The sequence below is a fragment of the Streptomyces sp. NPDC088554 genome (assembly GCF_044752945.1).
Classification (GTDB): Bacteria; Actinomycetota; Actinomycetes; order Streptomycetales; family Streptomycetaceae; genus Streptomyces.
Genome location: NZ_JBIVMF010000009.1, coordinates 169,507 through 226,458 on the forward strand (window position 1 = coordinate 169,507; position 56,952 = coordinate 226,458).

The 56,952-nt window shown below is 71.1% G+C and carries 52 protein-coding genes and 1 riboswitch (2 of these 53 cut by a window edge); of the genes, 33 read left to right on the forward strand and 19 right to left on the reverse strand.

Annotation, left to right across the window (positions count from 1 at the left end; translation table 11 throughout):
* The 3 genes from ACIP8W_RS13500 to ACIP8W_RS13510 all read right to left on the reverse strand — a co-directional run.
* A protein-coding gene (locus tag ACIP8W_RS13500; protein WP_401954225.1) for a phosphatidylglycerol lysyltransferase domain-containing protein crosses the window boundary here: on the reverse strand, nt 1-595 show its start. The gene continues 1,190 nt to the left of window position 1, outside the view; 595 of the gene's 1,785 nt are visible here — the first part of the coding sequence; the start codon lies at nt 593-595; its stop codon lies off the left edge, out of view.
* 234 nt (nt 596-829) lie between these two features.
* Nucleotides 830-1,948 (reverse strand): nicotinate-nucleotide--dimethylbenzimidazole phosphoribosyltransferase, encoded by a 1,119-nt coding sequence (gene cobT / locus ACIP8W_RS13505; protein ID WP_401954223.1) that lies wholly within the window; start codon nt 1,946-1,948, stop codon nt 830-832.
* A gap of 28 nt (nt 1,949-1,976) precedes the next feature.
* Entirely contained in the window at nt 1,977-3,176 is a 1,200-nt protein-coding gene (locus tag ACIP8W_RS13510) for a bifunctional adenosylcobinamide kinase/adenosylcobinamide-phosphate guanylyltransferase (RefSeq protein WP_402203005.1), read from the reverse strand.
* A 93-nt stretch (nt 3,177-3,269) separates the two neighbouring features.
* Between ACIP8W_RS13510 and ACIP8W_RS13515 the strand changes: the two genes are divergently transcribed.
* Entirely contained in the window at nt 3,270-3,479 is a 210-nt protein-coding gene (locus ACIP8W_RS13515) for a hypothetical protein (RefSeq protein ID WP_401954218.1), read from the forward strand.
* A gap of 108 nt (nt 3,480-3,587) precedes the next feature.
* On the opposite strand, the gene ACIP8W_RS13520 is transcribed toward ACIP8W_RS13515, so the two are convergent.
* The 4 genes from ACIP8W_RS13520 to ACIP8W_RS13535 all read right to left on the reverse strand — a co-directional run bounded on the left by ACIP8W_RS13520 (nt 3,588) and on the right by ACIP8W_RS13535 (nt 7,990).
* Nucleotides 3,588-4,670, reverse strand: a complete 1,083-nt coding sequence (locus ACIP8W_RS13520) for a S1C family serine protease (protein WP_401954215.1) — start codon at nt 4,668-4,670, stop codon at nt 3,588-3,590.
* Nucleotides 4,671-4,721: 51 nt separating this feature from the next.
* Nucleotides 4,722-6,539 carry an ABC transporter ATP-binding protein gene (locus ACIP8W_RS13525; RefSeq protein ID WP_401954213.1) on the reverse strand — a complete coding sequence of 606 codons (1,818 nt, stop codon included), beginning with the start codon at nt 6,537-6,539 and terminating at the stop codon, nt 4,722-4,724.
* A 63-nt stretch (nt 6,540-6,602) separates the two neighbouring features.
* Nucleotides 6,603-7,313 (reverse strand): class I SAM-dependent methyltransferase, encoded by a 711-nt coding sequence (locus tag ACIP8W_RS13530; RefSeq protein WP_401954210.1) that lies wholly within the window; start codon nt 7,311-7,313, stop codon nt 6,603-6,605.
* 83 nt (nt 7,314-7,396) lie between these two features.
* A complete protein-coding gene (locus tag ACIP8W_RS13535; RefSeq protein ID WP_401954207.1) occupies nt 7,397-7,990 on the reverse strand; it encodes a DUF3043 domain-containing protein in 594 nt (197 codons plus the stop codon).
* Nucleotides 7,991-8,258: 268 nt separating this feature from the next.
* Between ACIP8W_RS13535 and ACIP8W_RS13540 the strand changes: the two genes are divergently transcribed.
* From ACIP8W_RS13540 to ACIP8W_RS13560, 5 genes are all read left to right on the forward strand, one after another.
* The gene (locus ACIP8W_RS13540) at nt 8,259-9,035 is read left to right on the forward strand and encodes a PspA/IM30 family protein (protein ID WP_401954205.1); all 777 of its coding nucleotides are present in this window, start codon (nt 8,259-8,261) and stop codon (nt 9,033-9,035) included.
* A 9-nt stretch (nt 9,036-9,044) separates the two neighbouring features.
* Nucleotides 9,045-9,332, forward strand: coding sequence for a hypothetical protein (locus ACIP8W_RS13545; protein WP_401954202.1), 288 nt, complete (start codon nt 9,045-9,047; stop codon nt 9,330-9,332).
* Nucleotides 9,333-9,480: 148 nt separating this feature from the next.
* Nucleotides 9,481-10,746 (forward strand): sensor histidine kinase, encoded by a 1,266-nt coding sequence (locus ACIP8W_RS13550; RefSeq protein ID WP_401954200.1) that lies wholly within the window; start codon nt 9,481-9,483, stop codon nt 10,744-10,746.
* The gene (locus ACIP8W_RS13555; RefSeq protein WP_401954198.1) at nt 10,743-11,426 is read left to right on the forward strand and encodes a response regulator; all 684 of its coding nucleotides are present in this window, start codon (nt 10,743-10,745) and stop codon (nt 11,424-11,426) included. The genes ACIP8W_RS13550 and ACIP8W_RS13555 overlap by 4 nt, the downstream gene beginning before the upstream one ends.
* A gap of 298 nt (nt 11,427-11,724) precedes the next feature.
* Nucleotides 11,725-14,877: an efflux RND transporter permease subunit gene (locus tag ACIP8W_RS13560; RefSeq protein WP_402203009.1), complete on the forward strand. Its 3,153-nt coding sequence runs from the start codon at nt 11,725-11,727 to the stop codon at nt 14,875-14,877.
* Nucleotides 14,878-14,955: 78 nt separating this feature from the next.
* Here ACIP8W_RS13560 and ACIP8W_RS13565 read toward each other — a convergent pair whose 3' ends face one another.
* On the reverse strand, nt 14,956-15,597 hold the full coding sequence (locus ACIP8W_RS13565) for a hypothetical protein (RefSeq protein ID WP_401954193.1): 642 nt from the start codon (nt 15,595-15,597) through the stop codon (nt 14,956-14,958).
* 123 nt (nt 15,598-15,720) lie between these two features.
* Nucleotides 15,721-16,413 carry a hypothetical protein gene (locus tag ACIP8W_RS13570; protein ID WP_401954191.1) on the reverse strand — a complete coding sequence of 231 codons (693 nt, stop codon included), beginning with the start codon at nt 16,411-16,413 and terminating at the stop codon, nt 15,721-15,723.
* Nucleotides 16,414-16,905: 492 nt separating this feature from the next.
* Here ACIP8W_RS13570 and ACIP8W_RS13575 point away from each other — a divergent pair, with 492 nt between their 5' ends.
* Complete coding sequence (locus ACIP8W_RS13575) at nt 16,906-17,220, forward strand: deoxyxylulose-5-phosphate synthase (protein ID WP_402203011.1); 315 nt, start codon at nt 16,906-16,908, stop codon at nt 17,218-17,220.
* Nucleotides 17,221-17,795: 575 nt separating this feature from the next.
* Here the strand turns inward: ACIP8W_RS13575 and nadA are convergent.
* The gene (nadA, locus tag ACIP8W_RS13580; RefSeq protein WP_402149821.1) at nt 17,796-18,980 is read right to left on the reverse strand and encodes a quinolinate synthase NadA; all 1,185 of its coding nucleotides are present in this window, start codon (nt 18,978-18,980) and stop codon (nt 17,796-17,798) included.
* A 326-nt stretch (nt 18,981-19,306) separates the two neighbouring features.
* Here nadA and ACIP8W_RS13585 point away from each other — a divergent pair, with 326 nt between their 5' ends.
* Nucleotides 19,307-19,663, forward strand: a complete 357-nt coding sequence (locus ACIP8W_RS13585; protein WP_023542295.1) for an iron-sulfur cluster assembly accessory protein — start codon at nt 19,307-19,309, stop codon at nt 19,661-19,663.
* A 98-nt stretch (nt 19,664-19,761) separates the two neighbouring features.
* Here the strand turns inward: ACIP8W_RS13585 and ACIP8W_RS13590 are convergent, their stop codons facing one another.
* A complete protein-coding gene (locus ACIP8W_RS13590) occupies nt 19,762-21,378 on the reverse strand; it encodes a hypothetical protein (protein WP_402203014.1) in 1,617 nt (538 codons plus the stop codon).
* Between the two features lie 249 nt (nt 21,379-21,627).
* Here ACIP8W_RS13590 and ACIP8W_RS13595 point away from each other — a divergent pair, with 249 nt between their 5' ends.
* Nucleotides 21,628-22,605: a carbohydrate kinase family protein gene (locus ACIP8W_RS13595; RefSeq protein WP_401954181.1), complete on the forward strand. Its 978-nt coding sequence runs from the start codon at nt 21,628-21,630 to the stop codon at nt 22,603-22,605.
* Between the two features lie 21 nt (nt 22,606-22,626).
* On the opposite strand, the gene ACIP8W_RS13600 is transcribed toward ACIP8W_RS13595, so the two are convergent.
* On the reverse strand, nt 22,627-24,024 hold the full coding sequence (locus ACIP8W_RS13600) for a cysteine desulfurase/sulfurtransferase TusA family protein (protein WP_401954178.1): 1,398 nt from the start codon (nt 24,022-24,024) through the stop codon (nt 22,627-22,629).
* 269 nt (nt 24,025-24,293) lie between these two features.
* Between ACIP8W_RS13600 and coxB the strand changes: the two genes are divergently transcribed.
* The 4 genes from coxB (at nt 24,294) to ACIP8W_RS13620 (ending at nt 28,814) form a co-directional block, all read left to right on the forward strand.
* Complete coding sequence (gene coxB / locus ACIP8W_RS13605) at nt 24,294-25,256, forward strand: cytochrome c oxidase subunit II (RefSeq protein WP_402203016.1); 963 nt, start codon at nt 24,294-24,296, stop codon at nt 25,254-25,256.
* Nucleotides 25,253-26,998, forward strand: coding sequence for a cytochrome c oxidase subunit I (gene ctaD, locus ACIP8W_RS13610; protein ID WP_401954173.1), 1,746 nt, complete (start codon nt 25,253-25,255; stop codon nt 26,996-26,998). The genes coxB and ctaD overlap by 4 nt, the downstream gene beginning before the upstream one ends.
* Entirely contained in the window at nt 26,995-27,393 is a 399-nt protein-coding gene (locus ACIP8W_RS13615; RefSeq protein ID WP_401954170.1) for a cytochrome c oxidase subunit 4, read from the forward strand. Before ctaD ends, ACIP8W_RS13615 begins: the two co-directional genes overlap by 4 nt.
* Before the next feature lie 164 nt (nt 27,394-27,557).
* A complete protein-coding gene (locus ACIP8W_RS13620) occupies nt 27,558-28,814 on the forward strand; it encodes an Ig-like domain-containing protein (RefSeq protein ID WP_401954168.1) in 1,257 nt (418 codons plus the stop codon).
* Between the two features lie 67 nt (nt 28,815-28,881).
* Here the strand turns inward: ACIP8W_RS13620 and ACIP8W_RS13625 are convergent, their stop codons facing one another.
* Nucleotides 28,882-29,283: a hypothetical protein gene (locus ACIP8W_RS13625; RefSeq protein ID WP_401954165.1), complete on the reverse strand. Its 402-nt coding sequence runs from the start codon at nt 29,281-29,283 to the stop codon at nt 28,882-28,884.
* A 196-nt stretch (nt 29,284-29,479) separates the two neighbouring features.
* Here ACIP8W_RS13625 and ACIP8W_RS13630 point away from each other — a divergent pair, with 196 nt between their 5' ends.
* The 6 genes from ACIP8W_RS13630 to ACIP8W_RS13655 all read left to right on the forward strand — a co-directional run bounded on the left by ACIP8W_RS13630 (nt 29,480) and on the right by ACIP8W_RS13655 (nt 36,842).
* Nucleotides 29,480-30,100 carry a heme-copper oxidase subunit III gene (locus tag ACIP8W_RS13630; protein ID WP_401954162.1) on the forward strand — a complete coding sequence of 207 codons (621 nt, stop codon included), beginning with the start codon at nt 29,480-29,482 and terminating at the stop codon, nt 30,098-30,100.
* A 74-nt stretch (nt 30,101-30,174) separates the two neighbouring features.
* The gene (locus ACIP8W_RS13635) at nt 30,175-30,984 is read left to right on the forward strand and encodes a c-type cytochrome (protein WP_401954160.1); all 810 of its coding nucleotides are present in this window, start codon (nt 30,175-30,177) and stop codon (nt 30,982-30,984) included.
* Nucleotides 30,981-32,036 (forward strand): Rieske 2Fe-2S domain-containing protein, encoded by a 1,056-nt coding sequence (locus tag ACIP8W_RS13640; protein ID WP_401954157.1) that lies wholly within the window; start codon nt 30,981-30,983, stop codon nt 32,034-32,036. The genes ACIP8W_RS13635 and ACIP8W_RS13640 overlap by 4 nt, the downstream gene beginning before the upstream one ends.
* Entirely contained in the window at nt 32,033-33,667 is a 1,635-nt protein-coding gene (locus tag ACIP8W_RS13645) for a cytochrome bc complex cytochrome b subunit (RefSeq protein WP_401954155.1), read from the forward strand. Before ACIP8W_RS13640 ends, ACIP8W_RS13645 begins: the two co-directional genes overlap by 4 nt.
* A 153-nt stretch (nt 33,668-33,820) precedes the next feature.
* Complete coding sequence (trpD, locus tag ACIP8W_RS13650; protein WP_402203020.1) at nt 33,821-34,885, forward strand: anthranilate phosphoribosyltransferase; 1,065 nt, start codon at nt 33,821-33,823, stop codon at nt 34,883-34,885.
* A gap of 181 nt (nt 34,886-35,066) precedes the next feature.
* Nucleotides 35,067-35,184, forward strand: a riboswitch (SAM riboswitch).
* A gap of 242 nt (nt 35,185-35,426) precedes the next feature.
* Complete coding sequence (locus ACIP8W_RS13655) at nt 35,427-36,842, forward strand: aminotransferase class V-fold PLP-dependent enzyme (RefSeq protein ID WP_401954150.1); 1,416 nt, start codon at nt 35,427-35,429, stop codon at nt 36,840-36,842.
* Between the two features lie 13 nt (nt 36,843-36,855).
* On the opposite strand, the gene ACIP8W_RS13660 is transcribed toward ACIP8W_RS13655, so the two are convergent.
* The gene (locus tag ACIP8W_RS13660) at nt 36,856-37,137 is read right to left on the reverse strand and encodes an Lrp/AsnC family transcriptional regulator (RefSeq protein WP_401954147.1); all 282 of its coding nucleotides are present in this window, start codon (nt 37,135-37,137) and stop codon (nt 36,856-36,858) included.
* On the reverse strand, nt 37,134-37,859 hold the full coding sequence (locus ACIP8W_RS13665) for a rhomboid family intramembrane serine protease (RefSeq protein ID WP_401954145.1): 726 nt from the start codon (nt 37,857-37,859) through the stop codon (nt 37,134-37,136). Before ACIP8W_RS13665 ends, ACIP8W_RS13660 begins: the two co-directional genes overlap by 4 nt.
* A 150-nt stretch (nt 37,860-38,009) precedes the next feature.
* Here ACIP8W_RS13665 and ACIP8W_RS13670 point away from each other — a divergent pair, with 150 nt between their 5' ends.
* The 5 genes from ACIP8W_RS13670 (at nt 38,010) to ACIP8W_RS13690 (ending at nt 43,593) form a co-directional block, all read left to right on the forward strand.
* Nucleotides 38,010-38,252, forward strand: coding sequence for a hypothetical protein (locus tag ACIP8W_RS13670; RefSeq protein ID WP_401954143.1), 243 nt, complete (start codon nt 38,010-38,012; stop codon nt 38,250-38,252).
* A gap of 36 nt (nt 38,253-38,288) precedes the next feature.
* Entirely contained in the window at nt 38,289-39,653 is a 1,365-nt protein-coding gene (locus tag ACIP8W_RS13675; RefSeq protein WP_402203023.1) for an NYN domain-containing protein, read from the forward strand.
* Nucleotides 39,654-39,949: 296 nt separating this feature from the next.
* Complete coding sequence (locus ACIP8W_RS13680) at nt 39,950-41,032, forward strand: NlpC/P60 family protein (protein ID WP_401954138.1); 1,083 nt, start codon at nt 39,950-39,952, stop codon at nt 41,030-41,032.
* 242 nt (nt 41,033-41,274) lie between these two features.
* Entirely contained in the window at nt 41,275-42,324 is a 1,050-nt protein-coding gene (locus tag ACIP8W_RS13685) for an NlpC/P60 family protein (protein WP_401954135.1), read from the forward strand.
* 33 nt (nt 42,325-42,357) lie between these two features.
* The gene (locus ACIP8W_RS13690; RefSeq protein ID WP_401954133.1) at nt 42,358-43,593 is read left to right on the forward strand and encodes a hypothetical protein; all 1,236 of its coding nucleotides are present in this window, start codon (nt 42,358-42,360) and stop codon (nt 43,591-43,593) included.
* Here ACIP8W_RS13690 and ACIP8W_RS13695 read toward each other — a convergent pair.
* Nucleotides 43,550-44,800 (reverse strand): glycosyltransferase 87 family protein, encoded by a 1,251-nt coding sequence (locus ACIP8W_RS13695; RefSeq protein ID WP_402203026.1) that lies wholly within the window; start codon nt 44,798-44,800, stop codon nt 43,550-43,552. The two genes, ACIP8W_RS13690 and ACIP8W_RS13695, sit on opposite strands and share 44 nt — an antisense overlap.
* Nucleotides 44,801-44,966: 166 nt before the next feature.
* On the opposite strand from ACIP8W_RS13695, the gene ACIP8W_RS13700 reads away from it, so the two are divergent.
* Nucleotides 44,967-46,121, forward strand: a complete 1,155-nt coding sequence (locus tag ACIP8W_RS13700; protein WP_401954128.1) for a glycosyltransferase family 4 protein — start codon at nt 44,967-44,969, stop codon at nt 46,119-46,121.
* Nucleotides 46,122-46,145: 24 nt separating this feature from the next.
* Here the strand turns inward: ACIP8W_RS13700 and ACIP8W_RS13705 are convergent, their stop codons facing one another.
* A complete protein-coding gene (locus tag ACIP8W_RS13705) occupies nt 46,146-47,930 on the reverse strand; it encodes an AMP-dependent synthetase/ligase (RefSeq protein ID WP_401954126.1) in 1,785 nt (594 codons plus the stop codon).
* Between the two features lie 212 nt (nt 47,931-48,142).
* Here ACIP8W_RS13705 and ACIP8W_RS13710 point away from each other — a divergent pair, with 212 nt between their 5' ends.
* From ACIP8W_RS13710 to ACIP8W_RS13735, 6 genes are all read left to right on the forward strand, one after another.
* Entirely contained in the window at nt 48,143-48,919 is a 777-nt protein-coding gene (locus tag ACIP8W_RS13710; RefSeq protein ID WP_401954123.1) for a metallophosphoesterase, read from the forward strand.
* A 72-nt stretch (nt 48,920-48,991) separates the two neighbouring features.
* Entirely contained in the window at nt 48,992-49,432 is a 441-nt protein-coding gene (locus ACIP8W_RS13715; protein WP_401954121.1) for an SRPBCC family protein, read from the forward strand.
* Nucleotides 49,433-49,438: 6 nt separating this feature from the next.
* Entirely contained in the window at nt 49,439-50,596 is a 1,158-nt protein-coding gene (locus tag ACIP8W_RS13720; RefSeq protein ID WP_402203029.1) for an ArsA family ATPase, read from the forward strand.
* A gap of 274 nt (nt 50,597-50,870) precedes the next feature.
* Complete coding sequence (locus tag ACIP8W_RS13725) at nt 50,871-51,326, forward strand: DUF5304 domain-containing protein (protein WP_401954116.1); 456 nt, start codon at nt 50,871-50,873, stop codon at nt 51,324-51,326.
* A gap of 67 nt (nt 51,327-51,393) precedes the next feature.
* The gene (locus ACIP8W_RS13730) at nt 51,394-52,335 is read left to right on the forward strand and encodes an ROK family glucokinase (protein WP_401954113.1); all 942 of its coding nucleotides are present in this window, start codon (nt 51,394-51,396) and stop codon (nt 52,333-52,335) included.
* Nucleotides 52,336-52,426: 91 nt separating this feature from the next.
* Entirely contained in the window at nt 52,427-53,176 is a 750-nt protein-coding gene (locus ACIP8W_RS13735; protein WP_401954111.1) for an endonuclease/exonuclease/phosphatase family protein, read from the forward strand.
* Nucleotides 53,177-53,378: 202 nt separating this feature from the next.
* Here ACIP8W_RS13735 and ACIP8W_RS13740 read toward each other — a convergent pair whose 3' ends face one another.
* Complete coding sequence (locus ACIP8W_RS13740) at nt 53,379-54,110, reverse strand: hypothetical protein (RefSeq protein ID WP_402203032.1); 732 nt, start codon at nt 54,108-54,110, stop codon at nt 53,379-53,381.
* Entirely contained in the window at nt 54,019-54,798 is a 780-nt protein-coding gene (locus tag ACIP8W_RS13745; RefSeq protein ID WP_402203034.1) for an alpha/beta hydrolase, read from the reverse strand. The genes ACIP8W_RS13740 and ACIP8W_RS13745 overlap by 92 nt, the downstream gene beginning before the upstream one ends.
* Nucleotides 54,799-54,959: 161 nt before the next feature.
* On the opposite strand from ACIP8W_RS13745, the gene ACIP8W_RS13750 reads away from it, so the two are divergent.
* A complete protein-coding gene (locus ACIP8W_RS13750; RefSeq protein ID WP_402203036.1) occupies nt 54,960-55,691 on the forward strand; it encodes a lysophospholipid acyltransferase family protein in 732 nt (243 codons plus the stop codon).
* 245 nt (nt 55,692-55,936) lie between these two features.
* A protein-coding gene (gene macS, locus ACIP8W_RS13755; protein ID WP_401948508.1) for a MacS family sensor histidine kinase crosses the window boundary here: on the forward strand, nt 55,937-56,952 show its 5' portion. The gene runs 166 nt beyond the window's last position; only the first 1,016 of its 1,182 coding nucleotides appear in the window; its start codon is at nt 55,937-55,939; its stop codon lies beyond the right edge, outside the window.

A 56,952-nucleotide genomic window follows, 5' to 3' on the forward strand; every position in this document is an offset into this window, starting at 1 on the left:
AGGTGCCGTACCGCCAGCGGTCGGTGAACGTACCGCCGTGGCCGGTGTTGGTGACGGTGACCAGCAGCGCGGCCAGCAGCGAGGCGGTCAGCCCGCCGACGAGCGCGACGGCCACCGCCAGCTTCGGGTTGGAGCGGTCGCCCTTGGCGTAGAACTCGCGCCGCCCCAGCAGCAGCGAGAGCACGAACGCGGCCGTCAGGAAGAGCGAGACCCAGTTCTGGGTGTACGCCCTCTCCTCGGAGAAGGTCATCGCGAAGACGAACAGCAGCAGGAAGAGCGACGAGAGCACCATGTTGAGGATCCAGGCCGCACGTTTGCGTCGGCGCATGGTGATCGCGAGGAAGAGGGTGAAGACCCCGGAGGCGAAACCCGCGGTGAGCAGGTACGGGGTGAAGAAGTTAGCGGTGTTGTGTCGCCGCAGATCCTGGCCGAAGGAGACCCAGACGGCGCTCAGGAAGTTGATGAAGGTGATGGCGCGCAGGTACCAGATGGCGAACGCGGCGGCGCGCTGTGAACGGACCCTGCCCCGGGCGGGGCCCGTGGCGGGCGGGGTGTTCCGGCTCGATCGATCGGCAGACAACTGAACTTCTCCCATGAAACGTGATGATATGGGGCATCACGCTCCGTACTGGGTGATGCGACTGCCCCGGGGTCGGCCGCATCCGATGCCTTGGACCGACCGGCACAGGGGGAGCGGCGTCACGGGGTTGGATGCGCGCGGCTGCGGCGTTGTCGTCCCTCACCATGGCTCCGCCATGCCTCGGTCCTCCGCCGTGCGGCCACACGCACCCAGCTCCGCTCCTTCTCCCCCCTCATGTGCCGGTCGGTCCTACTCGGTGATGGTCACCGCGTCCTGAGCCCCGGCCCCGGTGGGCTCCGCGGACTCCTCGGCGGTGTCGGGTCCGGGCCGCTCGGGAAGCTCCGCGGCGAGTGCGGCGGCGGCCTGTACGAGCGGGAGCGCGAGCAGCGCCCCGGATCCCTCGCCTACAGAGACGCCCTGATCGAGCAATGGGTTCAGTGCCATTCGGTCCAGTGCCTTCGCCTGCGCGGGCTCCCCGCTCAGCTGCCCGGCCAGCCACCAGTCGGGGGCGCGGAACGCGGCCCGCTGCCCGACCAGCGCGCAGGCCGCCGAGACCACCCCGTCCAGGATCACCGGCATCCGCCGTACCGCGCTCTGGAGCAGGAACCCGGTCGTCGCGGCCAGATCCGCGCCGCCCACCGTCGCCAGCAGCTCCAGCTGGTCGCCGAGGACCGGCCGCGCCCGGCGCAGCGCGTCCCGGACCGCCGCGCACTTGCGCATCCACGCCAGGTCGTCGATGCCCGCCCCGCCGCGCCCGGTGACCACCGAGGCGTCCGTGCCGCACAGCGCGGCGATCAGGGTGGCCGCGCTGGTCGTCCCGCCGACGCTCAGATCGCCGAGGACGACGAGGTCCGTCCCCGAGTCCGCCTCCTCGTCCGCGATGGCCATGCCGAGGCGTACGGCCATCTCGGCCTCCACCGGCGTCAGCGCGTCCTCGATGTCGATCCGCCCGCTGCCCCGGCGCACCCGGTGGCGTACCACCTCGTCGGGCAGCAGCGCCGGGTCGCAGTCCAGCCCGGCGTCCACGATCCGCACCGGCACCTGGGCCCGCCGGGCCAGGACCGCGATCGGGCTCCCGCCCTCCAGGACCGCCCGCACCAGCAGATGCGCGCCGCCCGCCGGGCGCCCCGACACGCCGAGCCGGGCCACCCCGTGATCCCCGGCGAAGAGCACCACGCGCGGCTGCCGGACGGCCTTCACCGGTACGGAGCCCTGGGCGGCGGCCAGCCACTCGGCCAGCTCGTCCAGCCGCCCGAGCGCCCCCGGCGGCACGGTCAGCCGCTCCCGGCGTTCCTCGGCTTCGCGCCGGACCCCGCTGTCGGGGCGCTCGATCAGATCGGAGAAGTCGTCGAGATTAAGCGAACTCATCCGGCGACAGTACCGCCCCGGCGCCCGCTCACCGAAGCCGCACCGGCTGCCCCGCGACCACCAGCAGCACCTGCTCGCACTCGGCCGCCACCGCCGCGTTCAGCCGCCCCAGTTCGTCCCGGAAGCGGCGTCCGGACGCCGTCGCGGGGACCACTCCGCCGCCCACCTCGTTGGTCACGGCGACGACCGTGCGCCGGGTCTCCCGTACGGCGCGCACCAGCTCCCCGGTCCGCTCGCGCAGGGCCTTCGCGCCGTCGCGGTACCAGGCGTCGTCGTCCCACGCGGCCACCCGGTCCATCGCGTCCGTCAGCCACAGCGACAGGCAGTCGATCAGCAGCGGGGGCCCGTCCCGGCCGAGCAGCGGCACCAGCTCGCAGGTCTCCACGGTGCGCCAGGAGGCCGGGCGCCGGTCGCGGTGCAGCCGGACCCGGGCGGCCCACTCCGCGTCGCCCTCACGGCCGCCGCCCGTCGCCACGTACACCACCCCGGGGAACGAGGTCAGCCGCCGCTCGGCCTCCCAGGACTTGCCGGACCGCGCCCCGCCCGTCACCAGCGTGCGCCGGGGCACTTCCGGTACGGGGTGGTACGCGCCCACCGTCAGGGTCGTCCCGTCCGGGACGGCCCGCGCACCCGCCGCCGCGAGCCTGCGGTCGAGTTCGTCGCCGGGCGGGACGTCGTGGTCGAGATGGACGGCGATCAGCTCGGTCGCGGGCCCGATCGCCCCGGTCGCCCGCAGCCGCGCCACCGCGTCGGGCCGGCCGGTGATATCCGCGACGACCATGTCGTACGGGGCGTCGGCGACCGCGGACACCCCGGCGGGCGCGCCGCCCGGCGGCAGGTACAGCAGCCGTTCGCCACCGGACGCGGTGACCTCGTACCCCGTGCCCGGCGCGTCCATCGGCACGGCCCGCACCCGGTGCCCGCCGAGCAGCGTCAGCACCCGGCCGTCCGCGACGCGCCCCGCCGCGGGCAGCCCGGCGGGCAGTTCCACGGCGGGCCCGTCGTGCGGATGGGTGAGCAGGACCTGCCGCACCCCGCCCGGCGAACGGCCGGCGCGGGCGGCGGCGAACGCGGCCCCGGGCGTCAGATCCAGCAGCAGTACGCCGTCCACCAGCAGCGCGGTGGCGGCACGGGCCCACTCCCCGCGGGCGGTCGCGCAGGCGGCGCAGGGGCAGTGGGGGCGGGGGAGTCCGGCGGGGGCTCCGGTGCCGAGCAGAGTCAGTTCCACGAGGATGATCCTCCCGCGTCACCGCTCAGGGTGCGCGCCCGGCTACGCTGCGGGCAGGAAATCGATCGGTTCCGTGGTATCCGGGAGGCGCACATGGCGTGGACGTGGCGGTTCGAGAAGGCCGACGGTACGGAGGTCGAACCGGCGGTGGAGCCGGAGGAGTTCACCACACAGGGCGACGCGGAGTCCTGGGTCGGCGAGGAATGGAAGGCCCTCCTGACCGGCGGCGCCGACCAGGTCGTCCTCTTCGAGGACGGCAGCCGGATCTACGGCCCGATGAGCCTGCGGGCCGACGAGTCCTGACCGGCCGGAACGACGAGGCGCCCGCGCCCCCGGAACACCGGGGTGCGGGCGCTTTCCCACGCCCGCGGTCCGCGTCCGTAGTACGGGCCCGCATCTCGTAGTACGTGCCTACATCTCGCCCAGCGTGACCTCCACCGTCTTCGCCGTACCGCCGCGCGTGTAGGTGACCTTCACCTTCTGGCCGGGCTTGTCCGAGGCCAGCGCCTCGGAGAGGGAGGCGATCGTCGTCACCGGGGTGTCGTCGACGCGGGTGATGATGTCCTCCGCCCGGATGCCCGCGGCGGCCGCCGCGCCGCCCTTGGTGGTGGCGACGACCGCGACCCCGGCGGGGCGGAACCCGGCGTCGAGGACGGTGCGGCCGGTGATGCCGAGGGCGGCCCGGCCGGAGTCGGTGACCTTGCCGTACCGGATGATCTGGTCGGCGACGGTCTTCACCATCGACGCGGGGATCGCGAAGCCGATGCCGGGCGCGGCGCCGCCGCCCAGCTGCTGGTCGGTGGCGGCGAGGGTGGGGATGCCGATCACCTCGCTGTCGAGGTTGACCAGGGCGCCCCCGCTGTTGCCCGGGTTGATCGCGGCGGAGGTCTGGACCATGTTGGGGATGGTCGCCCCGGTGCCGCCGTCCGTCGAGCCCTCGCTGACGGTCCGGCCCACGGCCGAGACGATGCCCTGGGTGACGCTGCCGGAGAGCCCCAGCGGCGACCCCATGGCCAGGACGATCTGGCCGACCGCGACCTTCGAACTGTCGCCGAACTTCGCGGCCTTCAGCCCCGGCGGCAGCTGGTCGAGCTTGATCACGGCGAGATCCTGCTCAGGGAAGCTGGAGACCAGCCGCGCGTTCAGCGGCTGCTCGCTGTTGGCCACGGTGACCGAGAACGACCGCCGCCCGTCGACCACATGGGCGTTGGTGACGATATGGCCCCGGTCGTCGTAGGCGATGCCCGAGCCCAGACTGTTCCCGGACTCGATCTGGACGACGGACGGCAGTACGTCCTTGATCACGGCCTCGTAGTGGCTCTGGAGCTCGTCGCCGCTGCGCCGCTCCACCGCCGCCCGCGTCATGACGTCGGCGTCCGGGGCGCCCGGGGCCGTACCCGAGCCGGAGCAGCCCGCGAGCGCGACCGCGCAGGCCGAGGCGGTCAGGGCGAGGGGGATCCGGTGCCGGGCGCGGCGGCGAGAGGAAGCGTTCATGCCCGGATTATCCCGTTCGTCCTCCGGGGGGTGCCTGCGGTACGCCGCCGATCAGGGGGTACGGGGCACGGGCACCGGGGCGTCCGACGCCGCCAGGAACTGGGTCGCCGCCAGCTCCCCGTACAGCGGATCGGCCGCCACCAGCTCGTCGTGGGTGCCCACCGCCCGTACCCGGCCCGCGTCCATCACCACGATCCGGTCCGCGAGCGTCACCGTCGACAGCCGGTGCGCCACCACCAGCACCGTCACCTCCCGGGAGACCTCCGCCACCACGTCCCGCAGCGCCAGCTCGTTGACCGCGTCCAGCTGGGAGGTCGCCTCGTCCAGGAGCAGCAGCCGGGGCCCGCGCAGCAGCGCCCGCGCGATGGCCACCCGCTGCCGCTCGCCGCCCGACAGCTTGGAGCCGCGATGGCCGACGAGCGTCTCCAGACCGTCCGGGAGCCGCTCCACCAACTGGTCCAGCCTCGCCCGTACGAGAACCTCGCGTATCGCCTCCTCGGAGGCGTCCGGCGCGGCGAAGAGCAGGTTCTCACGGAGCGTCCCGGCCAGCACGGGAGAATCCTGCTCGACATAGCCGATCGTGGCGCGCAGCTCGGCGAGCGGCCAGTCGCGGACATCCCGCCCGTCGACCAGGATCCGGCCGCCGCTCGCCTCGTAGAACCGCTCCACCAGCCCGAAGACAGTGGTCTTGCCCGCGCCCGAGGGGCCGACGAAGGCCGTCATCCCCGGTCCCGGCACCTCGAAGGTGACGCCGTGATGGACGTACGGAAGATCGTCGCGGTAGCGGAAGGTGACGTCCTCGAAGGCGACGGAGGCGGGCGCCCGCTCCCCGCCGAAGACCGGCGCCACGGGCTCCAGCGTCTCCGTCTCCAGCCGCTCCGCCTCCACGAGCCGTGCGACCGCCGCCGACCCCACCTGGTACTGCGAGACGGCGTCCACCAGCTTCGACACCGGGTCGATCAGATAGAACAGGAACAGCAGGAACGCGACGAGCGTCGATACGGAGATGGCGCCCGAGGCCACCCGCGCCCCGCCGACCCCCAGCACCGCCAGGAACGACACCTGCACGGCCAGCCCCACCGACGACCCGGCGATCGTCCGCCACTTCGCCGCCTTGACCCCGCTCCGCCACGCCTCCCGGGCCGCCGCCTCGACCACGGCGGTCTCCCGCTCCTCGGCGCCGGACGCCTTGACCGTACGGAACGCGCCGAAGACCCGCTCCAGCACGGCGGACATCCGCCCCACCGACTCCTGCGAGCGCTTGGTCGCCTCGGCGATCCTCGGCATCACCAGCGCGACCGCGCCGCCGATCACCACGATCACCACGAGGGTCACCCCCAGCAGCACCGCGTCCATCAGCCCCATCAGCACGATCGTCGCCAGGAACGCCAGGCTGCCGGTGCCCGCCGACACGATCGACTGGGTCGTGACCGCGCGCAGCAGGGTGGTGTCCGAGGTGATCCGGGACATCAGATCGCCCGGCTGGGTCCGCTCCACCTCGGGGAGCCGCAGCCGCAGCAGCCGGCCGATCAGGGTGCGGCGGGCGGCCAGCACGACGGACTCGGCGGTCCGCTCCAGCAGATACGAACCGGCCGCCTCGATGGCCGTACCGAGCACCACCAGACCGGTGAGCAGCAGCAGGATCCCGGTGATCGAACCGTTCCCGCCGAGCCGGTCGACCAGTTCCTTGGCGGCGAGCGGCTGAGCCAGCCCGCCGACGGCGCCGAGCAGCGACAGCAGCGCGCCGAGGGCGACGATCCGCCGGTGCGGCCGGACGTGCCGGTACAGCGCCTGCCAGGTCTCCCGGGCGGTCGGCGCGGCGGTCCCGGCGCTCCCGTCGATCGTCGTACCGTCGGCTGCGGTGCTCACGTCCCGGCTCACTCCCGTACGGACGCGGAACCGCGCCCCGCGCCTGTCCCGGCGACCGCCGACTCAGCCACGGACCCCGCACAGATGCAGCAGCGCCGCCACCCTGCGGTACGGCTCGGTGCGCCCCGCCCGGTCCTCGGCGGCCAGCAGCCGGTCCAGCTCCCCGTCGCCGGGCGGCAGCGCGTCATCGGCGGCGCCGTCGGTGAAGACCCGCACGCCGTACCAGGCACGCAGCGGCGCGGCGATCCCCGCCAGCGTCGCGGTCAGCTCCTCCAGCCGGTCGGCGCGGGCCCGCAGCCCCAGCCGGTTGGTGTACGTGTCCGCCTCGAAGGCGTCCAGGGCCCCCGCCCAGTCCCCGGCCAGCCCCGGCCGCATGGCCAGCGTGTCACCGTTGCGCACGAGCAGGGACAGCAGACCGCCCGGCGCCAGCATCCTGGCCAGCCCCGCGAGCAGAGCGTCCGGCTCGTTGACGTACATCAGCACGCCGTGGCACAGGACGACGTCGAAGCTGCCGGGGAGGAAGTGCACCCCGGTCTCCAGCCCGTCGCCCTCGACCAGGGTGACGCGCTCCTGTATGCCCGCGGGCTCGGTCGCGAAGGTCTCGCGGGCCGTGGCCAGCATCCCGGCGTCGGACTCCAGGCCGGTCACGGTGTGCCCGGCGCGGGCCAGCCGCAGCGCCTGGGTGCCCTGTCCCATGCCGACGTCGAGCACCCGCAGCCGCTGCCCGACCGGGAAGCGGGCGGTGATCTGCTCGTCGATCTGGCGCGCCACCATCTCCTGGCGTACGACATTGCGGAGCCCGCCGAGCCCGGCGAGCCAGCTCGCCGAGGCTCCCGCGAAGCCGGGGATCTCAGCGCTCAGGGCCGCTCTCCGCGCTTGACCTGCGGCTTGGGCAGCCGCAGACGGCGCATCTGGAGCGTGCGCATCAGACCGTAGGCCACGGCACCCCGCTTGGGGGTGTCCGGAAAGCGCTCGTTGAGCTGCTTCCTCAGGCGGAACGAGAGACCGATCGAGTCGACGATGATCAGCACGATCACACCGAGCCACAGCAACAGCGCGATGTTCTGCAACGCGCCGACCCTGACCATGCTGAGCACCAGGATCACCACCGCGAGCGGCAGGAAGAACTCGGCGATGGCGAACCGGGAGTCCACGAAATCGCGGACGAACCGGCGCACCGGGCCCTTGTCACGGACGGGCAGATAGCGCTCGTCACCATTGGCGAGCGCCTCGCGCTGCCTGGCCAGATCCACGCGGCGCGCCTCGCGCTGGCGCTTCATGGCCGTCTTGCGGTCGGTCGGCGTCGTGGAGGCGCGGCGTCGCTGCGACTCGGCCTCACTGCGCTTCGGGGTCGGGCGGCCCTTGGGGGCCTGCGGGTCGCGGGGCGTGGAGAGGTCCGGCGTCACCTGGGTGGCGGCGGCCTTCTCTTCCTTGGAGCGGCTTCGGAACACAAAACCCAAGGGTACGGGTTGCCGTGGTGGGACCCCACCCCCATGGGGAACGATCCCGCAACGCCCTGCGTCTGGTATATGACGCGGCTCCGCGACGACCGTCTACTCCTTGCGCCCGATCCGGGAGCGGAGCAGTCGTCCTTGGGGAGGAGCGCATCCGCGCCGGAACAGTGCGGTAATGGAGGCAGGGCCCGTACTGTGGGTTCTGTTGGAGTGCTGTAAGCCGGTGTCCGTCAGAAGGGGGCGCGCGAAGCCCATGAGCGGTGTCATGAAGCGTATGGGGATGATCTTCCGCGCGAAAGCCAACAAGGCCCTTGACCGGGCCGAGGATCCGCGCGAGACCCTTGATTACTCGTATCAGAAGCAGCTCGAACTGCTCCAGAAGGTACGCCGCGGGGTCGCCGATGTGGCGACCTCCCGCAAGCGTCTGGAGCTGCAGCTGAACCAGTTGCAGGGCCAGTCGTCCAAGCTGGAGGACCAGGGCCGCAAGGCGCTGGCGCTCGGCCGCGAGGACCTGGCCCGCGAGGCGCTGTCGCGGCGCGCCTCGCTCCAGCAGCAGGTCACCGACCTGGAGACGCAGCATCAGACGCTCCAGGGCGAGGAGGAGAAGCTCACGCTCGCCGCGCAGCGCCTCCAGGCCAAGGTGGACGCCTTCCGTACGAAGAAGGAGACCATCAAGGCCACCTACACCGCCGCCCAGGCGCAGACCCGGATCGGGGAGGCGTTCTCGGGCATCTCCGAGGAGATGGGCGACGTCGGCCTGGCGATCCAGCGCGCGGAGGACAAGACCGCGCAGCTCCAGGCCCGTGCGGGCGCCATCGACGAGCTGCTGGCCTCCGGCGCCCTGGACGACCAGTCCGGGATGGCGAAGGACGACATCGCCGCCGAGCTGGACCGGATCTCCGGCGGTACGGACGTCGAGCTGGAGCTCCAGCGGATGAAGGCGGAGCTGGCGGGCGGTTCGTCGAAGCAGGCGATCGAAGGCGGCGCGGCCGGCGCGACCCCGCAGGACACACCCACCACCAACAAGTTCGACAAACAGTAGGGGCTCGTCATGATCGTACGGATCATGGGGGAGGGCCAGCTGAAGCTGGCCGACAGCCACTTCGACGAGCTGAACAAGCTCGACGACGAGTTGCTGACCGAGGTCAGGAGCGGTGACGGGGACGGCTTCCGCCGTACCTTCCACGCGCTGCTGGCCAAGGTCCGCGAGCTGGGCGAGCCGCTCGCCGACGACACCCTGGAGCCGTCCGAGCTGATCCTCCCGGCCCCCGGCGCGACCCTGGAAGAGGTCCGCGAGCTGCTGGACGACAGCGACGACGGCCTGATCCCGGGATCCTGACGACCACCCCGGTCGTCCGTACGTCCCGACATCCGGTGCCCCCCGCACCCCGGCCACCGCGCGCCCCCGTCCCGCCGCCCCACCGGGCGCGGGAACGGGGGCGCGGCTCCACGGGCCCTGATCCGAAGGCCCTGGGAGGCGCACCCACATGACCGCCCCGGACACCGCGTTCACCCGTGCGCGGCGGTGGGCGCACGCGCACTGGCTCGCGGCGGACGGTGTCCTGGCCGCCGCCCTGCTCGCCGCCATGGTCTTCACGTCGTTGACCGGCCACGGCGGCCCGAACGGCCCCACCTTCGGCACCCGCACCCCCAGCGTCCTCACCGTCGTGTTCATGGTGGCCGCCGCCACCGCGCTGGTCTTCCGGCGCCGCGCCCCCCGGAGCGTCCTGCTGTGCACCGGCGGGCTCACCCTGGGCCAGCTCTTCGCCGGCCACCCGGCCGCCCCCGTCCTCATGACCACCGTCGTCGCGCTCTACACCGTCGCCTCGCGCACGGACCGCCCCACCACCTGGCGGGTCGGCTTCGCCACCATGGCCGTGCTCAGCGCGGTCGCCCTGGGCTTCGGCCCCGGGCCCTGGTACGCCCAGGAGAACCTGGGGGTCTTCGCCTGGACGGGCATGGCGAGCGCCGCCGGTGACGCCGTCCGCAGCCGCCGCGCCTTCATCGGCGCGATACGGGAGCGCGCGGAACGCGCCGAGCGCACCCGCGAGGAGGAGGCGCGCCGGCGCGTCGCCGAGGAACGCCTGCGCATCGCCCGCGATCTGCACGATGTCGTCGCGCACCACATCGCCCTGGTCAATGTCCAGGCGGGCGTCGCCTCCCACGTCATGGACAGACGCCCCGACCAGGCGAAGGAGGCGCTCGCGCAGGTACGGGCGGCCAGCCGCTCCGCGCTCGGCGAACTGCGCGCCACCGTCGGGCTGCTCCGCCAGTCCGGCGACCCGGCGGCCCCCACCGAACCGGCCCCCGGCCTCGCCCACCTCGACGCCCTGCTCGACACCTTCCGCAACGCCGGGCTGCCCGTGGAGTTCGTGAGGAACGGCGAGGCCCACCGCACCGCCCTCCCCGCCGCCGTCGACCTCGCCGCGTACCGGATCATCCAGGAGGCCCTGACCAATGTCCGCAAGCACGCGGGCCCGGCGGCGAAGGCCGAGGTCAGCGTCGTACGTATCGGATCCACCGTCGAGATCACGGTGCTGGACGACGGCGGCTCCACCGCGGACGGCACGGCCGCGCCCGACAGCGGCGGCCACGGGCTGATCGGCATGCGCGAGCGCGTCACCGCCCTGGGCGGCACCCTCACCGCGGCCCCCCGCTATGGCGGCGGCTTCCGCACCCAGGCGATACTGCCGGTACGGGACCTGCCGGGGGAATCAGGGCCGGGGGACTCAGGGGGGACGGAGAACCGATGACGATCAGGGTGCTGCTCGCCGACGACCAGGCACTGCTGCGCAGCGCGTTCCGGGTGCTGGTGGACTCCGAGCCCGACATGGAGGTCGTCGGCGAGGCCGCCGACGGCGCCGAGGCCGTCGCGCTGGCCCGCTCGACCCGCCCCGATGTCGTCCTGATGGACATCAGGATGCCCGGTACGGACGGGCTGACCGCCACCCGTACGATCAGCGCGGACCCGGCGCTCGCCGGGGTCCATGTCGTCATGCTGACCACCTTCGAGGTCGACGAGTACGTACTCCAGTCGCTGCGCGCCGGGGCCTCCGGCTTCCTCGGCAAGGGCGCCGAGCCCGAAGAGCTGCTGGACGCCATCCGGATCGCCGCCGCGGGCGACGCGTTGCTCTCGCCCGCCGCCACCAAGGGGCTGATCGCCACCTTCCTCGCCCAGGACGACCGCGCCGCCCGCGCGGCCCGTCCCGTCCACGCCGAGCGGCTGGCGGCGCTCACCGTGCGCGAGCGCGAGGTCCTCGTCCTGGTCGCGGGCGGCCACTCCAACGACGAGATCGGGGAGCGCCTCGCGGTCAGCCCGCTGACGGTCAAGACCCATGTGAACCGGGCCATGGCCAAACTCGGCGTCCGGGACCGCGCCCAACTCGTGGTCACCGCGTACGAATCGGGTCTGGTCCGTCCAAGGGTGGAGTGAGAACACCCCCTCGACTACTCCAGCTGCGGTATGCGGCGGATAAAGAAAAGGGACTCAGGGCTTACGGATCCGGCCCGCGCGGGGGCGATCGTATAGAGGGGGCCGAAACCCCCGGTGAGAGGGGCGCCCCCGATGAAGGGGGCGGATCCCCGACCGCACCAGGGGCGAGCCTCCCGCTGTCGACAGGCCGGTCAGCGAGGACCGCCCGTGGACGGACGCCCGGAGACCGGGGCGCCGCGCCCACCTGCCGCGTACACCCAGAAGCCTGCCGCGTACACCACAGAAGAGAGACAACCCCATGTCCTGGCTGTCCAGATTCAGCCTCGCGCAACGGGCCCTCACAGGGCTGATGTCGATCATCGCGATCGTCTTCGGGGCGATAGCGATACCGCAGCTCAAGCAGCAGCTGCTGCCCTCCATCGAACTCCCGATGGTGTCGGTGATCGCCCCTTACCAGGGCGCCTCCCCCGATGTGGTCGAGAAGCAGGTCGTCGAACCGCTGGAGAACTCCCTCAAGGCCGTCGACGGAATCAAGGGCGTCACCTCCACGGCAGCCGAGGGCAGCGCCGTCATCATGGCGAGTTTCGACTTCGGGGACGAGGGCACCAAGCAGCTCGTCGCCGATGTCCAGCAGGCCGTGAACCGCGCCCGCGCCCAGCTTCCCACCGGGGTCGACCCGCAGGTCGTGGCCGGCTCGACGGACGACATCCCGACCGTCGTCCTCGCCGTCACCTCCGACAAGGACCAGCAGGCGCTGGCCGATCAGCTCGACCGTACGGTCGTCCCCGCGCTCCAGAACATCACGGGCGTCGGCCAGGTCACCGTCGACGGCGTACGCGACCTCCAGGTCACCGTCACCCCGGACGACCGGAAGCTCGCGGCGGCGGGTCTCAACGCCATGACGCTCTCCGAGGCGATCAGGGCGGGCGGCGCCACCATGCCCGCCGGTTCGTTCTCCGAGGACGGCAAGAGCCGTACGGTCCAGGTCGGCGGCGGCTACACCTCGCTGCAGCAGATCGAGGACCTGCGGATCCCACCCCAGGCCGGGGCGGCCGGACCGGACGCGGCGCCCGAGCCCGTACGGCTCGGTGACATCGCCACCGTCGAGCAGAAGCAGTCCGCCGCGACCTCCCTGACCCGGACCGATGGCAGGCCCAGCCTCGCCGTCTCGGTCACCATGGACCAGGACGGCAGCGCCGTCTCCATCTCCGACGCGGTCAAGGACAGGCTCCCCGGCCTCCGCAAGGACCTCGGCGCGGGCGCCACCCTCACCGTCATCAGCGACCAGGGCCCCGCCGTCTCCCAGTCGATCTCCGGACTCACCACCGAGGGAGCGCTCGGCCTGCTCTTCGCGGTCGTCGTGATCCTGGTCTTCCTGGCCTCGATCCGCTCCACGATCGTCACGGCGGTCTCCATCCCGCTCTCCATCGTCCTGGCGCTGATCGTGCTGTGGACGCGTGACCTGTCGCTCAACATGCTCACCCTCGGCGCGCTGACCATCGCGATCGGCCGCGTCGTCGACGACTCGATCGTCGTCCTGGAGAACATCAAACGCCACCTCGGCTACGGCGAGGAGCGCGAGAGCGCCATCCTGACCGGGGTCAAGGAGGTCGCGGGCGCGATCACCGCCTCCACCCTCACCACCGTCGCGGTGTTCCTGCCGATCGGTCTCGTGGGCGGCATGGTCGGCCAGCTGTTCAGCTCGTTCTCGCTGACCGTCACCGCCGCGCTGCTCGCCTCCCTGCTCGTCTCGCTGACGGTCGTCCCGGTCCTCTCGTACTGGTTCCTGCGGGCGCCGAAGGAGACCGCCGGGGTCGACGCCGGGGAGGCGCGCCGGCTGGCGGAGGAGAAGGAGACCAGCAGCAGGCTCCAGCAGCTGTACGTCCCGGTGCTCCGGTTCGCGACCCGGCGCCGTCTCATGAGCCTGGCCCTCGCGGCCGTCGTCCTGCTCGCCACCTTCGGGATGGTGCCGTTCCTCAAGACCAACTTCTTCGACCAGGGCACGCAGGACGTCCTGTCCATCAAGCAGAAGCTGGAGCCGGGCACCAGCCTGGAGACGGCCGACGCCGCGGCGAAGAAGGTCGAGAAGGTCCTCTCCGCCACCGACGGCGTCAAGGACTACCAGGTCACCATCGGCTCCTCCGGCTTCATGGCGGCCTTCGGCGGCGGCACGGGCGCCAATCAGGCGTCGTACCAGGTCACCCTGGAGGACTCCGGGAAGTACGCCACGGCGCAGAAGCACATCGAGAGCGAGCTGGCCAAGCTCGACGGCATCGGCCGGACGACGGTCGCGGCGGGCGACGGCTTCGGCAGCCAGGACCTGAGCGTCGTGGTCAAGTCCGCCGACGCGGGCACCCTCCGCAAGGCCGCCGACCAGGTCCAGGACGCCGTCAGGAAGCTGGACGACGTCACGGACGTACAGAGCGACCTGTCGCAGTCCGTCCCGCGTATCTCCGTCAAGGCCGACGCCAGGGCCGCCGACGCCGGATTCAACGACACGACGCTCGGCCTCGCCGTCGCCCAGGCGGTACGCGGCACGACCTCCGGCACGGCGATGCTCGGCGACACCGAGCGCGATGTCGTCGTCACCTCCGCCGAGCCCGCCACCACGATCGCCGAGCTGAAGAACCTGCCGCTGGGCGCGGTGAGGCTCGGGCAGATCGCGGACGTGAAGCTCGAACCGGGTCCGGTCTCCATGACCCGCATCGACGGCTCCCGCGCGGCCACCATCACCGCCCGGCCGACCAGCGACAACACGGGCGCGGTCACCACCGCGTTGCAGACGAGGATCGACGCGCTCAAGCTCCCGGACGGCGCGACCGCCACCATCGGCGGTGTCTCCGAGGACCAGAACGACGCGTTCGCCCAGCTCGGCCTGGCCATGCTGGCCGCCATCGCGATCGTCTTCATGCTCCTCGTCGCGACGTTCCGCTCGCTGATCCAGCCGCTGATCCTGCTCGTCTCGGTGCCGTTCGCGGCGACCGGCGCGGTCGGGCTGCTGCTGATCACCGGTACGCCGATGGGGGTCCCCGCGATGATCGGCATGCTGATGCTGATCGGCATCGTGGTCACCAACGCGATCGTGCTGATCGACCTGATCAACCAGTACCGCGCCCAGGGCTACGGCATCGTCGAAGCGGTCGTCGAGGGCGGCAGGCACCGGCTCCGCCCGATCCTGATGACCGCCCTGGCGACCATCTTCGCCCTGATCCCGATGGCGCTGGGTGTCACCGGCCACGGCGGCTTCATCGGCCAGCCGCTCGCCGTCGTCGTGATCGGCGGTCTGACGACCTCGACGGTGCTGACGCTGCTCCTGGTCCCGACGCTGTACGCGATGGTCGAACTCCGCAAGGAACGCCGCGCCGCCAAGAAGGCCGCCGAGCGCGAGGCCACCGGGGCCCCGGAGCCGGCCCCGGCCACCGAGCCGGACCAGGAGCCGGTCAACGCGTAACCACCGCACCACAGAACGCCCCGGTGCGGACCGGATCCACGGTCCGCACCGGGGCGTTCGGGGTGGCCCGGCGGGTTGTCACCGACCGGCAGGCAGCTTCGCGGTGAGGGACTGGGCCATCCGGACCACCTTGTCGTCCGAGGCCGCGGACGGCGTCGCCGGGGTGTCCGCCGTGGTCGCGAAGGTCAGTACCCAGGACCGGGTTCCCGTGTTCCACACGACGAAGGTGAGGTGCTGCCCCGCCTGGATCTGATACGCGGTCTCCCGGAAGCCCTGCGTGCCCAGACCGCTCACCGGGTCGACCCGCACGTCGCGCATCCCGGCCGAGGCGGGGTCCGCGCTCAGGCTGTGGGCGGCGGCCAGTTCGGCGTCGTAGGCGCGGGTGGCCGGGGTGAGGGCCAGCGTCGCCGTTCCGTCGGGGGCGGTGTAATTGCAGACGTCCGGGGCTTCACCCTTGTCGGGGCTGACCCGCGCCACGGGCCGGGCGTCGGCGATGAGCTGCTCGGCGACGCCCGTGGTCAGGACGGTGCACAGCTCGGACGGCGGCAGCGTCTTCACCGAAGGGCTGGGGCTGGGGCTGGGAGCGGCGGCAGGGGCGGTGGTGGCCTCGGCGGTCGGCTGCGCGGCGGGGGCTGTGGAGTCGCAGGCGGTCAGCAGACCGAGGACGATCACCGCGATCGAACCGGCGGCGGCAGCACGGAGGGAACGGCGCACCATCATGGGATCAGGTCCTGTTGGTCGGTGAATTCGGGAAGCGGGTGCGAGCCGAAAGGCACCCCGCGGGCCGGCGGGGTGCCTTTCGGCGCATGGTCATGACCGGACGGGGGTCATGGCCGGACGGGGTCAGCCCTGGACGTTGTACGTTCCCCAGTCGTTGACGCGCAGGTTGGTGGTCCAGCTGCCCCACTGCTCATTGGGGTACCAGTCGTACCGGAACGCCTTGCCGTTCGGGTTCGAGGGGCTGACCAGGCAGGTCTTGCCGTTGGCCTTGTAGATGCCCTTGTAGACGCCCTGCGTCCAGCGACGTTCCACGACCTGGATGGGCTGGGCGGACTGGCCCGGCTTCAGGTTGACCGTGAAGGTGAACGAGGTGGTGGTGGAGCCGTTGCGCCCGTAAGAGGGGGTGAGGCTGCCGAGATCCGAGCCGAAGAAGTTCGGGACCTTGATGCTCAGACCGGCCGACCACTGCCAGCCCGTCGTCTGCGACTTCTGCCAGGCGTAGGAGCAGCTGGGCACGTTCGTGGGGCACTTGAACGTGTCACCCCGCCACACCCAGTCCTGCCAGGTGTTGCCGGCCTGCTGTGTGCCCACAGCTGTAGTCTTGTCGTCGGTCGACCAGTTGCCGGCCATGTCGTGCGGAGAGTTCTCCGGGTTCTGCAGGCACACGTTGCTGGCCGCGGAGGCCACGCCGGGCGACGCGAGGACTACCAGCGGGGTCAGTGCCAGCGTCGCCAATCCGATCCACTTGCGATTGATCGGGCTCTTCCGTGCGGACACGGAACTCCCGCTGCGGCGCGCCTCACTGTTGATCGCCACTCTTGTTCTCCTCATGTGTCTTCGGCGCCATCGGGCCGAATCAAGTGAACTGATCCAGAGGACGCGATCGTCGGCGGACCCATGCGCCTGAGTGCGCTTGAGCGGCTTCGTGAACGTTCCCCTGTTGCGTAGACGCCGGCAGCGTGGGCCCGGCGTCTGATCACTGAGATTCGTCGACGAGGAGTTGTTTTGGCACCCTTCCCCCAGGGGGAATCAATTGCTGACCTGGGTCTGCGGCGTCGTTCATCTGCTCGTTACCGTTCCGTCGATTGCCTGTCGCGCGACGGGGAGTCCAGGTATCCGGCGTTCGGGGACATAAATATGTGTGATGTCACTTCAGCGTCAAAGCGTACATATCTACGCAGCTGCTGAGGTACCGGCCGCGGGGCGTCCAAAGGATCCGTATCCCTCTCCATAGCCCCCTCCCGGGCATCATGGGCTCCGCGGAAACTCCTTTGCATCGGTCACGCGGTCCTGTCCAGACTGTCCGGCATGCCGCATGGGAAGACCGCATGGGTCTGCCTGCCCTGCAGGGCCTCGTACAAACAGTGGTACGACAAGGGCCGTCCCCGAGTCTGCCCGCGCTGCGCGGGCGACCTGATCCACGCGGGATCGGCCTTCGCCCCGCCCCGTCGCCGGGACGCCGCCTGGCGCGCCCTCTCGATCCTGCTGAACGCGGGCGTGGGCTTCCACAAAACCTGCCGCGGCGGCCCCGGCTGCCGCCCCCGCACCATGCGCGAGATACGCCAACGCATACGCCACGCGGGACGCACGGGCACTCCTTTGGCGAGAGCGCTGGGGTGCTGAGGCGGGCGCGCCATGCCGTGCGCGATAGGGGGCGGGTGAATTTCGGGCGCGACGCACAGGAGTTCGAAAATTTCCGGCCGAGTTCGGTGGAAGATTCTCCGGGCGGCATTGCGTGGCGGGTTGGCATACTGCGTATGCTGTTGCCCTTTCGGTGCGTGTGCCATTCGTCCAATATTGCCGCTCGCGCACCTCGGGGTGAGCGCTGCGGAACGTATGGCTGTCCGAAAGGCGCTGTATTGAGGCGTCCGTGGTTCATGTAGAACGGAACCGCAAAGTCGCTGTACGAGAGGGGTGCGGGCGGTTCGTGGCCCGGCGTCGGGGTGGTGGCCGACGGCGGGATCGGCTCAGGGCGGGCCTGCCGACTCCGGTCGCTCGATAATCGAAAAGTGCAGTGATCCACCGTAATTCACAAGGCGGGGCGACTTTCCGACGGGGGATTCCCTTTGGTCGGTGTTGCCTCGGTGCGGGTGCTGTCGCCTTGTGCGGGCCCGGCCATCCGAAGGGGGCGGCGGTTTTTCAGGTCTGCCGCCCCTTTCGGGGCCGAACGGAAATCGAATTATCGCGGTCCGGGCCGGTTACGGAAGCGCCAGCATCCGTTCCAGGGCCAGTTGTGCGTAGTCCGCCGTCTCCTTGTCGACCCGGATGACGTTGACCTCGTTGCCCTCGGCCAGCGACTCCAGCGTCCACACCAGGTGCGGCAGGTCGATGCGGTTCATCGTGGAGCAGAAGCAGACCGTCCTGTCGAGGAAGACGATCTCCTTGCCCTCGGGGGCGAAACGGTTCGCCAGGCGCTGGACGAGGTTCAGCTCCGTACCGATCGCCCACTTCGAGCCGGCCGGGGCCGCCTCCAGGGCCTTGATGATGTACTCCGTCGAGCCGACGTGGTCCGCCGCCGCCACGACCTCGTTCTTGCACTCGGGGTGCACCAGGACGTTGACGCCCGGGATCCGCTCCCGTACGTCGCGTACGGAGTCCAGCGAGAAGCGCCCGTGGACCGAGCAGTGGCCGCGCCAGAGGATCATCTTGGCGTCGCGCAGCTCGTCCCGGGTGAGGCCGCCGTTCGGTTTGTGCGGGTTGTAGAGGACGCAGTCGTCGAGCGACATCCCCAGATCCCGGACCGCGGTGTTCCGCCCGAGGTGCTGGTCGGGGAGGAAGAGCACCTGCTCGCCCTGCTCGAAGGCCCAGGTCAGGGCGCGCTCGGCGTTCGAGGAGGTGCAGATCGTGCCGCCGTGCTTGCCGGTGAAGGCCTTGATGTCGGCGGAGGAGTTCATATACGAGACGGGCACGACCCGCTTGGCTGTACCGGCCTCGGTCAGCACGTCCCAGCACTCCGCGACCTGCTCGGCGGTGGCCATGTCGGCCATGGAACAGCCCGCCGCCAGGTCGGGGAGGACGACCTTCTGGTCGTCGGTGGTGAGGATGTCCGCGGACTCCGCCATGAAGTGCACACCGCAGAAGACGATGTACTCCGCCGCGGGTCGCGCCGCCGCGTCCTTGGCCAGCTTGAAGGAGTCGCCGGTCACATCCGCGAACTGGATGACCTCGTCGCGCTGGTAGTGGTGGCCGAGGACGAAGACCTTGTCCCCGAGCTTCTCCTTCGCGGCGCGCGCACGCTCCACCAGATCCGGATCCGAGGGGGACGGCAGGTCGCCGGGGCACTCCACGCCGCGCTCGCTGCGCGGATCGGCCCCACGACCGAGGAGCAGCAGGGCGAGGGGGGTCGGCTGGACATCGAGGTCCACGGTCTGGGTGGTGGTCACGGCGCGCACCTTTTCTTCTCGGCGGACGAAGGACGAGCCTTTTCGTCTAAATGACGCTATCTATCATAGACGCTTCGCGTCACTTTGACGATGGCGATAGCGTCGATGTGACGCATTCCGAAGGAACGGGCGGTGTGCGAGCATGAAGGAGGGGAAACAAGCGGAAGGAGCACGTGTCGGCGCCCCGGAATGAATCCGCGGCCGAGCCGGTTGCCTCTGTCGGCAGGTGTTCCGCGTCCAGACGCGTCAGCCGCACCAGGCCACGTACTCCGTAACTCCGCAAGCAGACTCCGCAAGCAGTCCGTACAACCCCGGGAGAGAAGCAGATGTCCGTATCGGACGAGACCACCACCGTGAGCGACGGCATCCTCCTGTCCGACGCCGCCGCGGGCAAGGTCAAGGCCCTGCTGGACCAGGAAGGCCGGGACGACCTCGCGCTGCGCGTCGCTGTTCAGCCCGGTGGCTGCTCCGGCCTGCGTTACCAGCTGTTCTTCGACGAGCGCTCGCTCGACGGGGACGTCGTCAAGGACTTCGGCGGCGTCAAGGTCGTCACCGACCGGATGAGCGCCCCGTATCTGGGCGGCGCCTCCATCGACTTCGTCGACACGATCGAGAAGCAGGGCTTCACGATCGACAACCCGAACGCGTCGGGCTCCTGCGCCTGCGGTGACTCCTTCAGCTAGGCGGTCCCGGGCGACCGGCACCAACGTGGAAGGCGGCGGCCCCCCTCGGGGGACCGCCGCCTTCCACGTTCTGCGGAGCCGTTCCGCGGAGGCGCCGCTCAGTCGCGCGCGATCCGCTCGCCCGTCTGCGCGTCCACGACCTGCCGTGTGCCCAGCGGCCGGTCCAGCGTCACCTGCGCGGACTGCTCCTTCGCCATCGCGATGCAGATCCGGCCCGGCTCGGGGTGCGACACGGCCAGCTTCACCTTGACCGCCGCATCGCCCTCGTCCGCCTGCGGTGTGTAGACGCTGCACACCCCGCCCATGAAGTGGAGCGTCAGCGTCCGGCCCGCCACGGTGTACGACGTGATGCCGCTCCCGGCCGCCTTCCCGGGCTCCGCCGGACTGTCGCCCGGCTGCCCCTCGCGCGGCGACTCGGCAGGCTCCGAGGCCGCCGGGGCCGGCTTCAGGTACTTGGCCGCCACCGCGGGCTGGGTCACCGTGTACGGCGCGCCATCCCCCTCCGGGGCCACCTCGAACAGCCACGACGGTACGAGCGCCCCCTGTCCGCCCACCGAGCGCATCGCCAGCCCGAAGACCGCCCTGTCGATCTCCACCGTGGCGGCCGACTTCCCGGGCGCCACCTTCTGCGCACCGCACGGCATGAACAACTGCCGCTCCTTGCCCAGCGGGACGGCCGAGACGGCGGGGAGAGCGGGGGCGAGAGGGGCGGCGGGGACCGCCGTCGCGCAGCCGCCGACGCCGGAACCCGAACCGGTGGCGTCCGCCGCCCTGTTCAGCTGCTTCAGCGCCTCGTCCGCGCCGATCACCGGGTAGGAGTCGCCGCGCTCGGGTTCCTTCAGCTGACCGCTGCCGCCGATCACCTTGCCGTCCGTACCCACCTGGATCCCGGTCGACCAGCCGTAGGTGGGCAGCCCGCCGACCACCGGGTCCGCGTTGACCACCCGGGTCGAGCCCATCAGCTGGCGGGCGTCGAGGTCCGCGTCGTCCTGGCCCAGCGCCTTGAGCACCGGGGCCGCCGCCTCCTTCGCCGCCGTCTCGCTGACGGCCGAACCGGAACCGGAGTCGTCACCGGTCAAAGGGGAACCGGTCAGGGACGAACCGGAGCCGGGGCCGCCCGCCGGGCAGCTCTTCCTGCCCTTCACACAGTTGTCGCCGCCGACCGGTCCGAACTGCGAGAACGTCCAGGTCCCCGGCGCCTGCTTGGCGACCCGCAGGACCGGCCCCGAGCCGTCCCTGTCCGGGCCGATCCGCCAGGCCGCGCCGTCCGACGCGGGCGGGCCCGTCAGCCCGAGCGCCTTCGCCAGCCGCGCCACCTCGTCGGCGGCCACCGATCCGTTCGTACGGTAGACCCCGGCCGTGTCCGGGCCGTCGGGCAGCTTGCCCTTGGCCCGGTAGGTGACCCCGCTCGGGTCGGGCTCGCCGGGGGCGATGGCGGGCGGGGCGGAGGCGTCCGCGGAGGTGGCGGGGCCCGCCTCCGTGGTGAGGCCGGTGTCGAGGGCGAGCGGCGGCGGGCCTTCGCCGCCCGGCCCGCCCCCGTCCGTACCACTGCCGCCGAAGGCGTTCGTGGCGAAGTACGCGCCGCCGCCGCCCGCGATCAGCACCGCCGCCGCCACCGTGGCGACGGCGAACCTCGGACGCCTCCTGCGGCGGGGGACGCCGGCGTGGCCGACGCTGTCGGCGGGGTTCTCCTGGGGCCGCTCCGTGCTGGTCACCGCTGCACTCCTTCGGCTGCGTGTCGTTCCTGGACCCGGTAACGCGGAGCGTAACCGATGTGCCACTCAGGGTGGCCCTGTCGTACTCCTCATGCCCCCGGACGGGGGACATTCGTTGGACGGGGGTGGGGAGCCGGTGGTTCCCCCGTCCCGGACGCGCGACGAGTATCGGACAAGTGATCTCACCCGGTAGTACGGACCCGGTAGCGTGAACCGTCAACCATTCTCCGCATCAGGAGTGTTCCCGCCGTGCGAATCGCAGTCACCGGATCCATCGCCACCGACCATCTGATGACCTTTCCCGGCCGTTTCGCCGACCAGTTGGTCGCCGATCAGCTGCACACGGTCTCCCTTTCCTTCCTGGTCGACAACCTGGAAGTGCGCCGGGGAGGCGTCGGCGCCAACATTTGTTTCGGGATGGGCCAGCTGGGCACCCGGCCCATCCTGGTCGGCGCCGCCGGCCAGGATTTCGACGAGTACCGCGCCTGGCTCGACCGCCACGGCGTCGACACCTCCTCCGTACACATCGCCGAGATCCTGCACACGGCCCGGTTCGTCTGTACGACGGACGCGGACCACAACCAGATCGGCTCCTTCTACGCGGGCGCGATGAGCGAGGCCCGGCAGATCGAGCTGAGCAAGGTCGCCGACCGCGTGGGCGGCCTCGACCTGGTGCTGATCGGCGCGGACGACCCCGAGGGCATGCTCCGCCACACCGAGGAGTGCCGCGCCCGGAACATCCCGTTCGCCGCGGACTTCTCGCAGCAGATCGCGCGCATGGAGGGCGAGGAGATCCGGACGCTGCTCGACGGCGCCACCTACCTCTTCTCCAACGAGTACGAGAAGGGGCTCATCGAGTCCAAGACCGGCTGGACCGACGCCGAGATCCTCTCCCGGGTCGGCTACCGCGTCACCACCCTGGGCAAGAACGGCGTCCGTATCGACCGCGAGGGCGACGAGCCGATCGTCGTCGACTGCCCGCAGGAGGAGGCCAAGGCGGACCCGACCGGCGTCGGCGACGCCTTCCGCGCCGGATTCCTCTCCGGGCTCTCCTGGGGCGTCGGTCTGGAGCGCGCCGCCCAGATCGGCTGCATGCTCGCGACCCTGGTGATCGAGACGGTCGGCACCCAGGAGTACACCCTGGGCCGCACCCGCTTCATGGAGCGCTTCACCAAGAAGTACGGGCACGACGCGGCGGCCGAGGTCAGGGCCCACCTGCCCGAGTAGCCGACGGGCACCGCACAGCCGCTACGACAGCCGGCGGACCAGGTAGGCCACGCCCACCCCGTGGTCCGCCGGCTTCTCGCCCACGTACTCCTGCCCCCGCATCTCGCACCACGCGGGGATGTCCAGCCGCGCCGCCGCGTCGTCCGAGAGGACGGTCACGGTCCCGCCCACCGGCACCTCGCCGAAGACCTTCGCCAGCTCGATCACCGGGATCGGACACCGTCTGCCCAGCGCGTCCACCACGAGCGAGGGCCCCGGCCCGGCCAGGGAGGCGGCGGCGCGCTCCCCCGGGGCGCCGAGCCGTCGCCGTACCTCCGCCACCACGCCGGGCAGCAGCTCCAGGAAGCGCTCCACCTCCGCCTCCGGGGTGCCGTGGGGGAGCGAGATCCGGACGTTCCCCTCCGACAGCACGCCCATCGCGCGCAGCACATGGCTCGGGGTCAGGGTGCTGCTCGTACAGGACGAACCGGAGTTCACCGAGAAGTCCGCCCGGTCCAGCTCGTGCAGCAGCGCCTCCCCGTCGACATAGAGACACGAGAAGGTCACCAGATGGGGGAGCCGGCGCTCCGGATCGCCCACCACCTCCACATCGGGCACCAGCTCCGGCACCCGTGACCGGATCCGGTCCACCAGCGCGCGCAGCCGGACCGCCTCCCCGGCGGCCTCCGCGCGGACCGCGCGCAGCGAGGCGGCGGCGGCCACGATCGCCGGGATGTTCTCGAAACCGGGGGTACGGCCCGACTCCCGCTCGTCGGCCGGACCTTGCGGGGCGAACCTGACCCCCTTCCGTACGGCCAGCAGCCCGACGCCCGCCGGGCCGCCCCACTTGTGCGCGCTCGCGGTCAGCAGCGACCAGGCGCCCTCCACCGGACCCCAGCCCAGCGACTGGGCCGCGTCCACCAGCAGCGGGACGCCTCGGCTGCGGCAGACCTCGGCGACCGCGGACACCGGCTGCTCCGTACCGACCTCGTGGTTGGCGGACTGGAGACAGGCCAGCGCGGTGTCCGCGCGCAGCGCCTCGGCGTACCCGTCGGGATCCACCGCCCCCCGGCGGTCCACCGGCACCTCGCTCACCGCGCCGCCGGTCGCGGAGGCGTACGCGGTCGCCGCGTGCAGGACCGAGGAGTGCTCCACCGCCGAGACGGCCGAGTGGAGTCCGACACGCCGACGGCCGGAAAGCGCGCCGGACATTCCGGAATGCACCGCGTATGTCCCCGAAGGAGTGAAAACCAGCTCGTCGGGACGGCAGCCGACGGCCTCCGCGGCGGCCTCCCGGGCCGCGTCCAGCAGCAGCGCGGCCCGCCTCCCCTCCCGGTAGAGCCGGGCGGGATCGGCCCAGCCCTCGTCCAGGGACGCCTGGAGGGCCTGACGGGCGACGGGATGCAGCGGGACCGAGGAGGCCGCGTCGAAGTAGGGCACGCCGTCACGCTAACGCGCGGACCCGGAGGAGGCGTCAGGAGCGCCCCGGAGGCGGCCGGTCGGGGCCCCGGACGCCGCGCCGGGGCCGTGGTTCCACCCCTTCGGGGTGTCGGGCGGCGCGTTGGGCACCCTCCCCGCACGACCCCAAATCGCGTCCAGTAGGGTTTGGTCCGCATAAACATCCAAACCCCTGCCCGCGTCAGGGCCGGCGACCGACCAGGAGACGGCCGCAGCCGGCCGCGCGGGCGAGACTCTCGGGAAGGCGCTACGTGAGTCCCAACGGCTCCGACCGCTCGTCGCGGCGCCCGATGCGGCGGAAGCTGCCGCAGGTGCTGACTGCGGGCCTGATCCTCGCGACCGCCACCGGTTGCACCTACAAGGACTTCCCCCGCCTCGGAATGCCCACTCCGGTGACGGAGGAGGCCCCTCGTATTCTCTCTCTCTGGCAGGGCTCGTGGGCGGCAGCGCTCATTACGGGCGTGCTGGTCTGGGGCCTGATCCTGTGGAGCGTCATCTTCCACCGGCGCAGCCGGACCAAGATCGAGGTACCCCGGCAGACCCGGTACAACATGCCCATCGAGGCGCTGTACACGGTGGTTCCGCTCATCATCGTCTCGGTCCTGTTCTACTTCACCGCCCGGGACCAGACGAAGCTCCTCACCCTCTCCGCCAAGCCGGCCCACACCGTCAACGTGGTCGGCTACCAGTGGAGCTGGGGCTTCAACTACATCGAGAACGTGGACGGCGACACCTCCACCGGCAATGAGGTCCCCAAGGAGCTCGACGCCATCCCGAAGCGCTTCGTCGACGCGTTCCCCAAGGGCGCCGAGGGCGTGTACGACTACGGCGTGCCCGGCACCCGCAACCCGCAGAACGGGAACCCGGGGCCGACGCTGTGGCTCCCCAAGGGCGAGAAGGTCAGGTTCATCCTGACGTCCCGTGATGTCATCCACTCCTTCTGGGTGGTGCCGTTCCTGATGAAGCAGGACGTCATCCCGGGGCACACCAACTCCTTCGAGGTGACCCCCAACCAGGAGGGCACCTTCATGGGCAAGTGCGCCGAGCTGTGCGGCGTCGACCACTCGCGGATGCTCTTCAACGTCAAGGTGGTCTCTCCGGAGCGCTACCAGCAGCACCTCGAAGGGCTGGCCAAGAAGGGCCAGAACGGCTACATCCCGTCGGGCATCGCGCAGACGGATCCGGCCAAGAACGCGGAGACGAACAAACTGTGAGCATCCTCAACGAACCCCAGGGTGCCGCCGCAGCAGCTGAGGACTCTTACGAGAACGAGCTGCCGGTACGGCGCAAGCAGCCGGGCAACGTCGTCGTGAAGTGGCTGACCACCACCGATCACAAGACGATCGGCACGATGTACCTGGTCACGTCGTTCGCGTTCTTCTGCATCGGTGGGGTGATGGCGCTCTTCATGCGCGCCGAGCTGGCCCGCCCCGGCACGCAGATCATGTCGAACGAGCAGTTCAACCAGGCGTTCACGATGCACGGCACGATCATGCTGCTGATGTTCGCGACGCCGCTGTTCGCCGGGTTCGCGAACTGGATCATGCCGCTCCAGATCGGCGCGCCCGATGTGGCGTTCCCCCGGCTGAACATGTTCGCCTACTGGCTGTACCTCTTCGGTTCGCTCATCGCGGTGAGCGGTTTCCTCACCCCGCAGGGCGCCGCCGACTTCGGCTGGTTCGCCTACTCCCCGCTGTCGGACGCGGTCCGTTCACCGGGCGTCGGCGCCGACCTGTGGATCATGGGCCTGGCCTTCTCCGGCTTCGGTACGATCCTCGGCTCGGTCAACTTCATCACCACGATCATCTGCATGCGCGCCCCCGGCATGACGATGTTCCGTATGCCGATCTTCACCTGGAACGTCCTGCTGACCGGTGTGCTGGTCCTGCTGGCCTTCCCGGTGCTGGCCGCCGCGCTGTTCGCCCTGGAGGCGGACCGCAAGTTCGGTGCGCACATCTTCGACGCGGCGAACGGCGGAGCACTGCTCTGGCAACACCTCTTCTGGTTCTTCGGCCATCCAGAGGTGTACATCATCGCCTTGCCGTTCTTCGGCATCGTCTCCGAGATCATCCCGGTCTTCAGCCGCAAGCCGATGTTCGGCTACATCGGTCTGGTCGCCGCGACCATCTCCATCGCGGGTCTCTCGGTGACGGTGTGGGCGCACCACATGTACGTGACCGGCGGCGTGCTGCTGCCGTTCTTCTCCTTCATGACCTTCCTGATCGCGGTACCGACCGGTGTGAAGTTCTTCAACTGGATCGGCACCATGTGGAGGGGGTCGCTCTCCTTCGAGACCCCGATGCTCTGGACGGTCGGCTTCCTGGTCACCTTCCTCTTCGGTGGTCTGACCGGCGTCATCCTGGCGTCGCCGCCGATGGACTTCCACGTCTCCGACTCGTACTTCGTCGTCGCGCACTTCCACTACGTCGTCTTCGGCACCGTGGTGTTCGCGATGTTCGCCGGATTCCACTTCTGGTGGCCGAAGTTCACCGGCAAGATGCTGGACGAGCGGCTCGGGAAGATCACCTTCTGGACGCTGTTCATCGGTTTCCACGGCACCTTCCTCGTGCAGCACTGGCTGGGTGCCGAGGGCATGCCGCGCCGGTACGCGGACTATCTCGCCGCCGACGGCTTCACCGCGCTGAACACCATCTCCACGATCAGCTCGTTCGTCCTCGGTCTGTCGATCCTGCCGTTCTTCTACAACGTCTGGAAGACGGCCAAGTACGGCAAGAAGATCGAGGTCGACGACCCGTGGGGCTACGGGCGTTCGCTGGAGTGGGCGACCTCCTGCCCGCCGCCGCGGCACAACTTCCTCACGCTGCCGCGCATCCGGTCCGAATCACCGGCGTTCGATCTGCACCACCCGGAGCTGACCGCTCTCGACCAGCTGGAGAACGTCGGCCACGGCGCCGATGCCGGCGCCCTCGCCGGTGGTAAGGAGGCCGGTAAGTGAAGATCCAAGGCAAGATGTTCATCTGGCTGAGCGTCTTCATCCTCGCCTGCGCCATCGTCTACGGCGTCTGGTCGAAGGAGCCGGTCGGTACGACGGGGCTGTTCCTGGCCTTCGGTCTGACCGTCATGATCGGCTTCTATCTGGCCTTCACGGCCCGCCGGATGGACGCGCTGGCCCAGGACGACGAGAACGCCGAGGTCACGGACGAGGCCGGCGAGGTGGGGTTCTTCTCCCCGCACAGCTGGCAGCCGCTCGCGCTCGGCATCGGTGGCGCCCTGCTCTTCCTCAGCGTCGCGATCGGCTGGTGGCTGGCGTACTTCTCGGCGCCGCTGCTGCTGATCGGCCTGTGGGGCTGGGTCTTCGAGTACTACCGCGGCGAGAGCCGCACGCAGTAGTGCCGAACCCGGCCGCGCCGGGCGAGGCCGGGTGAGCGCAGTAACACAGATGATCATTCCAGGGGCCCGGACACTCCGACAAGGAGAGTCCGGGCCCTCGTTTGCCTCACTCGTCTGCGTCACTCGTCGCGCTGAGCCGGGCGAATCTTCATAGCGTGAGGTCCATGAACCACACGCCACGTTTGAGCACCGTCCTCACCTGCACCCTGCTGGTCGTGTCCCTCGGGGCGGGCGCGACGGCGTGCGGAAGCAGCATCAGCCCCCATCCGCTCTCCACCGAGCCGTACGACGCCGCCGGGCAGATCGCCTTCAGCGCCCCGGCCGGCAACGCCAAGGCGAACCCCGACAAACCGCTGGAGATCACCGCCAAGAACCGCGACAGCCGGATCACCGACGTGACGGCCGTCGACACGGGCGGCCACTTCCTGGCGGGCGAACTCACCGCGGACGGCATGCGCTGGCACTCCACGGCCCCGCTGGCGGCCGGTACCCGGTACACCGTCAGAGTGGCCACCGAGGACAACGAGGGATCCCCCGGCTCCCGTACGCTCACCTTCGACACCACCCCCGCCAAGAAGACCCTGAAGGCCGAATTCGGCCCGGACGCGGGCACCTACGGGGTGGGGCAGCCGGTCGTCGTGACACTCAGCGAGCCGGTCAAGTCGAAGGAAGCCAGGGATGTCGTCGAACGCTCCCTGAAGGTCCGCTCCACCCCCTCCGTGGCGGGCGCCTGGCACTGGGTGGACGACAAGGAACTCCACTACCGGCCCAAGGAGTACTGGCCCGCGAACAGCTCCGTCACCGCGACCAGCACACTCGAAGGAGTGAAGGTCGGCGACAAGCTGTACGGCGGCGCCGTCAAGCCGCTCAAGCTCACGATCGGCGACAAGATCGAGGCCATCACCGACGCCTCGGCGCACTACATGACGATCTACCGCAACGGCGAAGAGATCAACAGCATCCCGGTGACCACCGGCAAACCCGGCTTCTCCACCCGCAACGGCATCAAGGTCGTCCTGGGCAAGGAGTACTTCGTGCGGATGCGCGGCGAGACCGTCGGCATCTCCTCGGGCAGCAGCGAGGGGTACGACCTGCCGGTCTACTGGGCCACCCGGGTGACCTGGAGCGGCGAATACGTCCACGCCGCGCCCTGGTCCGTGGCCTCACAGGGCTCGGCGAACGTCAGCCACGGCTGCACGGGCATGTCGACCGGCAACGCGGCGTGGTTCTTCGAGACCGTCCGCGAGGGCGACATCGTCCAGGTCATCAACAGCGCGGGCGACGACATGGAGGACTTCGGCAACGGCTTCGGCGACTGGAACCTGAGCTGGGACAACTGGCGCAAGGGCAGTGTCCTCCAGGCCGGCACCAGGGAGGGTGCCACCCCCGCCGACGCGGCCCGGCTGCGCCCCGAGGTCTGACCGTACGGGAGCGGGGTCGCCCCCGCCTCCGTACGGAACCGCCCTCGTGCGGCTTGAGCCGTACCGCCTAAGCCCGGACGGAGAGCCGGGCGCGCAGGAGGCCCGCCAGGGCGTCGGCGAAGCCGACCGGTTCCACCGGAAGGGTGACAGCGGCGTCCGCGCGGCTCCAGGTGGCCAGCCAGGCGTCCTGCGGACGGCCGATCAGCAGCAGGACGGGCGGGCAGTCGTAGATCTCGTCCTTGATCTGCCGACAGACACCCATACCGCCCGCGGGAGCGGTCTCGCCGTCCAGCACACAGACATCGATCCCGCCCCGGTCCAGCCGTTCGAGCACGGCGGGGAGCGTGGCACACTCCAGGAACTCGACCGGCGGTACGTCGGCGGCCGGCCGCCTGCCCGCCGCCAGCCTGACCTGCTCGCGGATGTTCGCGTCGTCGCTGTAGACCAGCACCGTGGCGGTCGGCTGCATTGGTTCCTCCGTGACATCAGTGTCTGCGAGGGCTCCAGGGCTCCACGGCCCTGAACCGATGGGCGGATCGTACTCCGTCGGACACCGTGTCAGCACGGGTAAGAACAGCCCTTCGCTGGGCCGTTCGAGCTGGACACGCCCCATGGACACACCGAACGGCACCCCGGAGGTCAGCGCGGGATAAGCGACCGACATAATGTCGGTCGTGGCGACAGCAACGACAGTAGAAACCGGGCACGCGCACCCGTCGGTCAATCGGCCGAACCTCACCAGCGTCGGAACCATCATTTGGCTGAGTTCCGAGCTGATGTTCTTCGCGGCCCTCTTCGCGATGTACTTCACCCTGCGATCTGTCATGGGCGCGGAGCACTGGAAGGAAATGACTCATGCCCTGAACGTCCCGTTCTCGGCCGCGAACACCACGATCCTCGTGCTCTCCTCCCTCACCTGCCAGCTCGGCGTCTTCGCCGCCGAGCGAGGTGACGTGAAGAAGCTCCGCACCTGGTTCGTGGTTACGTTCGTGATGGGTGCGATCTTCATCGGCGGTCAGGTCTTCGAGTACACGGAGCTGGTCAAGAAGGACGGCATCTCGCTCTCCTCCGACCCGTACGGCTCGGTGTTCTACCTCACCACCGGCTTCCACGGTCTGCACGTGACAGGGGGTCTGATCGCGTTCCTGTTCGTACTGGGCAGGACCTACGCGGCCAAGCGATTCACCCACGAGCAGGCGACCGCAGCCATCGTCGTGTCCTATTACTGGCACTTCGTCGATGTCGTCTGGATCGGCCTTTTCGCCACGATCTACTTGATCAAGTAGTCGCCGGGCAACGCGCCCGACGCGTACACAGTCCAGAAGCACCGACGCAGAAGATCCTGACACCGGGGTAATCCGTGAAAAAGCTCTCCGCACGACGACGCCATCCGCTGGCGGCGGTCGTCGTCCTACTCCTCGCGCTGGCGGCCACCGGGGGGCTGTACACCGCGTTCGCGCCCGCGGGCAAGGCGCAGGCTGATGACACCGCCCAGTCCCTCGCCATCGAGGAGGGCAAGAAGCTCTACTCCGTCGGCTGCGCCAGCTGCCACGGAACCGGCGGGCAGGGATCCTCTGACGGCCCCAGCCTCGTCGGCGTGGGCTCGGCCGCCGTGGACTTCCAGGTCGGCACCGGCCGTATGCCGGCACAGCAGCCCGGCGCGCAGGTGCCGAAGAAGAAGGTCATCTACTCGCAGGCGCAGACCGACCAGCTCGCCGCGTACGTAGCCTCCCTCGGCGCCGGCCCGATCACACCGACCGCGAAGCAGTACAGCCCCTCCGGCGCGGACATCGCCAAGGGTGGCGAGCTGTTCCGTACCAACTGCACCCAGTGCCACAACTTCACCGGTGAGGGTGGTGCGCTGACCCACGGCAAGACCGCACCGAGCCTTGAGGGCGTGGACCCCAAGCACATCTACGAGGCCATGCAGACCGGCCCGCAGAACATGCCCTCCTTCCCCGACTCCACCATGCCGGAGCAGCAGAAGAAGGACATCATCGCCTACGTCAAGGCGGTGAACGGGGACGAGACCGAGAGCCCTGGCGGCCTCCAGCTGGGCGGCCTCGGCCCCGTCAGCGAGGGACTGTTCGCCTGGATCTTCGGCCTCGGTGTTCTGATCGCGGCTGCCGTCTGGGTCGCTGCCCACACCGCTAAGGCCAAGAAGTCATGAGTAGCCAAGAAGAGAAATCAGTAGAGAGCCTGCCGAGAGAGCAGGACGCCGCGCACGGTGCGGTGGGGCTGAAGGACGATCCGTTCGCGGACCCGGGCCTGCCGGCGCACCAGCCGCGTATCCAGGACATCGACGAGCGCGCGGCCAAGCGGTCCGAGCGCGCGGTCGCCTTCATGTTCCTGCTGTCGATGGCGGCGACCGTGGCGTTCATCGTCTCGTTCGTGGTGTTCCCGGTCGACAAGAGCGTCTTCATCTTCCCGTTCGGGCACGTCAGCATCCTGCACTTCTCGCTGGGGCTGACCCTGGGCATCGCCCTGTTCTGCATCGGCGCGGGCGCGGTCCACTGGGCCCGTACGCTGATGTCGGACGTGGAGGTCGCCGACGAGCGTCACCCGATCGAGGCGACGCCCGAGGTCAAGGCGAAGGTCCTGGCGGACTTCGCGGCGGGTGCGGCCGAGTCCGGCTTCGGCCGGCGCAAGCTGATCCGCAACACGATGTTCGGCGCGCTGGCGCTGGTGCCGCTCTCCGGTGTGGTGCTCCTGCGCGAGCTGGGCCCGCTGCCCGAGAACAAGCTCCGTACGACGCTCTGGGCCAAGGGCAAAGAGCTGATCAACATGAACACCCACGAGCCGCTGCGTCCCGAGGACGTCGTCGTGGGCTCGCTGACCTTCGCCATGCCCGAGGGGCTGGAGGAGCACAGCGAGGACTTCCAGCGGGAGATCGCCAAGGCGGCCCTGATGATCGTCCGTATCCAGCCGGACGAGATCAAGGACAAGCGCGAACTCGACTGGTCCCACCAGGGCATCGTGGCGTTCTCCAAGATCTGCACGCATGTCGGCTGCCCGATCAGCCTCTACGAGCAGCAGACGCACCATGTGCTCTGCCCGTGCCACCAGTCCACCTTCGACCTCTCCGACGGCGCCCGCGTCATCTTCGGCCCGGCCGGTCACGCCCTTCCGCAGCTGCGGATCGGTGTGAACGCCGCCGGAAACCTTGAGGCGCTCGGCGACTTCGACGAGCCCGTCGGCCCTGCCTTCTGGGAGCGCGGATGAGTACCAGCACTGTCACGGACGACAAGAACCGCAAAGCGCCCGCGGGCGAGCGGGTCGCCGACTGGGCGGACGGCCGGCTGGGGATCTACTCCCTCGCCAAGGCCAACATGCGCAAGATCTTCCCGGACCACTGGTCCTTCATGCTCGGTGAGATCTGCCTCTACAGCTTCATCATCATCATCCTCACGGGTGTGTATCTGACGCTGTTCTTCCACCCGTCGATGAACGAGGTGGAGTACCACGGCAGTTACGTCCCGCTCCAGGGCGTGCTGATGTCGGAGGCGTACGCCTCGACACTCGACATCAGCTTCGACGTCCGTGGCGGTCTGCTCATCCGGCAGATCCACCACTGGGCGGCGCTGATCTTCCTCGCGGCCATGATGGTCCACATGATGCGCGTCTTCTTCACGGGCGCCTTCCGCAAGCCGCGCGAGGTCAACTGGCTGTTCGGCTTCCTGCTGTTCGTCCTGGGCATGTTCACCGGGTTCACCGGTTACTCGCTCCCGGACGACCTGCTCTCCGGCACCGGTGTCCGCTTCACGCAGGGCGCGATCCTGTCCGTGCCGATCGTCGGTACGTACATCTCGATGTTCCTGTTCGGCGGGGAGTTCCCGGGCACCGACTTCGTGGCCCGGTTCTACTCGGTCCACATCCTGCTGCTGCCCGGCATCATGCTCGGGCTGGTCGTGGCCCACCTGATCCTGGTCTTCTACCACAAGCACACGCAGTTCGCGGGTCCCGGCCGGACCAACAACAACGTCGTGGGCATGCCGCTGCTGCCGGTCTACATGGCCAAGGCCGGAGGCTTCTTCTTCCTGGTCTTCGGGCTGATCTCGATCGTCTCGGCCATCGCGACGATCAACCCGATCTGGGCGCTCGGCCCGTACCGCGCGGACCAGGTCTCCACCGGAGCCCAGCCCGACTGGTACATGGGAGCGCCCGAGGGCCTCATCCGGGCCATGCCCGGCTGGGAGATCAACTTCGCGGGACACACGCTCGTCCTGGGTGTGTTCATCCCGCTGATGGTCCTCGGCCTGGTCCTCGGCTCGATCGCGGTCTACCCGTTCATCGAGGCCTGGGTCACCGGCGACAAGCGCGAGCACCACATCCTGGACCGCCCGCGCAACGCCCCGACCCGCACCGCCTTCGGTGTGGCCTGGCTGGCCTGGTACTTCGTCCTCCTGGTCGGCGGCGGAAACGACCTGTGGGCGACGCACTTCCATCTGTCGATCAACTCGATCACCTGGTTCGTGCGCATCGGCTTCTTCGTCGTCCCGGTCGTCACCTTCATCATCACCAAGCGGATCTGCATCGGCCTCCAGCGGCGCGACGCGGAGAAGGTGCTGCACGGACGCGAGTCCGGCATCATCAAGCGGCTGCCGCACGGAGAGTTCATCGAGGTGCACGCCCCGCTGGACCAGGAGGCCCTGCACACGCTCACCGCGCACGAGCAGTACCGGCCCGCGGAGCTGGGTCCCGAGGTCGACGAGAACGGGGTACGCCGCAAGGTGTCGCCGGTCGAGAAGCTCAGGGTCAAGCTCAGCAAGGGCTACTACGGGGAGGGCAACCAGATCCCCAAGCCCACCGCCGAGGAGTACAAGGAGATCAGCAGCGGCCACGGCCACCACTGATCCCCGCCCGGCCTTTCCAGGTCGCCACCACCGAGGGCCCCGGCCCGGTCTCCCACCAGGGAACCGGCCGGGGCCCCCGGCGTTTCCGGGCCCGATAGGGTTGACCCGGGCCCAGGCGGGCCCGTGTACCGTCCCGGACCCCAGGAGCGAGCGATGAGCGCTGTTACCCCCGTCGGAGGCGACACCGTGGCGGGCCGCACCTGGCCGGGTGTGCTGAACCGCCTGCTGCGCGGCGAGGATCTGAACACCGGGGACACGGCCTGGGCCATGGACCGCATCATGAGCGGCGAGGCCACCGATGTGCAGATCGCCGGGTTCGCGGTCGCGCTGCGTGCCAAGGGCGAGACCGTCGAGGAGGTCACCGGGCTGGTGCGCGCCATGTACGCGCACGCCAACACGATCGAGGTGCCCGGCCGTACGGTCGACATCGTCGGCACCGGCGGCGATCTCGCCAAGACCGTCAACATCTCCACCATGTCCGCGATCGTCCTCGCGGGGACCGGCGCGAAGGTCGTCAAGCACGGCAACCGCGCCTCGTCGTCGGCGAGCGGTGCCTCGGACGTACTGGAGAAGCTCGGCGTCAATTTGGAGCTGACACCGCGACGGGTCGCGGAGGTCGCCGAGGAGGCGGGCATCACCTTCTGCTTCGCGGTGAAGTTCCACCCCGCGCTGCGGTACGCGGCCAAGGCCCGCCGGGAGCTGGGTGCCCAGACCACGTTCAACATCCTCGGCCCGCTCACCAACCCGGCCCGGGTCCGCGCCCAGGCCGTGGGCGTGGCGGACCTCCGGATGGCGCCGATCGTGGCCGGGGTGCTGGCCGAGCGGGGCAACTCCGCGCTGGTCTTCCGGGGTGACGACGGGCTCGACGAGCTGACGACCACCGCGACGTCCCGGGTCTGGGTCGTACGGGACGGCGGGGTCGCCGAGCGGCCCTTCGACCCCAGGGACGTGGGGCTGCCGCTGGTGCCCGTGGAGGCGCTGCGAGGCGCGGACGCCTCGTACAACGCCGATGTCGCCCGCCGGTTGCTGGGCGGCGAGACCGGACCCGTACGGGACGCCGTGCTGCTCAACTCGGCGGCGGCGCTGGTGGCGCTGGACCCGGCCGCGGGCTCGCTGGAGGAGCAGCTGACGGCGGGGATCGCGCGGGCCGCGGAGTCGATCGACTCGGGGGCGGCGGCGCGGGCGCTGTCGCGCTGGGTGGCGGCGAGCAACGCCTGAGCGGGTGAGACGGGGGAGGGGCGGGTCGAGCCGGGTGGGGTCGAGCCGGGTGGGGCGTCGGGTTGGGTTCCTGCCCGTCCTGCCGGTCCGGCCCGCCTTTCCTGCCCCCTCCCGTCCCTTCCGTCCCGCATGGCGGACATCTCTTGGGGCGCCCGGCGCCCTGTGCCATACTCTCGCCCAAGGTCATGAGTGACAGCGATTTAGGCCCCGGCTCGCTGTCCGGCAACCCTCCGTCCGTGGCGGGGTGCCCCGGGTGAAGACCAGGCCGTAGGCAGCGAGGTCTGCGGCAAGCGCGGACCCCTTGCCACCTTTGGGGTCCTGGTCCTCAAGGGAGCAGTCTCGTGAGCAAGCGAATGCGTTAGGGCTTTCAGGCCCCCTCTTCAACACCCTCCGCGCGGCGGTCCCCCGTGATCTCCGGTATTCCCCTGATCCCCAGCGATCTCCGCGTGTCGAGGTATCCCCCGCGCCGTGTCACGGCTCCGCCGTGCCCGCCCGCGGGTCCTTGAAGCCGTTTCCACGTGTCCTGCCGGGAGATAACGCCATGTCCGCATACCCGAACGCCACCGCCACCTCGTCCGCCGCCCCCTCCGTCGCGCCGTCCGACGACCCCGCCTGTGCCGCCCCGCTGCCGGTGCTCGGCCGGGACGTGACCGTGCCGCTCGTGACCGGCGGCGAGGTCAGTTACGCCGCGCTGGACTACGCGGCCAGCGCCCCGGCGCTCCAGCGGGTGTGGGACGACATCGCCGCGTACGCCCCGTACTACGGCAGCGTGCACCGGGGGGCCGGGTATCTGTCGCAGCTCTCCACCGACCTGTTCGAGAACAGCCGCCGTACGGTCGCCGAGTTCCTCGGCTGCCGCCCGGACGACCAGGTGGTCTTCACCCGCTCGACCACGGACTCGCTGAATCTGCTCGCCGCCGCGATCCCGGACGGCTGCCAGGTCTTCGTCTTCGAGACGGAGCACCACGCCTCCCTGCTGCCCTGGCGGGACGCCCGCGTGACCTATCTGAACGCCCCCCGCACCCCGGCCGCGGCCGTCGCCACACTGGAGCGCGCGCTCGCCTCACGCGACCCGCAGGGGCCGGCGCTGGTCTGTGTGACGGGTGCGTCCAATGTGACCGGTGAGCTGTGGCCCGTACGGGAACTGGCCGCCGCCGCGCACGCGCACGGCGCCCGGATCGTGCTGGACGCCGCCCAGCTCGTACCGCATCACGCCGTGGACATCGCCGAGCTGGACGTCGACTGGATCGCCTTCTCCGGGCACAAGCTGTACGCGCCCTTCGGCTCCGGGGTGCTCGCGGGCCGCGCCGACTGGCTCCAGGCCGCCGAGCCGTATCTCGCGGGCGGCGGCGCCAGCCGCAAGGTCGCGCGCCGGGCGGACGGCGGGGTGGACGTCGACTGGCACACCACGGCGGCCCGCCACGAGGCCGGTTCGCCCAATGTCATCGGGGTGTACGCCATCGCCTCGGCCTGCAAGGCGCTGGCCGAGGCCGGTTTCGACGCACTGGCCGCGCGCGAGCGGCGGCTGGTCGCGCGGGTGCGCGAGGGCCTGGCCGAGGTGCCCGAGGTGCGGGTGCTCTCGCTCTTCGGCGACGACGCGCCACGGGTCGGGGTGCTGTCCTTCGTGGTCGAGGGATGGAACAGCTCGCACTTCGCCGCCGCCCTCTCGGCGGAGTACGGCATCGGCGTACGCGACGGCCTGTTCTGCGCCCACCCGCTGGTGCGCACGCTGCTGGGCAGCGACCCGCGCGACCCGGGGGAGTGCGGCGCCCCGGAGGCGGAGCCGGGGGAGAGTTCGCTGAACGCGATCCGGGTCAGCTTCGGGGCGGGGACGCCCGACGAGCACGTGGAGCGGTTCGTCCATGCCGTACAGGAGCTGGTGAGCGACGGCGCGCGGTGGAACTACCGCACGGAGGACGGCCGTTGCGTACCGGACCGGGACGGTGGCGCGGCGTAGGGCCTGATACGCGTCAGGCGTCGAGGCCGATGGCGAAGGCCGCTTCCAGGTCGTGCTGCGAGTACGTACGGAACGCCACATGCGTGTCCGTGGCCTCGACGCCCGGGATCTTGCTGATCGCGCCGGGGATGACATCGGCCAGATCGTCGTGCCCGGCGACGCGGACCATGGCGATCAGGTCGTACGTACCCGTCACGGAGAAGACCTCGCTGACGCTGTCCAGCGCGGCGATCGACTCGGCGATCTCGGGGATCCGGTCGACGCTGGTCTTGATGAGCACGATCGCGGTGATCACGGTTGGCGTTCTCCCTCGGTGGCCCCGGTTGTGGCTCTCACTGTATCGGTACGCCAGTACCGCCCCCAGGCGTAGAGGAAACCGGCGCCGAAGCCCACCAGATGGGCCAGATAGGCAACTCCGGGGCCCGGCTCCGCGCCGCGCGCGGCCAGCCACTGGAGCGTGAACCAGAAGACCAGCACGATCCAGGCCGGGAAACGCAGCGGCAGGAAGAACAGGAACGGGAAGAGGCTGGTGACCCTGGCCCGGGGGAAGAGATGGAGAAAGGCGCCGAGCACCCCCGAGATCGCGCCGGAGGCGCCCACGAGGGTCTGGTCGGAGGCGGCGTTCGCGACGGCGTAGCCGGACAGCGCGAGAGCGCCGACGGCGAGATAGAAGAGCAGGAACCGGATCCGGCCCATCCGCTCCTCGGCCATCGCGCCGAAGACGTACAGGAAGAGCATGTTCCCCAGCAGGTGCAGCCAGCTTCCGTGGACGAAGAGGGCCGTCAACGGGGTGCGGAGGGCTCCCGGGGAGCCGCGCGTCAGTTCGGCCGGGATAACGCCCCAGCGCTCGAAGTAGGCGCTCTGCGCGGCCAGCAGGGCGTCTCCCCGGCCGTGCCCCGGGTGGAGGCCGGAGACCGGGCCGACCAGGAAGGCCAGCACGCACAGGGCGATCAGTCCGTGGGTCACCAGCGGCCGGCCGTCCGCCGTCCACCTGGTGATCGTCCGCCGCAGGGTCATGGACAGAGCATCGCGTACCGGGACCGAACGGTACGGAGCGCCTCGCCGCCCCGCGGGGTGCCCGGGAGGCCGTAGGGTTGCCCGGTGTAATACGCGGTTCGACGCCGTAGCGCGGGGCACCGCACGAGGGACGAACGAAACGAGGCAGGCATGACGACGGTTCCCGAGCCCACGGCCGCCACTCGGTGGCGCTGCACCCTGTGCGGCAATCTGACCCGGTTCGATGTGACGCGTTCGTCGAAGGCTGTCGAGTACGTCCATCTGGACCTGGCCGGGGAGCCTAAGGTCGAGGAGCGCGAGGTGGTCAGTGAGACCATCGAGTCGGTGCGCTGCCGTTGGTGCAACGCGGTGGATCAGATCGAGCTGGTGGACAGGCCGGGCGCCGGTTCCTGACGGAGCCGCCCGAAAGGGGTAGTGGGGTGACGGATCGTGGAGCAGCCCGCGGGCGGTGCTGAGCCGGCCGGTGCGGCCGGCGGTGACGCCGCGGAGGCGCTCGACCGCCCCCTCCCGGACGGAGTGCGGCGCCGGGTCGTCGCGCTGGTCTCGGACGCCTTCGGCGGCCTGACCGTCACGGAACTGCCCGCGCAGCTGCGGCAGTACGCCCGGTTCACGCCGAACAGGCGGACCAAGTTCGCGGGCAACGCGATGGCCGCGGCCCTGGAGAGCGACCTGCTGTTCCGGCAGCGGATCGGGGAGCGCATCGCCGTCGCGCAGCCCGAACTGGCCGCTGCCCTGGAGTCCGGATCGCCGCCCGCCGCCGCGGACCCCGTCGATGTGGCCGCCGCCGCGTATGTGCTGCGGCCACCCGGATGGGTGAAGCTGGTGGCCGCCGCGGGCGAGGAGGCGCAGCGCGCCGACGCCGAGCGCGCCGACGAGGAGACCCGGCGCGAGCTGGAGCGGCTCCGGGCGGAGCTGGCCGCCGCCAGGGCGCTCACCAGGACCGACACCGAACGGCTCCGCGCGGAGCTGGAGGCGGCCCGCAAGGAGGCCGAGTCGCTCCACCGCAAACTGCGCAGCGCCCAGAGCGATGTGAAGCGCGGCGAGGCCGCGCTGCGCCGGGTCGGCGCCGAGGTCGAGACGCTCCGGGCGGAGGCCGCCGCCTCGGTGTCGGCCGCCGAGAGCGAGACCCGGCGGGTCAAGGCGCGCCTCGCCGAGGCGGAGGCCGCGGTCGAGGCGGGCCGCCGGGCCGCCCGGGAGGGGCGCTCGGTCGAGGACATGCGGCTGCGGCTGCTGCTGGACACGGTGCTGGAGGCGGCGCAGGGGCTACGGCGCGAACTCGCCCTGCCACCCGCCGCGAACCGTCCCGCCGATACGGTCGACGCGGTCGAGCCGGGCCGGATGTCGCCCAAGGACGTGGCGGCCCGCGCGCTGTCGGAGACGGATCCGGCGCTTCTCGACCAGTTGCTGGCGCTTCCGCAGTCCCATCTGATCGTGGATGGCTACAACGTGACCAAGACCGGCTATCCCACGATGCCGTTGGAGAAGCAGCGGCTACGGCTGCTGGGCGGGCTCGCGATGCTCGCGGCCCAGACCGGCGCGGAGATGACCTGTGTCTTCGACGGCGCCGAACTCGCGGCGCCGGTCCTGCTGGCCCCGCCGCGCGGGGTGCGGGTGCTGTTCTCCAAACCGGGGGTCACCGCGGACGAGTTGATCCGCCAGCTGGTACGGGCGGAGCCGCCGGGGCGGCCGGTGGTGGTCGTCTCCACCGACCGGGAGGTCGCGGACGGAGTGGCCAAGGCCGGTGCCAGACCGGTCGCGTCCGTCCTGCTGCTGAAGCGGCTCTCGCGGGTCTGAGGGTGGTTCGTCGTTTCTGCGGGCGGTTCCGTGGTTCTGCGGGTGGTTCCGCAGTTCCGGGTGCGGCTTTCGGACGGCCGGCGGAGCGCAGTGTCAAATGTCCATGACTGCCTGTGTGATGTCTGTAAATAATATGGGGTTGACAGGGTTTTTTCTGGTGAGGATTTGAACTGATCACAAGAAGGTCACTAGGGTCGGGCTTCGAACCTTCGCTCGGTTGATCACTCGTCAGGAGTGGCGGCGAAGTACCGCCGACCGTGGCCCGGTGGGCGGCTGAGGAGAAGGAGCTCGCCTCCGTGGGGTCCCACCGTCGTCCCAAGCAGCCGAGCCGCGCACGGGTGACCGTGCTCACCACGGTCGCCGCCGCTGCTGTCGCTCTCACATCCCAGGCCGCCCAGGCCGACCCGAAGCCGAGCAAGGCGGACGTCAAGGAGAAGGTCGACAAGCTCTACGAGGACGCCGAGGTGGCCACCGAGAAGTACAAGGCCGCCGAGGAGTCCCAGGAGAAGCTGGAGAAGGAAGTCGGCGCCCTCCAGGACAAGGTCGCCCGGGGCCAGGAAGAGCTGAACGAGATGCGCGACGGCCTCGGTGCCATCGCCAGCGCCCAGTACCGTACGGGCGGCATCGACCCCGCCGTACAGCTGTTCCTCTCCTCCGACCCGGACAGCTACCTGGAGAAGGCGTCCACGCTCGACCAGGTCAGCGCCCGGCAGGCCGAGTCGCTCCAGCTCATCCAGTCCAAGCAGCGGTCCCTCGCGCAGGAGCGCAAGGAGGCGCAGAGCAAGGTCGACGACCTCGCCGAGACGCGCAAGGAGCTGGGCAAGAAGAAGGACCTCGTCAAGTCCAAGCTCGCCGCCGCGCAGAAGCTCCTCAACACGCTCACCGAGGCCGAGCGCGCCGCCCTGGTCAAGGCCGACGCGGATCGTGCCGCCGCCGACGCCGAGCGCGCCAGCCGCGACAGCGACCGTGGGGGCAGCTCGGCTTCCACCGGCTCCTCCACCCCCGACCTCGGTGGCTCCGTGCCCGGCTCGCAGCGCGCCGCCGCCGCGTTCGCCGCCGCGCAGAGCAAGATCGGCACGCCGTACGTGTACGGAGCCAACGGCCCCGGCAACTTCGACTGCTCCGGCCTCACTTCCTGGGCGTACGCGCAGGCGGGTGTCTCCATCCCCCGCACCTCGCAGGCCCAGGGCGCCTACGGCACCCACCTGGCGAAGAGCCAGCTCCAGGTCGGCGACCTCGTCATCTTCTACGGCGACCAGCACCACGTCGGCTTCTACGCGGGCAACAACCAGGTGCTGCACGCCCCGCGTACCGGCGCCGTCGTGCGCTACGAGTCGATGGACAACATGCCGTTCCAGTTCGGCGTCCGGATCGCCTGATCCCGGAGAACCGTCTGCGACACCCGCCCGTTCGGGCGAATTTCCGCGTCCTTCGCTGACGCCGCGCCCCGCCGATGACCTTGAGGTCTGCGGCGGGGCGCCGTTTTGTGTGCGCGGGGCGGTCGTTGGCCGCTCCGTGTCCGCCCGGCTACTGTCTGCTGCGCGCAGCTCCGGCCAGTGGTCCGCCCGTCGGGCGGCAGGGGCTGCGCCAGCGCGTACAGCGGAAGGGAGTTCGGCTTCCTGTGGTGTCCCATCGCCGTCCCACACGATCCAAACGAGAGGCCCTGGGGCCGGGGTTCGGTGCCCGCGGCAGCGTCATCGCGGTCTCCGCCGCGGCCACGGCCGCCGCCGCGCTCGGAGCCGCCCCCGCGGGCGCGGACCCGGGGGCGCGGCCCGAGGCGACCAGGGCCACCGTCGACCGGCTGTACGAAGAGGCCGAGCGGGCGACCGAGCGGTACAACGAGGCGGACGAGCACGTCGGCCGGTTGCGGGCGCTGGTCGACCAGGCGCAGGACCGGGCGGCCCGGGGCCAGGAACGCGTCAACACGATGCGCGGCGCGCTCGGTTCGCTCGCCGTCGCCCAGTACCGCTCCGGCGGCATCGACCCGTCGCTCGAACTGCTCCTCTCCTCCGACCCCGACAACTACCTCGACCGGGCGTCCTTCCTGGCGCGCGTCGGCGAGCACCAGTCCGGCTCCCTGCGCGAACTGGCCCACGCCCAGCGCAGGCTGGCCCAGGTCCGTACCGAAGCCGCCCGCGACCTCGCGGAGCTGGAGCGCAGCCGGGCCGACGTCGCCCGCCACAAGCGCACCGTCGAACACAAACTCGCCGAGGCCCGACGGCTGCTGGCGGCCCTGACCACCGCCGACCGCGCCTCCTACGACCGCAGCTCCCGCTCCGACCGGGACGCCCAGGCCACCCCGCTCGGCGCCGGGGCGCCCGTCTCGGGCCGGGCCGCCGCCGCCGTGCAGGCCGCTCAGCGCGCGGTGGGCCTGCCCTACGTGTGGGGCGCCAACGGACCCTCCGGCTTCGACTGCTCGGGGCTCACCCAGTGGGCGTACGGCCAGGCGGGCATCGGCCTGCCGCGCACCTCCCAGTCGCAGCGGTACGCGGGCAGCCAGGTCCCGCTCTCCGAGGCGCGCCCCGGCGACCTCGTCGCGTACCGCGCCGACGCCAGCCACATCGCGATGTACGTCGGCAACGGACAGGTGATCCACGCGCCCTACCCCGGCGCGCCCGTCCGTTACGACCCGGTCGGCATGATGCCCGTCTCGTCCGTCACCCGCGTCTGACCTGCCGCCGGGGCCGCCCGTACGATCGGCTCCGTGACGGACGGACGTGGTACCCCGGTGCGGTGGCGTGTGTCCTCGCTGGTGCCGGTGGTGTGCCTGCTGCTGGTGGTGTCCGGATGTACGGGGGCGGGCACCGCCGATCCCGCCGCCGGCGCCGCGATCCGGCGGGTCCTGGAGCGCCGGGCCGCCGCCGTCCTGGACCGCGACGAAACCACCTATCTGGCCGTACTCGACCCCGCCGCCCAGGCACTCCGTGCCACCGCGCGCCGTACGTTCGAGAACCTCGCCGAGGTGCCGGTCGGCTCCTGGGGCTACCGCCTCACCGCCCTGGACCGCGCGGGTTCCCGCGCCACCGTCCGCGCCGACCTGCGCTACCGGCTCACCGGCTACGACAGCGCGCCCGTCTCCGTACCGCGCACCCTGACGCTCGCCGAGCGGGACGGGCGGTGGTACGTCACCGGCGACCGGCCCGCCGACGGCCGGCGGCTCCTCTGGGAGCAGGGCCGGGTACGCGCCGTGCACGGCGCCCGCAGCCTGGTCCTCGGCGTCGGCCAGGGCGAGGCCACGCTGCGCCGGATCGCGGCCACCGCCGATCTCGCCGTACCCGCCGTCTCCGATGTCTGGCCGGGTGGCTGGGCCCACCGGGTGGTCCTGCTCGTCCCGGGCTCACCGACGGCCATGGCGGCGCTCCTGGGGACGGGGACGGGGGAGTCCTACCGGGGCATCGCCGCCGTCACCACGGGCGAGACCGGCGGGACGGGCACGGCGCCCGCCGACCGGGTCATCGTGAACCCCGACGCCTACGACGGACTCGGCGACTTCGGCAAGCGGGTCGTCCTCACCCACGAGACCACGCACGTCGCGACCCGCGCCGCCACCTCCGCCGCCACCCCGGTCTGGCTCTCCGAGGGCTTCGCCGACTGGGTCGCGTACCGCACCGCCACCGAGCGGACCGCCGGGCAGCTCGCCCCCGAACTCCAGCGGGCCGTCCGCCGGGGCGAGGCGCCCGCCGCCCTGCCCGCCGACGCGGACTTCGCCTTCGGCGGCGACGGCGAGGCGCTGGCGCGCGCGTACGAGAGCGGCTGGCTGGCCTGCGCGATGATCGCCGACCGGTGGGGCGAGCGGAAGCTGACCGCCTTCTACCGCGCGGTCGGCGCGCACGACGGCCGCGCGGGCGCGGTGGAGAAGGCCGCCCACGACGTCCTGTCCACCACGCCGGAGGAGCTCACCGCGCGCTGGCGCGCCTATGTCCGGCGGACGCTGCGCTGACCGGCGCGACGGGCTCGGCACGGGCGCCGGGCACCGTCGCGCGCCACAGCCGCCGACAGGCGATCAGCGTCGCGGCGACCAGCAGACCGTTCCGTACGAAGAGCAGCGCGATGCCCAGCGGGGTGCCCGCCACCACCTCGGAGAACAGCAGCGGAAACTCCAGCTGGGTCACCGCCGTCGCCGCCAGCACCAGGTACGCGGGGCACGCCATCACACTCGTACGTCCGACCAGACAGACCGCGGCCAGCCCCACCAGCCACAGTGTGTACTGCGGGCTGATCACCCGGCTGGTGGTGGTGAACAGGAGCACCGCCGTGAGTGCCGCGTCGGCGGTCCTGTCCGTCGCGGTACGGGCTCTCAGGCGCCAGAGCAGCAGCCAGACCAGGGCCAGTGCGGCCAGGGCCAGCGCCGCCGCGCTGACCAGCGGGACGTACGGACCGGCGAACTCCACCGAGCCGTAGCTGAACAGCACCGTCCCGCTCCAGCCGAAGTGGCGGGCCACCTGGAAGACCAGGGCGCCCAGCGACTCGACCTCCGTGCCCCGGTCCCGCTGGAACGTCAGGAAGGCCAGCGCGCCGGGCATCGTGACGCACGCGGCCAGCAGCAGGAGCAGTCCGGTCACGGCCGCCGCCGCCCAGGACCGCCGTGTCACCGCGCCGCGCGGGGTCCCGACCAGCAGCAGCGCCGGCCACACCTTCAGCAGCGCGCCGAACGCGGCGAGCGCGCCCATCAGCCGGGGCCCGGCCGCCCCGGCGAGCAGCGCGGCCACCGCCACCGCGGTCACCATCAGGTCGTACCGCGCGTACGCGGTCGTCCCCAGCAGCGGCACCCCCGCCACCCACACCCACCCGCCCCGCGCCGACCCACCGGGGCGCCGGGCCGCGCGCAGCAGCAGGGCGAGCACCGCCGCGTCGCACAGACACACCAGGACGAAGAACGCGGCGGCGTAGCCGAGGAACGGCAGCAGCGCGGGGGCCCCGACCGCCAGCGCGGCGCCGGGCGGGTACTGCCAGGTCACATCGGACAGCGGGTAGGTACCGGTGCGCAGCACCTCGTACCAGCCCCGGTAGATCACCGAGACATCGCTGGTGACGTCCGGGCCGGGAACGACGACGACCTTGAAGGCGGAGAGCAGCAGGACGGTTCTGGTCAGGGCCCAGACGGTGACCGGCCATACGGGCCGCCGGTATGACTGTGTGTCGGGCATGGCACCTCGTCCGTCATATCGCTTCGTCCCCCCGTCGCCCCGTCCGTCAGGCCGCCTCGGACCGGGGTTCGGGCGGGTACTGCCGGCAGCGGGGGCCATGATGCGGGAGCGGCGGTACGAGAGCCGTGAGGCAGGGCCGCGAGGGCGCCCGGTACTGTCGGCAACGATGCACAAGACCCTGATCGTGACCAATGACTTTCCGCCCAGGCCGGGCGGTATCCAGGCGTTCCTGCACAACATGGCGTTGCGGCTGGACCCCGAGCGGATCGTCGTCTACGCGTCCACCTGGAAGCACGGGCGCGCGGGCGCGGAGGCGACGGCGGCGTTCGACGCGGAGCAGCCGTTCACCGTCGTACGCGACCGTACGACGATGCTGCTGCCGACCCCGCGCGTGACCCGGCGGGCGGTACGGCTGCTGCGGGAGCACGCGTGCGAGTCCGTCTGGTTCGGCGCGGCGGCCCCGCTCGGTCTGATGGGGCCCGCGCTGCGCGGGGCGGGCGCGAAGCGGCTCGTCGCGACCACGCACGGGCACGAGGCGGCGTGGGCGCAGCTGCCCGGGGCGCGCCAGTTGCTGCGACGCATCGGCGAGTCCACGGACACGATCACCTATCTGGGTGAGTACACCCGGTCACGGATCGCGTCCGCGCTGACCCCCGAGGCGGCGGCGCGCATGGTGCGGCTGCCTCCCGGGGTCGACGAGAAGACCTTCCACCCCGACTCGGGCGGTGCCGAGGTCCGCGCGGCGCTCGGGCTGGCCGACCGGCCCGTCGTCGTCTGCGTCTCGCGGCTGGTCCCGCGCAAGGGCCAGGACACGCTGATCCGGGCCCTGCCCGCGATCCTGGCGCGCGTCCCGGACGCGGTGCTGCTGGTGGTGGGCGGCGGGCCGTACGAACGCGAGCTGCGCCGGCTGGCGGTGTCCGTGGGCGTCGACGCGTCCGTGCGCTTCACCGGGGCCGTCCCGTGGGCCGCCCTCCCCGCGCACTTCGGGGCCGGTGACGTCTTCGCGATGCCCTGCCGCACCCGGCGCGGCGGCCTCGACGTCGAGGGCCTCGGCATCGTCTATCTGGAGGCGTCCGCCACCGGCCTTCCGGTCGTCGCCGGGGACTCGGGCGGCGCCCCCGACGCCGTACTCGCCGGGGAGACCGGCTGGGTGGTCCACGGCGGCCCGCCCTCGGTGGCGGCGGCGGAGTCGGCGGAGCGGATCGTGGAGCTCCTGCTCTCCCCGGAGCTGCGACGCCGGATGGGGGAGCGGGGCCGGGAGTGGGTCGAGGAGACCTGGCGGTGGGATCTGCTGGCCGGGCGGCTCAGGTCGTTGCTGTAGTCGTGGTTCCGGCCCGCCGGTGGGTCAGCGCTGGTAGAGGGCTTCGATCTCGTCCGCGAAGTCCTTCGCCACCACGTTCCGCTTCAGCTTCAGGGACGGGGTGATGTGGCCCGCCTCCTCGGTGAACTGCGTTGTCAGGACGCGGAATTTCCGTACGGACTCGGCCTTGGAGACCGCCGCGTTGCCCTCGTCCACCGCGCGCTGGACCTCCGCGAGCAGCTCCGGGTCCTCGCGCAGGCCCGCGAGGGGCTTGTCGTGGTCCCTGGCCCAGTGGGCGAGGAACTCCTCGTCCAGGGTGATGAGCGCCCCCACGAAGGGGCGGCCGTCGCCCACGACCATGCATTCGGAGACCAGGGCGTGGGCCCTGATGCGGTCCTCGATGACGGCGGGGGCGACGTTCTTGCCGCCCGCGGTCACGAGGATCTCCTTCTTGCGGCCGGTGATCGAGAGATAGCCGTCCTCGTCCAGGGTGCCGATGTCCCCGGTGTGGAACCAGCCGTCGGCCAGGGCCTCGGCGGACGCCGCCTCGTTGTTCCAGTAGCCGGTGAAGAGATGCTCGCCGTGCAGGAGCACCTCCCCGTCGTCGGCGATCCGGACGACGGAGCCGGGCAGCGGCTGGCCGACGGTGCCGATCTTCTGCCGGTCCCAGGGGTTGAAGGCCGTGGCGGCGCAGGACTCGGTGAGGCCGTACCCCTCCAGCACGGTGAAGCCGATGCCCCGGAAGAAGTGGCCCAGGCGCTCGCCCAGGGGGGCGCCGCCGGAGATGGCGTGCTCGCCCCGGCCGCCCAGGACCGTGCGCAGCTTGCCGTAGACGAGCCTGTCGAAGATCTTGTGGCGGATCCGCAGGCCGAGGGAGGGGCCGCACGGGGTGGACAGGGCGCGGCTGTAGGCGATCGCGGTGTGCGCGGCCTTGTCGAAGATCGCGCCCTTGCCGTCCGCCTGGGCCTTGGCGCGGGCCGCGTTGTACACCTTCTCGAAGACGCGGGGGACGCCCAGGATCAGCGTCGGGCGGAAGGCGGCGAGCTCCTCGGTGAGGTTCTTGATGTCGGGGACACAGCCGAGCTTGATGGGCGCCATGACGGCGGCGATCTCGACCAGTCGCCCGAAGACGTGTGCGGCGGGGAGGAAGAGCAGGACGGAGCACTCACCCGTACGGAAGAGGGGCTTGAGGCGCTCGACGGCGTTGCCGCACTCCGCGAAGAAGCTGCGGTGGGTGAGCACACAGCCCTTGGGGCGGCCGGTGGTGCCCGAGGTGTAGACGATGGTGGCCGGGTCGTCGGCCTTCGCCGTGGTGGAGCGTTCGTCGACGGTCGCGTCGGTGATCCCGGCGCCGGCGGCGATCAGGGTGCCGACGCCGTCCTTGTCGATCTGCCAGATGTCGCGGAGGGCGGGCAGGGCGGCCCGCAGGGACTCCACGGAGGCCGCGTGGTCGTCGCTCTCGACGATCGCGGCGACCGCCCCGGAGTCGCTCAGGATCCACTGGATCTGCTCGGCGGAGCTGGTCTCGTACACCGGTACGGTGATCGCGCCCGCGCTCCAGATCGCGAAGTCGAGCTGCACCCACTCGAAGCGGGTACGGGACATCAGCGCGACCCGGTCGCCCGGCTGGATGCCCGCCGCGATCAGTCCCTTGGCGGCGGCCCGCACCTCGGCCAGGAACTGGGTGGCGGTGACATCGGTCCAGGTCCCGGCGACCTTGCGGGCGAGGACCGCGACGTCGGGATGCTGAGAGGCATTGCGGCGGACGAGATCCGTCAGGTTGCCGTCCGAAGGGACCTCGTACAGGGCCGGAAGGCTGAACTCGCGCAAAACTGCTGCTCCTCATCGGGCGCCGGCGCCACTGCTCGGCTGGGTCCAAGATCGGTCTGCTGGACGTCTGGACGTTACCCATCGGTACCGGCTCATTGATAGAGGATCCCGGTTGATGTTCGCTGCGTCACACGACTTTTTCGGTGGAGTCCCCCGCGCAGATTAGTCCACCCCTCCGGAACCGCAGGTCCGGCCTGGATAGGGTGCGTGCCATGCGCCGTACGCGAGTCAACGTGGTCAGTGATGTACATGGGAACGCCCGGGACCTCGCCAGGGCGGGCGACGGGGCCGACGCGTTGATCTGTCTCGGCGACCTCGTGCTCTTCCTGGACTACGCGGACCACTCGCGCGGCATCTTCCCCGACCTCTTCGGTACCGAGAACGCCGACCGGATCGTGGAGCTGCGCACCGCCCGCCGCTTCGAGGAGGCCCGGGAGTTCGGGCGGGAGCTGTGGGCCGGGCTCGGCCGCGAGCGGGGGGAGGCCATAGAGGAGGCGGTGCGGCGGCAGTACGGCGAGATGTTCGCGGTCCTGCCGACCCCGACGTACGCGACCTACGGCAACGTCGACCTTCCGGCGCTGTGGCCCGAGTTCGCGCGGCCGGGCACCACCCTCCTCGACGGGGAGCGCGTCGAGATCGGCGGCCGGGTCTTCGGTTTCGTCGGCGGCGGACTGCGCACGCCGATGCGCACGCCGTACGAGATCTCCGACGAGGAGTACGCGGCCAAGGTCGAGGCGCTCGGCGAGGTGGACGTGCTGTGCTCGCACATACCGCCGGATGTGCCCGAGCTGACGTACGACACCGTCGCGCGCCGCTTCGAGCGCGGCAGCGGCGCCCTGCTGGACGCGATACGTCGTACGAGGCCCGCGTACGCGCTCTTCGGCCATGTCCACCAGCCGCTCGCCCAACGGATGCGGGTCGGGGCCACGGAGTGCGTGAACGTCGGCCATTTCGCCTCGACCGGACGGCCCTGGACCCTGGAGTGGTGACCGGTCACCAGGGGTGGACGCACTCGCGATAGCCTGCACAGCGCGCGTATCCAGCACCGGAAAGGCACGGCGATGGCGGAACACACCAGTTCGAGCATCACGATCGAGGCGGCACCGGCCGTGGTCATGGGAGTGATCGCCGACTTCGCCCGCTACCCGGAGTGGACCGGCGAGGTGAAGGAGGCCGAGGTGCTCGCCACCGACGCCCGGGGCCGCGCCGAGCAGGTCAGGCTGGTGCTCGACGCCGGAGCGATCAAGGACGACCACACGCTCGCCTACACCTGGGGCGACAGCGAGGTCAGCTGGACCCTCGTCAAGTCGCAGATGCTGCGCGCCCTGGACGGGATGTACCTCCTGAGCGTGGTGGACGGCGGTACGGAGGTCACGTACCAGCTGACCGTCGACGTCAAGATCCCGATGCTCGGCATGATCAAGCGCAAGGCCGAGAAGGTCATCATCGACCGGGCCCTGGACGGTCTCAAGCGACGCGTCGAATCCGGTTCGGGAGCCTGACCCCCTGTGCGTACGGTCCTGGTCACCGGTCCCGGCGGCGCGGGCCGTACCACCATCGCGGCGGCCAGTGCGCTGGCGGCGGCGGGGGAGGGGGGACGTGTTCTGTTCCTCTCCGCTTCCGCTTCCGGTGATGTGCTGGGTGTCGCTCCCGGTGCGGAACCCGTCGAGGTCGCCGGGGGGCTCTGGGCCGCGTGCGTGGATTCCGGTGAGCACTTCCGTACGGAACTGCTCGGCTTCCAGGAACGGATCTCCGCCGGGCTCGATCTGCTCGGCGCCCGGCCACTGGCCGGTGAGGAGCTGACCGAACTGCCCGGCAGCGAGCAGTTCGCCCTGCTGCACGCCCTGCGCCGGGCCGGGCGCGGCCGTTGGGACGCGGTGGTCGTCGATATGCCGCCGCTGTTCGACGCCCTCGCCCTGCTCGCCCTGCCCGAGCAGCTGCGGCGGTACATACGCCGGCTGCTGCCCCGGGAACGGCAGGCCGCCCGCGCGCTGCGCCCGATGATGGCCCAGCTCGCCGGGTTGCCCATGCCCTCCCAGTGGCTGTACGAGGCCGCCGCCCGGTGGGACACCGAGCTGGCCGCCGTCCAGGAGCTGATCGAGGCCCCGGGGACGACGGTCCGGCTGGTCGCGGAACCCGGGCCCGCCGCCGATCGGGCGCTGCGGTCCGCCCGTACCGCGCTCGCGCTGTACGGACTGCGGGTCGACCTCCTCGTACCCAACCGGGTCCTGCCCGCGGACGGGTCCGCCTGGCTCGCGACGCTCGTCGCCCAGCAGCGCACGTGCCTCGACGCGTGGTGCGAGCAGGGGTGGCCGGTGCGCGAGGTCGCGCATCTGGGGCGGGATCCGCGCGGGCCCGACGACCTCGCGTCGCTCGACGCGGCCGGTACGGGGCCGGCGCCCGCCGTCGCGGAGTGGCCCGTCGAGGACCGGCTCGCGGAGGAGAACCTGCTGGTCTGGTGCGTTCCCGTGCCCGGAGCGGTCAAGAGCGAAGTGGGCCTGGTGCGCCGGGACGACGAACTCCTGCTCACGGTCGGCGCGTTCCGCCGCGTCGTCCCACTGCCGTCCGCGCTCCGCCGCTGTACGGTCACCGGCGCGGCCCTCACGGACGGTGTGCTGCGGGTCAGATTCGAGCCCGACCCCGGGCTGTGGCCGCGCACCCCCTGAGAGCCCGTCGGACGACCTCTGACCGGGCGTTCACGTCCTGGTACGCACGCTTCCGGCGTTGTCGAAATATTTCAGTGGCTCCGCTGCGAGGACACTCCGGCGCCTTGGAATCGCGCTCGGCATCCGGAGGATGAATCCAGGCACCGAGGCGGAGCGAGCGCAGCGCACCGGACCGCGTCCGCTTTCCGATCGGGGCCACCCGGCAGGCTCTGAGAGAGCGGGGGCCGGTCGGGTACCGTCGGTAGTAAGCACCTTCCTGACGCGGGAGTACCCCATGAGCGATGCCACCGAGCGCCCCGACGCCGACGCGGATGCCTGGGCCACGGCCTGTGCCGAGGATCTGGCGGCGGAGAAGGAGCGCCGCCGCGCGGCCTACGGGCCGCCGCCGGGATCCGCCGCGGAGGAGCTGCGCAAGCTGGTCGACGCGGTGGCCGACAAGGTCTCCTCGCTTCCCGGCCCGCTGTTCGGCATCGCCGCGCAGGGCGCCGTACAGCAGCTCCTCAACCAGGCGAAGGCCGCCGTCGAGCCCGTCATCGAGCGCAACCCCGGGGTTTTCGACCACCTCGCCGCCGCCGGGGGAGAGCTGCTCGCGGCCTACCGCTCGGCCGTCGAGACCCAGGAGACCCGCTGGACCCAGGGCTCCGCCCCCACCGACACGAAGAAGTCGGACGACCCCACCGACCCCAGGGACCAGGGGCCCGCGACCGGCGGTCCTATCGACCTGGACTGACCGGTCCGACGCCCTCCCTCGGGTACGGTTGGCCGGTAGCGGGGCTCGACCGAAAACTGAGGGACACATGGGACTCACCATCGGCGTCGACATCGGCGGCACGAAGATCGCGGCCGGCGTGGTCGACGAAGAGGGCACGATCCTGGAGACGCACAAGGTGCCCACCCCGCCGACCGCCGAAGGCATCGTGGACGCGATCTGCGCCGCGGTCTCCGGTGCCGGCGAGGGGCACCGGATCGAGGCGGTCGGTATCGGCGCCGCCGGGTACGTGGACGACAAGCGGGCCACCGTACTCTTCGCGCCGAACATCAACTGGCGGTACGAACCGCTCAAGGACAAGGTCGAGCAGCGAGTCGGACTGCCGGTCGTCGTGGAGAACGACGCCAACGCGGCGGCCTGGGGCGAGTACAGGTTCGGCGCGGGCCAGGGCCACGACGACGTCATCTGCATCACGCTCGGCACCGGGCTCGGCGGCGGCATCATCATCGGCAACAAGCTGCGCCGCGGACGCTTCGGCGTGGCCGCCGAGTTCGGGCACATCCGGGTCGTCCCCGACGGGCTGCTGTGCGGCTGCGGCAGCCAGGGATGCTGGGAGCAGTACGCGTCCGGGCGTGCCCTCGTCCGGTACGCGCGCCAGCGCGCCAACGCCACCCCCGAGAGCGCGGCGATCCTGCTCGGACTCGGCGACGGCACCCCGGAGGGCATCGAGGGACGGCACATCAGCACCGCCGCCCGCTCGGGCGACCCGGTGGCCATCGACTCCTTCCGGGAACTGGCGCGTTGGGCGGGCGCGGGGCTGGCCGACCTGGCCTCGCTCTTCGACCCGTCCGCGTTCATCGTCGGCGGCGGTGTCTCGGACGAGGGCGAACTCGTCCTCGAACCGATCCGCAAGTCGTTCCGGCGCTGGCTGATCGGCGGCGAGTGGCGCCCGCACGCCCAGGTGCTCGCGGCCCAACTGGGCGGCGAGGCAGGGCTCGTGGGAGCGGCGGACCTGGCCAGACAGGGCTAGTTCAGCGTTGCGGCGCCTGTCGTACCCCTTCGGTACGGCGGGCGCCGTCATGTCGGCCCGCGCACCGGGGACGCCCCGCTATCGTGGCCGGATGCTGCCCCCGCTGCCCGTCTCCCGTACCGAACCCGATGGTTCGGCCGTGATCAGGGTGCTCAGCTACAACATCCGCTCGATGCGCGACGACCGCCACGCGCTGGCCCGGGTGATCACCGCCTGCGCGCCCGACCTGGTCCTTGTCCAGGAGGCCCCGCGCTTCTTCCACTGGCGCCGGCACGCCGCCTGGCTGGCCGCGCACACCGGGCTCGTGGTGCTCGGTGGCGGCGCCCCCGCCACCGGACCGCTGCTGCTCTGCTCGCTGCGCACTACGGTCGAGCGGACCGAGGACATCCTGCTGCCGCACACCCCCGGACTGCACCGCCGCGGTTTCGCCACGGCGGTGGTACGGATCGGGGGCGCCAGGTTCGGGGTGCTCAGCTGCCATCTGAGCCTGCGGGCCGACGAGCGCTACGCCCAGGCGGGGATGGTCCTCGACCGGCTGGCGGCCATGAACGTGCCGTACGCCATCGCGGGCGGGGACCTCAACGAACGGCCGGACGGGCGCGGGTTCCGGCTGATCGCGGGGAAGCTGCGCGACTGCCGGACGGTCGCGCCCTGGGGCGGCGAACACACCTCGACGGCGGCCGGCCCGCATCAGCGCATCGACGCGGTCTTCGCCACCGAGGGCATCGGGGTCCTCGGCTGTGGTGTGCCGCGCGGACTGCCGGGAGTCGGCGACGCGGACCTGAGGGCGGCCACGGACCACCTTCCGGTGCTGGCCGCCCTGCGCGTACCCGCCGCGTAGCTTCTCTCGCGGCTTCCGGCCGCGCCCCGGCTGCTAGTGCTGTGGCCGGAAAGGTTCACCGGCTCGCGACGCCCGGCCCGGCACGGCACCTCGCCGCGTTGTCGGAGGTCGGCCGAGTACGTCCAGTACGAGGCCGATCCTCCGCCGTGCGATGCACCGCACCGGACGCCGCGAGCCCACGGCAAACCTTCCGGCCGCAGCACTAGACGACCGCGCCCCGGCCCGGGTCGTCGCTCTCGTCGTCGTCCCCGCTCATCCGCGCGACCAGGGTGATGAAGCCGCCCAGGAAGCCGCCGACGCAGAGCGTCGTCAGCCACCAGGTCATGTCCCACTGGAGCAGGACCGCGATCAGCATCAGCACCGGACCGCCGACCACCGCGAGCCAGGCGAACCTGGTCGTCACATCGGCCTCGGGCAGCGGCGGCGGCTCCGGCGGGACGAAGTGCCCCTCGTCGCCCCCGGCGTCCTCGGCGTCGGCCCCGTCCGGATCGGTCAGCTGATAGTCGCGCGGACCGCCGACACCGGGCGCGAAGACCACCGAGCCGCCCAGCACGGGCTTCACCGGCTCGTCCTTCTCCGGCTGCGCGGGGGTGTCGGTGTCCTTCGCGAAGTCCTTCGCCGCGTTCGGCCCGGGAGCCTTCTCGGCGGCCCGCTTCTCCGGAACCGCGCCGTCCGGAGCAGGGCCTGCGCTGTTCCGCTCGCTCTCCAACAGGGCCAGATCGTCGACCGACTTGAAGGGCTTGGCGCCGGGCGGGTCCGGCGGCTCCTCGCCGTACCCCGCGACGATCGCCGCCCACGCGGCGTCCTCGTCGATCGGCTGCGGCTCACGGTCCGCGTCATGCTCAGCCACCGGTGGCGCTCCCCTTCTTCCCGACAGTCGGAGCGAGCCGGCCGATGAACGCGTGACTCTCCTCGAAGATCCGCTCCGCGTCATGGTCCAACGTCGCGACGTGGTAGCTCTGTTCCAACAGGACCTCGCGGACGTCCACCGAGGAGATCCGGCTCAGGATCCGGGCCGAGTCGGCGGGCGGCACCACATGGTCCTGGGCGCTGCGCAGCAGCAGCAACGGCTGGGTGACCTGCGGCAGCGCCGTATCCACCAGCCGGAAGAAGTTCCGCAGCGAGTGGGCGGAGTGCAGCGGCACCCGGTCGTAACCGATCTCCTGGGAACCGCCCTTGGCGATATCGCTCGCGATCCCCTTGGTCGACGGGATCAGATGGCGGAGCACCGGCAGCGCGAACGCCGCCGCGCCGTGCACCTTGATCCCCGGATTGACCACGACCACCCCGTCTACCGCCCGGCCGTGCTTCGCGGCGAGCCGCAGCGCCAGCGCCCCGCCCAGGGAGAGCCCGAGGACGAAGACCTGGGAGCACCGCTCCAGCAGCTCGCGCAGGGCGCGGTCCACCTCCGCGTACCAGTCCTGCCAGCCGGTGATCTGCATGTCCTGCCAGCGGGTGCCGTGGCCGGGCAGCAGAGGCAGGGAGACCGTCAGCCCGCGCTCGGCCAGATACTCCGCCCAGGGGCGCAGCGACTGCGGGGAGCCGGTGAATCCGTGGCAGAGAAGGACACCGACCTCCCCGCCCTCATGGCGGTACGGCTCGGCTCCAGGCAGGACCGGCACAGGGGCTCCTGTTCGTAAGTCTGGAAGTTCGTGGTCCGGAAGGTGCTATTCACCGTACGCGACCGGACCGACACCGACCAGGTCCGTCCGGCCCCCATGAAGGAGAGCGGGGGCGCCCCACGGGTTAAGGTCTGTCCGACAGCACACAGGAGGCACCCGAGTTGATCTACGGCGCAGTGAAGTTCTCCATCGGCGGGTCCCTGAAACTCGCGTTCAGGCCGTGGGTGGAGGGCCTTGAGAACATCCCCGCGGAGGGGCCGGCGATCCTCGCCAGCAACCATCTGTCGTTCTCCGACTCGTTTTTCCTTCCGGCGGTGCTCGACCGCAAGGTCACCTTTATCGCCAAGTCCGAGTACTTCACCTCGCCCGGGGTGAAGGGCAAGCTGACCGCGGCCTTCTTCAAGGGCGTCGGCCAGCTGCCCGTGGACCGCTCGGGCGCGCGCGGTGCGGGCGAGGCGGCGATCCAGAGCGGGATCAAGGTTCTGGAGAACGGCGAACTCTTCGGCATCTACCCCGAGGGCACCCGCTCGCCCGACGGCCGCCTCTACCGGGGCAAGCCGGGCGGCCTGGCCCGAGTGGCCCTCGCCTCCGGCGCCCCGGTGATCCCGGTCGCCATGATCGACACGGAGAAGATCCAGCCGCCCGGCAAGGTGGTCCCCAAGCTGATGCGCCCGGGGATCAGGATCGGCAAGCCGCTGGACTTCACCCGCTATCAGGGCATGGAGGGCGACCGGTTCATCCTGCGGTCGGTGACCGACGAGGTCATGTACGAGATCATGAAGCTCGGCGGCCAGGAGTACGTGGACGTCTACGCGACGGCGGCGAAGCGGCAGTTGGCGGAGGAAGCGAAGGCGAAGGCCGCGAGGGCGTCGGCCACGCCGAAGGGGCAGTAGGCGACGAGGCTCTGGACGCGCTCGTTGCCCGCCCGGACGCGTCACGACGACGGCTGACCATGCTCCGGGTACGGTCACCCGGCGGCCGGGACGCGTCCACCCCGGCGGCGAGTGGACCGAAGGGGCGCGTCGCTGTCGAAAGAGAGCGCGGAGGTTTCCGAGGACGGAGACCGGGCACGGTCGACCGTCGACAGCGACAAGAGCGCCCCGGAGGCGAACCGAGCCTTACGGAAAGGGGGGGCCCTGTGTCGGTCGAGCAGCCGTTGTGGCGGGCGTTGAGCGGCTATCGGACGCTGACGATGATGTACGCGGTCCTGCTCTTCGTCTTCGAGCAGGACCGGTTCGAGCGTCCCTGGGTCGCCGTCTGTTTTCTGGCGTTCCTGGCCGTCTGGACCGTCGGCACGCTTCCGAAGGTGGCCAACGAGGACAGCTGTACGCGGCGTTTCCTCGTCGCCGATCTCACCGTCGCGCTCACCGGCATCCTGCTGACGCCGCTGGCCGACGTACAGGCCCGGCAGATCGACGGGCCGACTCTGCCGTCGATATGGGCCGCCGGTTCCGTGCTGGCCTTCGCCATCAAGGGCGGCTGGCGCTGGGCGGCCGCCGCGTCCTCCTTCGTCGCGGTGGCCAATCTGATCGAGCGCGGCCATCCCAGCCGGGACACGCTCCACAACGTCCTGCTGGTGTGGGTCGCCTCGATCGCCATCGGGTACGTCGTCGAGGTGGCCCGCGCCTCCGAGGCGACTCTCGCCCGCGCGCTGGAGATCGAGGCGGCGACGCGGGAGCGCGAGCGGCTGGCCCGGGACATCCATGACAGTGTGCTCCAGGTGCTGGCGATGGTGCAGCGGCGCGGTACGGCGATGGGCGGCGAGGCGGCGGAGCTGGGCCGGATGGCGGGGGAGCAGGAGGTCGCCCTGCGGACCCTGGTCTCCACCGGGCTGGTGCCCGCCACCCGGGTCCCGTACGGCACGTCGTACGGCACGGCGCGAGGCACGGCCCCAGCGGTGGCGCCCCCGGACGGGATGTGTGACCTGCGGGCACTCCTCGCGCCGTACGCCGGTTCCAGGGTCACCTTCTCGGAGCCGGGAGCCCCGGTGCTGCTGGCGGCCGGCGCGGCCGGGGAGCTGGCGGCGGCTGTCGGTGCCGCCCTGGACAATGTCGGCAGACACGCGGGTACGGACGCCGCCGCCTGGATCCTGGTCGAGGACTGGCCGGACGAGGTGATCGTGACCGTACGGGACGATGGCCCCGGCATCCCGGA

Bases quoted from the DNA above. Each gene is read 5' to 3' on its own strand.
- cobT (WP_401954223.1), bottom strand. From the start codon at position 1,948: ATGAGTTCGCTTAATCTCGACGACTTCTCCGATCTGATCGAGCGCCCC.
- ACIP8W_RS13515 (WP_401954218.1), top strand. From the start codon at position 3,270: ATGGCGTGGACGTGGCGGTTCGAGAAGGCCGACGGTACGGAGGTCGAA.
- ACIP8W_RS13520 (WP_401954215.1), bottom strand. From the start codon at position 4,670: ATGAACGCTTCCTCTCGCCGCCGCGCCCGGCACCGGATCCCCCTCGCC.
- ACIP8W_RS13530 (WP_401954210.1), bottom strand. From the start codon at position 7,313: ATGGTGGCGCGCCAGATCGACGAGCAGATCACCGCCCGCTTCCCGGTC.
- ACIP8W_RS13540 (WP_401954205.1), top strand. From the start codon at position 8,259: ATGAAGCGTATGGGGATGATCTTCCGCGCGAAAGCCAACAAGGCCCTT.
- ACIP8W_RS13545 (WP_401954202.1), top strand. From the start codon at position 9,045: ATGATCGTACGGATCATGGGGGAGGGCCAGCTGAAGCTGGCCGACAGC.
- ACIP8W_RS13550 (WP_401954200.1), top strand. From the start codon at position 9,481: ATGACCGCCCCGGACACCGCGTTCACCCGTGCGCGGCGGTGGGCGCAC.
- ACIP8W_RS13555 (WP_401954198.1), top strand. From the start codon at position 10,743: ATGACGATCAGGGTGCTGCTCGCCGACGACCAGGCACTGCTGCGCAGC.
- ACIP8W_RS13560 (WP_402203009.1), top strand. From the start codon at position 11,725: ATGTCCTGGCTGTCCAGATTCAGCCTCGCGCAACGGGCCCTCACAGGG.
- ACIP8W_RS13565 (WP_401954193.1), bottom strand. From the start codon at position 15,597: ATGATGGTGCGCCGTTCCCTCCGTGCTGCCGCCGCCGGTTCGATCGCG.
- ACIP8W_RS13575 (WP_402203011.1), top strand. From the start codon at position 16,906: ATGCCGCATGGGAAGACCGCATGGGTCTGCCTGCCCTGCAGGGCCTCG.
- ACIP8W_RS13585 (WP_023542295.1), top strand. From the start codon at position 19,307: ATGTCCGTATCGGACGAGACCACCACCGTGAGCGACGGCATCCTCCTG.
- ACIP8W_RS13620 (WP_401954168.1), top strand. From the start codon at position 27,558: ATGAACCACACGCCACGTTTGAGCACCGTCCTCACCTGCACCCTGCTG.
- ACIP8W_RS13625 (WP_401954165.1), bottom strand. From the start codon at position 29,283: ATGCAGCCGACCGCCACGGTGCTGGTCTACAGCGACGACGCGAACATC.
- ACIP8W_RS13630 (WP_401954162.1), top strand. From the start codon at position 29,480: ATGTCGGTCGTGGCGACAGCAACGACAGTAGAAACCGGGCACGCGCAC.
- ACIP8W_RS13640 (WP_401954157.1), top strand. From the start codon at position 30,981: ATGAGTAGCCAAGAAGAGAAATCAGTAGAGAGCCTGCCGAGAGAGCAG.
- ACIP8W_RS13645 (WP_401954155.1), top strand. From the start codon at position 32,033: ATGAGTACCAGCACTGTCACGGACGACAAGAACCGCAAAGCGCCCGCG.
- trpD (WP_402203020.1), top strand. From the start codon at position 33,821: ATGAGCGCTGTTACCCCCGTCGGAGGCGACACCGTGGCGGGCCGCACC.
- ACIP8W_RS13655 (WP_401954150.1), top strand. From the start codon at position 35,427: ATGTCCGCATACCCGAACGCCACCGCCACCTCGTCCGCCGCCCCCTCC.
- ACIP8W_RS13665 (WP_401954145.1), bottom strand. From the start codon at position 37,859: ATGACCCTGCGGCGGACGATCACCAGGTGGACGGCGGACGGCCGGCCG.
- ACIP8W_RS13670 (WP_401954143.1), top strand. From the start codon at position 38,010: ATGACGACGGTTCCCGAGCCCACGGCCGCCACTCGGTGGCGCTGCACC.
- ACIP8W_RS13695 (WP_402203026.1), bottom strand. From the start codon at position 44,800: ATGCCCGACACACAGTCATACCGGCGGCCCGTATGGCCGGTCACCGTC.
- ACIP8W_RS13700 (WP_401954128.1), top strand. From the start codon at position 44,967: ATGCACAAGACCCTGATCGTGACCAATGACTTTCCGCCCAGGCCGGGC.
- ACIP8W_RS13710 (WP_401954123.1), top strand. From the start codon at position 48,143: ATGCGCCGTACGCGAGTCAACGTGGTCAGTGATGTACATGGGAACGCC.
- ACIP8W_RS13715 (WP_401954121.1), top strand. From the start codon at position 48,992: ATGGCGGAACACACCAGTTCGAGCATCACGATCGAGGCGGCACCGGCC.
- ACIP8W_RS13725 (WP_401954116.1), top strand. From the start codon at position 50,871: ATGAGCGATGCCACCGAGCGCCCCGACGCCGACGCGGATGCCTGGGCC.
- ACIP8W_RS13730 (WP_401954113.1), top strand. From the start codon at position 51,394: ATGGGACTCACCATCGGCGTCGACATCGGCGGCACGAAGATCGCGGCC.
- ACIP8W_RS13735 (WP_401954111.1), top strand. From the start codon at position 52,427: ATGCTGCCCCCGCTGCCCGTCTCCCGTACCGAACCCGATGGTTCGGCC.
- ACIP8W_RS13740 (WP_402203032.1), bottom strand. From the start codon at position 54,110: ATGACGCGGAGCGGATCTTCGAGGAGAGTCACGCGTTCATCGGCCGGC.